General features: G+C 61.5%; 31 protein-coding genes and 2 pseudogenes. 14 read left to right on the forward strand and 19 right to left on the reverse strand.

Translation table 11 applies throughout. The features are described 5' to 3' along the window. Positions 1 to 66: 66 nt before the first annotated feature. On the reverse strand, positions 67 to 1,155 hold the full coding sequence (locus tag N8H71_RS18615) for a DUF1615 domain-containing protein (RefSeq protein WP_262195104.1): 1,089 nt from the start codon (positions 1,153 to 1,155) through the stop codon (positions 67 to 69). Positions 1,156 to 1,350: 195 nt separating this feature from the next. Here N8H71_RS18615 and N8H71_RS18620 point away from each other — a divergent pair, with 195 nt between their 5' ends. Next, positions 1,351 to 2,880: an FAD-dependent oxidoreductase gene (locus N8H71_RS18620; RefSeq protein WP_262195105.1), complete on the forward strand. Its 1,530-nt coding sequence runs from the start codon at positions 1,351 to 1,353 to the stop codon at positions 2,878 to 2,880. Between the two features lie 129 nt (positions 2,881 to 3,009). Here the strand turns inward: N8H71_RS18620 and hemB are convergent, their stop codons facing one another. Both hemB and N8H71_RS18630 read right to left on the reverse strand, forming a co-directional pair. After that, positions 3,010 to 3,984 carry a porphobilinogen synthase gene (gene hemB / locus N8H71_RS18625; protein ID WP_007958982.1) on the reverse strand — a complete coding sequence of 325 codons (975 nt, stop codon included), beginning with the start codon at positions 3,982 to 3,984 and terminating at the stop codon, positions 3,010 to 3,012. Between the two features lie 245 nt (positions 3,985 to 4,229). Beyond that, positions 4,230 to 4,928, reverse strand: a complete 699-nt coding sequence (locus tag N8H71_RS18630; RefSeq protein WP_039770231.1) for a glutathione S-transferase family protein — start codon at positions 4,926 to 4,928, stop codon at positions 4,230 to 4,232. Between the two features lie 296 nt (positions 4,929 to 5,224). Here N8H71_RS18630 and N8H71_RS18635 point away from each other — a divergent pair, with 296 nt between their 5' ends. Next, a complete protein-coding gene (locus tag N8H71_RS18635; protein ID WP_262195107.1) occupies positions 5,225 to 5,899 on the forward strand; it encodes a histidine phosphatase family protein in 675 nt (224 codons plus the stop codon). Positions 5,900 to 6,034: 135 nt separating this feature from the next. On the opposite strand, the gene mnmH is transcribed toward N8H71_RS18635, so the two are convergent. Together mnmH and selD are read right to left on the reverse strand one after the other, a co-directional pair. Next, complete coding sequence (gene mnmH, locus N8H71_RS18640) at positions 6,035 to 7,138, reverse strand: tRNA 2-selenouridine(34) synthase MnmH (protein WP_262195108.1); 1,104 nt, start codon at positions 7,136 to 7,138, stop codon at positions 6,035 to 6,037. Beyond that, entirely contained in the window at positions 7,138 to 8,172 is a 1,035-nt protein-coding gene (gene selD / locus N8H71_RS18645; RefSeq protein ID WP_262195109.1) for a selenide, water dikinase SelD, read from the reverse strand. Before selD ends, mnmH begins: the two co-directional genes overlap by 1 nt. A gap of 153 nt (positions 8,173 to 8,325) precedes the next feature. Between selD and N8H71_RS18650 the strand changes: the two genes are divergently transcribed. From N8H71_RS18650 to N8H71_RS18660, 3 genes are all read left to right on the forward strand, one after another. After that, entirely contained in the window at positions 8,326 to 9,303 is a 978-nt protein-coding gene (locus tag N8H71_RS18650) for a hypothetical protein (RefSeq protein WP_262195110.1), read from the forward strand. A 13-nt stretch (positions 9,304 to 9,316) separates the two neighbouring features. Continuing rightward, complete coding sequence (locus N8H71_RS18655) at positions 9,317 to 10,975, forward strand: hypothetical protein (RefSeq protein ID WP_262195111.1); 1,659 nt, start codon at positions 9,317 to 9,319, stop codon at positions 10,973 to 10,975. Between the two features lie 127 nt (positions 10,976 to 11,102). After that, entirely contained in the window at positions 11,103 to 12,332 is a 1,230-nt protein-coding gene (locus tag N8H71_RS18660) for an OmpA family protein (RefSeq protein WP_262195112.1), read from the forward strand. Positions 12,333 to 12,390: 58 nt separating this feature from the next. Here N8H71_RS18660 and N8H71_RS18665 read toward each other — a convergent pair whose 3' ends face one another. After that, positions 12,391 to 22,911: an autotransporter-associated beta strand repeat-containing protein gene (locus tag N8H71_RS18665; protein ID WP_262195130.1), complete on the reverse strand. Its 10,521-nt coding sequence runs from the start codon at positions 22,909 to 22,911 to the stop codon at positions 12,391 to 12,393. A gap of 477 nt (positions 22,912 to 23,388) precedes the next feature. Here N8H71_RS18665 and N8H71_RS18670 point away from each other — a divergent pair, with 477 nt between their 5' ends. Continuing rightward, positions 23,389 to 24,348 (forward strand): nucleoside-specific channel-forming protein Tsx, encoded by a 960-nt coding sequence (locus tag N8H71_RS18670; RefSeq protein ID WP_262195113.1) that lies wholly within the window; start codon positions 23,389 to 23,391, stop codon positions 24,346 to 24,348. Positions 24,349 to 24,395: 47 nt separating this feature from the next. Here the strand turns inward: N8H71_RS18670 and N8H71_RS18675 are convergent, their stop codons facing one another. The 3 genes from N8H71_RS18675 to N8H71_RS18685 form a co-directional block, all read right to left on the reverse strand. After that, a complete protein-coding gene (locus N8H71_RS18675) occupies positions 24,396 to 25,352 on the reverse strand; it encodes a quinone oxidoreductase family protein (RefSeq protein ID WP_262195114.1) in 957 nt (318 codons plus the stop codon). A 31-nt stretch (positions 25,353 to 25,383) separates the two neighbouring features. Then, positions 25,384 to 25,557, reverse strand: a complete 174-nt coding sequence (locus N8H71_RS18680) for a DUF1427 family protein (protein WP_007958996.1) — start codon at positions 25,555 to 25,557, stop codon at positions 25,384 to 25,386. 257 nt (positions 25,558 to 25,814) lie between these two features. After that, complete coding sequence (locus tag N8H71_RS18685) at positions 25,815 to 26,597, reverse strand: AraC family transcriptional regulator (protein WP_262195115.1); 783 nt, start codon at positions 26,595 to 26,597, stop codon at positions 25,815 to 25,817. Positions 26,598 to 26,734: 137 nt separating this feature from the next. On the opposite strand from N8H71_RS18685, the gene N8H71_RS18690 reads away from it, so the two are divergent. Both N8H71_RS18690 and N8H71_RS18695 read left to right on the forward strand, forming a co-directional pair. Beyond that, positions 26,735 to 26,962, forward strand: coding sequence for a DUF6555 family protein (locus N8H71_RS18690; protein WP_011335095.1), 228 nt, complete (start codon positions 26,735 to 26,737; stop codon positions 26,960 to 26,962). Between the two features lie 40 nt (positions 26,963 to 27,002). Further along, positions 27,003 to 27,275, forward strand: a complete 273-nt coding sequence (locus N8H71_RS18695) for a hypothetical protein (RefSeq protein ID WP_262195117.1) — start codon at positions 27,003 to 27,005, stop codon at positions 27,273 to 27,275. Positions 27,276 to 27,299: 24 nt separating this feature from the next. Here N8H71_RS18695 and N8H71_RS18700 read toward each other — a convergent pair whose 3' ends face one another. The 3 genes from N8H71_RS18700 to N8H71_RS18710 all read right to left on the reverse strand — a co-directional run bounded on the left by N8H71_RS18700 (position 27,300) and on the right by N8H71_RS18710 (position 28,844). Next, positions 27,300 to 27,467, reverse strand: a complete 168-nt coding sequence (locus N8H71_RS18700) for a metallothionein (protein ID WP_074689145.1) — start codon at positions 27,465 to 27,467, stop codon at positions 27,300 to 27,302. Between the two features lie 429 nt (positions 27,468 to 27,896). Continuing rightward, positions 27,897 to 28,352 (reverse strand): DMT family transporter, encoded by a 456-nt coding sequence (locus N8H71_RS18705; RefSeq protein ID WP_262195118.1) that lies wholly within the window; start codon positions 28,350 to 28,352, stop codon positions 27,897 to 27,899. Between the two features lie 3 nt (positions 28,353 to 28,355). After that, positions 28,356 to 28,844 carry a DMT family transporter gene (locus tag N8H71_RS18710; RefSeq protein ID WP_039770247.1) on the reverse strand — a complete coding sequence of 163 codons (489 nt, stop codon included), beginning with the start codon at positions 28,842 to 28,844 and terminating at the stop codon, positions 28,356 to 28,358. 111 nt (positions 28,845 to 28,955) lie between these two features. Between N8H71_RS18710 and N8H71_RS18715 the strand changes: the two genes are divergently transcribed. After that, positions 28,956 to 29,891, forward strand: coding sequence for a LysR family transcriptional regulator (locus N8H71_RS18715; RefSeq protein WP_262195120.1), 936 nt, complete (start codon positions 28,956 to 28,958; stop codon positions 29,889 to 29,891). A gap of 21 nt (positions 29,892 to 29,912) precedes the next feature. On the opposite strand, the gene N8H71_RS28925 is transcribed toward N8H71_RS18715, so the two are convergent. The 3 genes and pseudogenes from N8H71_RS28925 to N8H71_RS18725 all read right to left on the reverse strand — a co-directional run bounded on the left by N8H71_RS28925 (position 29,913) and on the right by N8H71_RS18725 (position 33,115). Then, positions 29,913 to 30,734, reverse strand: coding sequence for a methyl-accepting chemotaxis protein (locus N8H71_RS28925; RefSeq protein WP_371855536.1), 822 nt, complete (start codon positions 30,732 to 30,734; stop codon positions 29,913 to 29,915). Positions 30,735 to 30,818: 84 nt separating this feature from the next. Further along, positions 30,819 to 31,595, reverse strand: a pseudogene (locus N8H71_RS28930) (cache domain-containing protein); the annotation flags it as partial. A 200-nt stretch (positions 31,596 to 31,795) separates the two neighbouring features. Beyond that, a complete protein-coding gene (locus tag N8H71_RS18725; protein WP_007955962.1) occupies positions 31,796 to 33,115 on the reverse strand; it encodes a Na+/H+ antiporter family protein in 1,320 nt (439 codons plus the stop codon). A 1,458-nt stretch (positions 33,116 to 34,573) separates the two neighbouring features. Between N8H71_RS18725 and N8H71_RS28935 the strand changes: the two are divergent. Then, a pseudogene (locus N8H71_RS28935) lies at positions 34,574 to 34,720 on the forward strand (HAMP domain-containing protein); the annotation flags it as partial. 102 nt (positions 34,721 to 34,822) lie between these two features. Further along, positions 34,823 to 35,578 carry a methyl-accepting chemotaxis protein gene (locus tag N8H71_RS28940; protein WP_371807414.1) on the forward strand — a complete coding sequence of 252 codons (756 nt, stop codon included), beginning with the start codon at positions 34,823 to 34,825 and terminating at the stop codon, positions 35,576 to 35,578. 129 nt (positions 35,579 to 35,707) lie between these two features. Here N8H71_RS28940 and N8H71_RS18735 read toward each other — a convergent pair whose 3' ends face one another. Genes N8H71_RS18735 through N8H71_RS18750 form a run of 4 tightly spaced genes read right to left on the reverse strand, consistent with a single transcriptional unit; the run spans position 35,708 to position 38,309 of the window. Beyond that, positions 35,708 to 37,021: a sensor histidine kinase gene (locus N8H71_RS18735; protein WP_262195122.1), complete on the reverse strand. Its 1,314-nt coding sequence runs from the start codon at positions 37,019 to 37,021 to the stop codon at positions 35,708 to 35,710. Next, on the reverse strand, positions 37,018 to 37,686 hold the full coding sequence (locus N8H71_RS18740) for a response regulator transcription factor (protein ID WP_011335105.1): 669 nt from the start codon (positions 37,684 to 37,686) through the stop codon (positions 37,018 to 37,020). The genes N8H71_RS18735 and N8H71_RS18740 overlap by 4 nt, the downstream gene beginning before the upstream one ends. Before the next feature lie 3 nt (positions 37,687 to 37,689). Next, the gene (locus N8H71_RS18745; protein WP_262195123.1) at positions 37,690 to 38,001 is read right to left on the reverse strand and encodes a PepSY domain-containing protein; all 312 of its coding nucleotides are present in this window, start codon (positions 37,999 to 38,001) and stop codon (positions 37,690 to 37,692) included. Then, positions 38,001 to 38,309, reverse strand: coding sequence for a PepSY domain-containing protein (locus N8H71_RS18750; protein WP_262195124.1), 309 nt, complete (start codon positions 38,307 to 38,309; stop codon positions 38,001 to 38,003). The genes N8H71_RS18745 and N8H71_RS18750 overlap by 1 nt, the downstream gene beginning before the upstream one ends. Positions 38,310 to 38,454: 145 nt before the next feature. Between N8H71_RS18750 and N8H71_RS18755 the strand changes: the two genes are divergently transcribed. From N8H71_RS18755 to N8H71_RS18765, 3 genes are all read left to right on the forward strand, one after another. Continuing rightward, a complete protein-coding gene (locus tag N8H71_RS18755) occupies positions 38,455 to 39,534 on the forward strand; it encodes a patatin-like phospholipase family protein (RefSeq protein ID WP_262195125.1) in 1,080 nt (359 codons plus the stop codon). 86 nt (positions 39,535 to 39,620) lie between these two features. Continuing rightward, complete coding sequence (gene queD / locus N8H71_RS18760) at positions 39,621 to 39,977, forward strand: 6-carboxytetrahydropterin synthase QueD (protein WP_007955941.1); 357 nt, start codon at positions 39,621 to 39,623, stop codon at positions 39,975 to 39,977. 211 nt (positions 39,978 to 40,188) lie between these two features. Beyond that, entirely contained in the window at positions 40,189 to 41,001 is an 813-nt protein-coding gene (locus N8H71_RS18765) for an alpha/beta fold hydrolase (protein ID WP_262195126.1), read from the forward strand. Positions 41,002 to 41,093: the final 92 nt, after the last annotated feature.

Below are 41,093 nucleotides of genomic sequence, written 5' to 3' on the forward strand. Positions count from 1 at the left end.
ACCGCAACAACCCAGAAAAAACCCGGCTCCCGTCAGCCGGGTTTTTTTATTGCCTTTTGATCGTCCTCAGCCCTTGGCCATGCAGCGCCGATAGCGCTCGTCGACCCGTTTGGCAAACCACGCCGTGGTCAGTTTGCGGGTGATCTTCGGGCTCTGCAGCACGATGCCCGGCAACACCGCACGGGGCAGTGACTTGCCTTCCGCACGCTCCGCCAGTTCGAAAACCCGTTGATACAGTTTGGTTTCCTCGAAGGCCAGGCTATCGCCCTTCTCCAGTTGATCGCGGATCACCGGATTGCGCATGCCCAGCGATTTGCCGAGGGTGCGCACCGCCAGTTCCGTGCTGCCCGGCATGATCGCGCCCGGGCGGATCAGGTCGCCATCCAGCGCCAGCGGAATCCCCGACGCACGGCTGACCGCGTTCTGAAACGCCGCATTGCGACTGGCGTACCAGCCGGCGTTGAAGTCGGCAAAACGGTACAGCGGCTCGCGATAACTCACCGGATAACCCAGCAAATGGGCGATGCCGAAATACATGCCGCCACGACGTGTGAACACTTCATGGCGAATCGTCCCGTCCACCGGGTACGGATAGTCCTTGGCGTGTTTCTCGGCGAACTCGATGCTGACCTGCATTGGCCCGCCGGTGTGCACCGGGTTGAAACCGCTGAACAGCGTGCGGCCCATCGGCACCGAGCCGATAAAGTCGTCGAAAATCGCGCTCAATTCCCTTTCGCTGCGGGCGGCGCTCAGGCGTTCGCTGTAGGTCTTGCCGTTGGGCGAACGCACCTGCAAGGCGCCGCTGACCAACAGGCTCGGGATATGCACCTTGGCGGCGCGGCGGTCGATTTCGTCACGGGCGATCTTGCCCAGGCCGGGCACCGGCGGATCGACCTGGAAGGTGGATTCCTGCTCGGCGACGGCCAGCACCGAACACAGGTTTTGCGTGGTCGGGCTGATGCCCTGGGCGGCGAACGCGGCGTAGATGTCAGTGGCCCAGCCCTGGCGGTCGGCGGTTTTGGCCGGCAGCAGGCGCACGATCTGCGCCTTGACCTCGGCGGGCGGGCGCGGCGCCGGTTCTTCGCTGCGTTGACCGGCGCAACCGGCCAGTACCAGCAGCGCGGCGAGGCTGACGAATAATCGAGGGGTGTGCATAACGCTTCATCCAGTCCGTTGAGCCGGGTTAACCCTACGCTCAATCGCAGGGTGCAGGATAGGACTGCGGGCTGGCGGCGCTGTTCCATCGCCCCGTTTGGCAGGCCGACTGGCCGCCCTCGTCGTCTGATCCATACTTGCTGCTGCACACTCAGTAGCAAGCCTCAGGTCAGGACACGCGAAGGAGGACAGACCATGAACCGCAGTGATGTTCTGATCATCGGCGCAGGCCCCACCGGACTGGTGCTGGCCCTGTGGCTGAGCAAACTGGGCGTACGCGTGCGCATCATCGACAAGACCTCCGCCCCCGGCACCACTTCACGGGCGCTGGCGGTACAGGCGCGCACCCTTGAGCTGTACCGGCAACTGGATCTGGCCGACGCGGTGGTACGCAACGGTCACCGGGTGGCGGCGGCGAATTTCTGGGTCAAGGGCAAACCCGTGGCGCAACTGCCGCTGAACCGGATCGGCGAAGGCCTGACGCCCTATGCCTTTCTGGAAATGTACCCGCAGGACGAACACGAGCGGCTGTTGATCGACCGCCTCGAAGACTACGACGTAACCGTCGAGCGCAACACGACGCTTGAGAGTTTCACCGAAAACGGCGACGGCCTCACCGCGCATTTGCGCCTGCCGGATGGCGAGCAGGAAATCTGTCAGGCCTGTTATCTGGCCGGGTGTGACGGCGCCCGCTCGGTCGTGCGCAAAACCCTCGACACCGGTTTTCCCGGTGGCACCTATCAGCAGATTTTCTATGTCGCGGATGTGCAGGCCAGCGGCCCGGCGCTCAACGGTGAATTGCATCTGGACCTGGATGAAGCGGACTTTCTGGCGGTGTTCCCGCTGGCCGGCGAAGGTCGTGCGCGTCTGATCGGCACCGTACGTGACGAACGTGCGGACCGCGCCGAAACCCTCGAGTTTTCCGATGTCAGCAACCGCGCCATCGAACATCTGAACGTGCACATCGAGGACGTCAACTGGTTCTCCACCTACCGCGTGCATCACCGGGTGGCGGATCACTTTCGCCAGGGCCGGGCGTTTCTGCTCGGCGATGCGGCGCACGTGCACAGCCCGGCCGGCGGTCAGGGCATGAACACCGGCATCGGCGATGCGATCAATCTGGCATGGAAACTCGCGGCAGTGCTTGGCGGCGCTGCCACACCCAGACTGCTCGACAGCTACGAAACCGAACGCATCGCCTTTGCCCGGCGACTGGTGTCGACCACCGACAAGGTCTTCAGCTTCGTCACCGCCGAAGGCCGTATGGCCGACCTGTTGCGCACGCGGCTGGCGCCATTCCTGATTCCGAAAATGGCTTCATTCGAGACCAGCCGCGAATTCCTGTTTCGCACCGTCTCGCAAATCACCGTCAACTATCGGGGCATGGCGCTGAGCGAAGGCGTGGCCGGGCACGTCCACGGCGGCGACCGCTTGCCGTGGGCCCATGATGGCGAGGGGGATAATTACGAGCCGTTACGTCATCCGTGCTGGCAGGTGCATGTGTACGGCGACACCAGCGACGAGATGATCGCCTGGTGCAATGAACATCACTTGCCGCTGCACGTGTTCGACTGGCGTCCGGCGTTTGAAACGGCAGGACTGGGGCGCAACGGCTTTTACCTGTTGCGCCCCGATACTTACGTGGCGATTGCCGACAACAGCGCGGATCCGAAGGTGATCGAGCGGTACTTCCGTGACCACGGGATCCGGCCGTTTTTCACCTGACTCAAAAACACCACAAACTAATGTGGGAGCGAGCTTGCTCGCGATAGCGGTCTGTCAGTCAATGCAGTGTTGTCTGATACGCCGATATCGCGAGCAGGCTCGCTCCCACATTGGGTTTCGCGGTTTTGCTTAGATCCCCGCCAGGGCCAGGTCCATCGCAAAGTAGGTGAAGATCAGATCCGCACCCGCGCGCTTGATCGCACCGAGGCTTTCGCGCACCACGCGATCTTCGTCGATGGCCCCGGCCTGGGCGCCGAACTTGATCATCGCGTACTCGCCGCTGACCTGATACGCCGCCAGCGGCAGGGTCGAGGCTTCGCGGATGTCGCGGATGATGTCCAGGTACGCGCCGGCCGGTTTGACCATCAGCGCATCGGCGCCTTCCTGCTCGTCGAGCAATGATTCGCGCAGGGCTTCGCGGCGGTTCATCGGGTTCATCTGATAGCTTTTGCGATCACCTTTCAGCGCGCTGCCACCGGCCTCGCGGAACGGGCCGTAGAGCGCCGAGGCGAATTTGGTCGAGTAGGCCATGATCGGAATCTGCGTGAAGCCGGCATCGTCCAGCGCCCGGCGAATCGCCCGCACCTGGCCGTCCATCGCTGCCGACGGCGCGATCACGTCGGCACCGGCACGCGCCGCCGCCACCGCTTGTTTGCCGAGGTTTATCAGGGTCTGGTCGTTGTCGACTTCATGGTTGTGCATCACGCCGCAATGGCCGTGATCGGTGTACTCGCAAAAGCAGGTGTCGGACATCACGATCATTTCCGGCACGGCGTCCTTGGCGATCCGCGACATGCGCGACACCAGCCCGTTTTCGCGCCAGGTGTCGCTGCCGTTGGCGTCCAGGTGATGGGACACGCCAAACGTCATCACCGACTTGATCCCGGCACGGGCGTAACGCTCGATCTCGCCGGCCAGTTTGCGCTCGGGAATACGCATCACGCCCGGCATGCTCTTGATCGGCACGAAGTCGTCGATCTCTTCTTCGACGAAGATCGGCAGCACCAGATCGTTGAGGGAAAACTCGGTTTCCTGGAACAGGCTGCGCAGGCTCGCATTGCGGCGCAGACGGCGTGGACGTGCTTCGGGGAACTGACTGGACATGGGGCCTTTCCTGAAAACAGCGGATGAGACGAAAGTCGTAGGGGGCGAAGCTTATGCCTTGCGGGGGACGGGGTACAAACCTGGATCAATCAACAGTGCATTACCCAGGACGCAATAATCTGCGGGCGTCATCACTATTCCTGTGGGAGCGAGCCTGCTCGCGAAGGAGGTGTATCAGAAAAAGATGTGTTGACTGACACGACGCCTTCGCGAGCAAGCTCGCTCCCACAGGGTTATTTGTGGCGTCAGGACGGGATGGTCAGGCCGCGCACAACGGCCGGCCGCGCCAGGAAGCGCTCCAGCACCCGAGTGACGTTCGGGAAGTTGTTGATGCCGACCAGATCGCCCGCCTCGTAGAAGCCAATCAGGTTGCGCACCCACGGGAACGTGGCGATGTCGGCGATGGTGTAGCGCTCGCCCATGATCCAGTCGCGCCCTTCCAGGCGGGTGTTCAGGACGCTGAGCAGGCGGCGGCTTTCTTCGACATAGCGGTCACGGGGACGCTTGTCTTCGTAATCCTTGCCAGCGAACTTGTTGAAGAAACCGAGCTGGCCGAACATCGGGCCGATACCGCCCATCTGGAACATCAGCCACTGGATGGTTTCGTAGCGCAGCGCGCCTTCCTGGGCCAGCAACTGGCCGCTCTTGTCGGCGAGGTAGATCAGGATCGCGCCGGATTCGAACAACGGCAGCGGTTTGTCCTCGGGGCCGTGAGGGTCGAGGATCGCCGGGATCTTGTTGTTCGGGTTCAGCGACAGGAATTCCGGAGACATCTGGTCATTGGTGTCGAAGCCCACGCGGTGCGGCTCGTAAGGCAGACCAATCTCTTCCAGCATGATCGAGACCTTGACGCCGTTGGGGGTCGGCAGGGAATAGAGCTGAATCCAGTCAGGGTACTGCGCCGGCCATTTCTGGGTGATCGGGAACGCGGACAGATCAGTCATGTGTAGCATCCAGTCACAAATTGAAAGCCCTGAGCATAATCCACCATCAGCGCTCTGGCTCGGGTTCTTTACGCCGCCCTCCGCAGGCTTACTTAAATCCGCAACATCCTGTGGTTAACCTCCCCTCCAACCGCTCAGATTGAACGTTAAAGTGCGGCGCACTTGAAAGGATCGAACCAAACGGGCCTCAGGGGGCTCCAAGCAAGCCATTGATGACAGGGAAAACAACCGGCGCCCATGCACCGGTGCAGAGGTTTGTCAGCCTTAACCGTACAGACTGAAGAACCTTATATCCCATGACGAACTTGATGAAAGTCGCCAAACGTTTCAAACATCGCGCGTATGTGGCCCTGCCCACCCTGCTGGCGGTCAGCGCGCTGTTCCTGTCGCTGGAGTCCAGCGAAAGCCGTGCGCAGCCAGTGGACGGCACCCAGACCCTGGTATTCCTGCGCCACGCGGAGAAACCGGCCGGTGGTCTCGGCCAGCTCAACTGCCAGGGCCTGAACCGGGCCATCGACCTGTCGACCCTGCTGCCGGAAAAATTCGGCAAGGCCGACTATGTGTTCGCCGCCAACCCGACGCGCAATGTCGAGGAAGGCGAACTGGACAACTCCTACAGCTACATCCGGCCGTTGATGACCATCAGCCCCGCCGCGATCAAGCTCGGCCTGCCGGTGAACATCGAATTCTCGGCCAACGACACCAGCGATCTGGCCCGGGAGTTGACCGACGACAAGTATCACAACTCGACCATCTACACGGCGTGGTCACACGGCTACCTTCCTGAATTGATCAACAAGGTTGCCGGCAATGCGGTGGGCGGGAAGCAGAAGATCACCGAAGATTGGGAATCCAGCGATTACGACTCGCTGTATGTGCTGACCCTGACCTGGCACAACGGCAAGGCCAGCCTGCAGAGCCACAGCTACAAACAGGGGCTGGATAACGGTCAGGAAAGCTGTCCGACGTGAGTCATCCTTCGTCTGGGACGGCCCCATCGCGGGCAAGCCCGCTCCCACAGGGTTTAGGGCGCTGCACGAATATTATGTACATCCGCAATACCTGTGGGAGCGGGCTTGCCCGCGATGAGGCCGGCAGAAGCACCATCAATTTTGCTGCTTCACCCGCTCACGCAAGTACTCGATAACCGCCTGCCGCTCCCCCGCAAACTCGATCCGCCCGCCCTTCTTCTCGCGCTGGAACACATACATCGGGTCGTAGTACTCGCGCAGCAAACCTTCGATCCACGCGCGGTGCAAATCCACCGCACCGCTGCGCCCCTGCTCCGCCAGCGCCTCTTCCATCAGGAGCAACATCCGCCGATGCCGCTCGCCGCCCAGGCGCTTCTGCACATTGTCCAGGCTGGCCAGCAGTCGCTCGGAAAACAGCGCAAAGCCTTCGTCCCCATGCACGGCGCTGAACTCGGCGGACAAATCCACCACATAATCACGCAGGATCCGCTCGACACGGTTTTCAAAACTGTCCTCCAGCCAGACCATCGGCAATTGCTGCATGCACTGATACAACGACAGCGGCAAGGCACAACTGCCGACCACCCGGCTCTCATCCTCCAGCACAAACTGATCGATGCCGGCGGCACGTTTTCTCAGAAAGTCGATGGCCAGCCGGTTCTCGAAATCGATGTTCGACGGCTGACCGGTGGCACGTTTGCCGAAACTGGAACCACGGTGATTGGCATGACCTTCCAGATCCACACTGTTGCGCAGTTGCACCAGCACCTCGGTCTTGCCGGTGCCGGTCATACCGCCCAGCAACACGAAATCACACTGGGCCGTTGCCTGTTCAAGGGTGTCGATCAGAAAACCGCGCATCGCCTTGTAACCGCCGCCGATCCGGGGGTAGTCAATGCCGGCTTCGTCCTTGAGCCACTGCTGCACGATCTGCGAACGCAGGCCACCACGAAAGCAATACAGATAACCCTCGGGATGCGCCCGGGCAAAATCCGCCCAGGCCTGAATACGTTCGGCCTTGACCGCCCCGGACACCAATTGATGGCCCAATTCGATGGCGGCTTGCTGTCCGTGGTGCTTGTAACAAGTACCGATCCGCTGACGCTCGATGTCGTTCATCAGCGGCAGATTGACCACACCGGGAAACGCGCCCTTGTGAAATTCGACCGGCGCACGGGCGTCCATCAGCGGCCGGTCGTCGAGGAAGATGTCGCGGTAATCGGTGAAGTCGACGGACATCAAATCACCTCGACGGCGGTGCTCTGTCGCTCCAGCAGTTCACCGATGGGCTCCAGTGTCAGACCCAGTTCGGCAGCGACCGCGAGAAATTCGGCATTGCCTTCAGGAGTTACGGCCACCAGCAGACCGCCACTGGTCTGCGGGTCGCACAGCACTCGCTTGTGCAATTCCTGTACCCGCCCGACGCGGCTCGAATAACTGTCGAAATTGCGCAGCGTGCCACCCGGCACGCAGCCCTGTTCAAGGTAATACTCGACGCTCTCCAGACGTGGCACCCGATCATAAAAAATGCGCGCCGTCAGATGACTGCCGTCGGCCATTTCCACCAGATGCCCGAGCAGCCCGAAACCGGTGACATCGGTCATCGCGGTGACCCCGGCCAGTTTGCCGAAACGGCTGCCGGGCTTGTTCAGCGTACACATCCAGTCCCGGGCCAGGCCGATGTCGGCGTGGCGCAGCTTGCCCTTCTTTTCCGCTGTGGTGAGGATGCCGATGCCCAACGGCTTGGTCAGGTACAGCAGGCAACCAGCCGTGGCGGTGTCGTTGCGTTTCATGAAGCGCTTTTCCACCAGCCCCGTGACGGCCAGACCGAAAATCGGTTCCGGTGCATCGATCGAATGCCCGCCGGCCAATGGAATCCCCGCTTCATCGCACACCGATCGCCCGCCGCGGATCACGTCCCGCGCCACTTCCGGCGCCAGCACATTCACCGGCCAACCGAGGATCGCAATCGCCATCAACGGATCGCCGCCCATCGCGTAGATATCGCTGATGGCATTGGTCGCGGCAATCCGGCCGAAATCGAACGGGTCATCGACAATCGGCATGAAAAAATCGGTGGTCGAGACCACGCCGCGCTCGGCATCGATTGCATACACCGCCGCGTCATCGCGCGAAGCGTTGCCGACCCACAGTTTCGGATCAAGATTCTGCGCCCCGCTGCCGGCCAGAATCACCTCCAGCACCTTGGGCGATATCTTGCAGCCGCAGCCGGCGCCGTGGCTGTACTGGGTCAGACGGATGGGCTCGGTCATGGGGGCAGTCTCCTGGCAGGGAATGACGCGAATACTAGCAGAGAGCCAATCGGGACTACGGTGTCAATCCGTCCTAAGATAACTGAAGGCATATTGACATCACCTTTCAACCAGGGAGAATCCCGTCATTGTCAAAAAAGTCAGGGATTACTTATGAAATTTCGCGTCTGCAGCTCCACGCAAGAATGGGTTATCGACAGCTGGCTGCGCGAACCTGTTACCCCTCAGGCCGAAGACGTCTACGCGATCAACATTTTCTCTTCCATCACCAGCGCTGTAAGCCGGGCATTTGATGCGACGCGCGAGACGGTGGCAGAAGCCGCGGAGAGTGTCGGAGATAAAGTCGGCAATCTGTATGACGCCACTGTCGAAACGATTTCCGATGCTGCGGACGTTGTGACTGAAGCGGCCGAAAAGGTCGGTGATGCTGTATCCGATGCCTACAACTCCACTGTCGAAACCGCTTCCAGCGCTGCCGATGTTGTGGCTGATGCGTACACCTCGGCCGTTGAGTCCGTGGTGGACGCGGCAGATAAAGTGGGTGATGTGCTTGGCGATGCCTACGACTTCACGCGTGAAACCATAACCAGCGGTTACGACAGTTCCCGCGACTACGTGGCCGAATTCGGCACGTCAATGGCAACCTACTGGAATGCCAAAAAAGAACTGGAAGAGCGTAAGGAAAAAAACGCGGAAACCCGTGGGGAAATGCGCCAGAAAGCCAAAAGTGAAGTTCGGGAAAAACGCTTCACCGAGGCATTGGCAAAAGCCAAGGCCTGCATCGATAGCCACGAAGCCTACTTCAAAATGCTGATTGCCATGCAAGCAGTCGCCCAGGCGAGCGCAGCATGCTCCGGGGTGGCCAGCAAGGAAGATAAACAGCAGATCGACGAATTCCTGATGGGAATGGGCGGCGGGTTCCTGCCAGCCAAAGTACAAAGTGCAATCAATCTGCTGTCCCTCAACCCTCCCACGCTCAAAGAAGCTTTCATTCGCGCACGAAAAGTCGGACCCGAAGCGCAGCCATTATTTGAAGAGATCATAGATTTCGTCACGACACTGAATGGCGAATTGAACCTGCCGCAAAAGGCGTTTCGCTCGGGATGGGCACAGTTGTCTGCCGCCGCTTGACAGGAGAAATACCATGACGGATCGAATTGAACGTTTCAAAGCCCGGCAGCGCCAGCAAGCGGCAATTGGCAAAGGCCCCCGACTGGTTGAATTGCCTGAGGCCGATCTCGCTCGACAATTGAGTGACATCACTATCAACCCCGTCCTGTTGGAGAAAGGTTTCACTGAAGCTGACTTTACGGTGGATCTGCACGTGTCTGACGATGAATCGGATGCGGTGCTCAAAGCGTACTCCGATGCTTTCAGCCAGCAACGATTCGACCAGTTGATCGGCGACAGCAAACGGGAAGTGTTACAGGCCATCGCAGTACCTTTCGGACTCGGTCGAGTGCTGGCGGTTTACGACAAAAAAGGGGGTAACGTCGACACCATCAATAACGCCAGAAACGAGGTGTATGCGACCGATGCTGCAGCAAAAAAATATACAGATCTGCCCGCGTACGATTCGGCCAAGTTCCATGGGCACAAGGCTTACATCGCAAAAAACGCTAAAGATACCCTCGACCAGGACTCCGGCGTACTGAAGGACGCTTACACCAACGAAACTTTCAGTCAGAACAAGAACCTGGATCCGCGCAACCTCGATCACACCATTTCGGCGAATGTGATTCATACCGATCGTGGGCGCGTACTGGCGGGCGTGGATGCGCCAACACTGGCGAATGCAGACTCGAATCTGAACCCGACCAAAAAAGCATTGAACCAGTCAAAGGGCAAAAAAAACGCCACTCAATTCGTCGAAGAGCTGCAAAAGAACACCAAGAGCCGCCAGGAAGAAATACAGCGCTTGTCCGACAAACAGGAGATGACGACCAAGGACGAAAATCGTCTGCGCTTACTCAAGCAACAAGAGGCCATCGCACAAAACCCCGACCTGCTCCTGGCCAAGGACAAAGCAGCGCGCGAGGCGTATGAAAAGAAGCTCAATGACGCTTATTACAAGAGCGAAAAATTTAAATCCGACCTCGCCAAAACCAGTCTGAAGGAAGGCGGCAAGATGGCCTTCCAGCAAGCCTTTGGCGTGATGCTGATCGAGTTTTTCAGTGCAACCTTCGACGAACTGATGGATCTGTATCGCAATGGCCGATCTCACGAGTCGTTGGTGCCTGAGTTGCGGGCACGCCTGGAACGCGTTGCGAAGCGAGTCGCAAATCAATGGCAAGCAGCCTTGGCGGCAGGCGGTGGAGGCTTTGTGGCCGGCGTTCTGGCGAATCTGGTGACCACTCTGATCAACGTCTTTGTGACCACCGGCAAACGTGCAGTGCGCATGTTTCGTGAAGGCTTCATGTCGCTGCTCAAGGCACTCAAAACGCTGCTGCTGCCCCCGAAAGGGCTCACGCTACGTGAGGCCGCCCACGAGGCGATCAAGATTACCTGCGCAGGCGGTGTGATCATTGCCGGGGTCGCACTGGAAGAAATCATCGAAAAACAGATGCTCACGATTCCTGGGCTAGGTGCGTTGGGAGCGATTCTTTCAGCAGTAATTGTGGGTGCCCTGACAGGGCTGGCCAGTACGTTTGTTGTTTACCTGGTGGATAAGTTGGATCTGTTAGGTGTTAACCGCGATCGAGAACTGGCAGGTGTCAATCACAATCTCGATCACTGTCTGGCAAAGGTGATGGAAGATAACGATCGGCTATTACTTGATCTGGAAAGCAGCTTGACGACGTGAACCTCCGCAGCACGACCCGGAACAATTCCTCTACCTGTTCCGGGTCGCGCTGGATCACACCCATCCCGCAATAGCCGGCGAAGACCGCTTCGACGATGTCCCCTACCAACATGTACAGGCCACAATCGTGTCCGAGCTGACAGATTTGATTAACAAGCAAGGTTCATTCGCTGTAAAAATAATCATCGCGCTGGGCATTTTTGCCAGCTGGGGTTATTGCGCCTTCTCTATAAATTTTTTCCCAACTGGACTAAACATAGCGGACAGCCTGGTTTTCATATTTATCGCGCTGGGTTTCGGCTTACTGTACTCAGCCTGGCTATTATTCGGATTCATGGCGTTCTTCTTCGGCCATTCTGCCTGGACTGATAAAAGCTCACGCCTCACCGACGGATTGGCATGCATTATATTTTTGTGCTTTCTGCTTTATATAGCTTTTGAACTGGGCAGTGCCGAAGCATCGATAGCCCCTCTTATCAGCGGATTTCTTTTGCACAGTTCCATCTTTCAATGGAAAAAAGACTCACCCGATCTGGATGAAGAGAGCAAACGCAACCAAACGCGCCTGCGTTGGACGATGATTTTATTTTCCATATTTGTCGTTCCAACGCTTGCACTTCCCGTTTTTGGGAAAATCATCGACAGCAGTTTTGGGTTGATCGGAATACAGCAAAAAAATGTTTCACTTGCGTTGAATGATGAAAACCAGAAAGTCGTGAGCGATGTCGCGAAGGAATTCAATCTCTCGATTTATGGTTGCTTGAAAGACGGCAATCAAACCAACATCGTTCACCACTTCAATGTTCTTTGGCACGGCCTGGGTGAACGCAGCCTAGTCCAGTTACTCGCCTATGAAAAAGGCGACTGGAAACCCAAGGCAAAAATCGAGCTGGATCGTAACGGCCTCAAAGTTTTGACACCAACCGACAAAAAAAACAGTTTCAAAACCTGTTTGACGGTAAACACTGATACGTTATTTGATATCTACGAAGACACAATAAGCGACCACGGCAAAAAGCAACTCGCAGAGTTCACCAAAGAAACAAAACGCAAACTGGAAGCAGACAATCTGAAAATCCTTTCGGCCAACATTTCCGGCCACACTGACAGAGTCCCCGTCATGAAAGCAGGTGACTCCAATCTTGCACTTTCAATGCGCCGGGCGGATAGCGTGTATGCAGAAATCAAGGATCTTTTTGCAGACTTGCCTGAATCACAGGTTAAACGACTCGGACAAGGTTCATTAGCTCCCAAATCAAACTGCCCCCGAAACCTGAGCATGCCCGAGCAGAAAGAATGCCTGGCGGTGGATCGTCGTGTAGAAATCGAACTCAAGGTTCAACTGAAGGGCAAGTAATCGTTTCCCGGCAAAAAAAAACCGCCCTTGCGGGCGGCTGAAGTGCTTCGCTCCTGAATCAGAACCCGAGGCTGAAGCTGATGGTCATCGCATGGTCGTTGCTCTCGTTTGACAGCTGCCCCGAATAGCCGATACCGAGTTTGCCGGTCGGGCTGATCTGGAAGTCCACGCCCGCTTCGACCACCGCACTGTCCTTGGCAATCGGCACGCCCTGGGTGCTGAACGAGGCGCCGCCGTCGATGAAGGTCAGGTCGGCGTCAGGTTTGGTGTCGCCGAAGGCATGCCGCCAGCCGAGGGCCGCGCGCGGGGTGAATTGCCCGCCGTTGTCCAGGGTGATGACCTTGCCGGCGCGCACGCCCAGGGTCGAAAAGGTAATGTCCTGATCAGACTCCGCCCGCAAGCGCCCTACTCCACCTTTCTCCTTGGCCTTGTCGCTATCGTAGTTGACGTATGCCAGACCGGCGAACGGTTCCAGGGCAATCCCGGCCGCTTCGATGGCATACCCGACTTCACCGAACACCTGGGCGCTGCGCGCATCGTAGTTGGCCTTCAGCCGGTCGTTGTAGGCGCCGACGCTGACGTCGCGTTTGGTCTCGATATCGTGCCAGCTGTACGCCGCGCCGAGGCGCACCGCCAAGGCATCGAATTGAGAGTTGAGGTACGCCGCCAAGTGGTAGCTCTCGACCGTGGCATCCGAGCGACGATCATGGGCATCCAGATCGCTACGGGTATAACCGGCGGCCATGCCCACACGCCATTGATCGTCGATCTGCTTGTCGGTGCCGAGCATGAAACCGCTCAGGTTGCGATCCAGCTTCGCACTGTTGCTGTCGCCGTCCGACTCGCCCCATGCGCCAAGGGCGCGGGCCCAGCCGACCATTTCGCCGTGGCAGCCGTTGCTGCTCAGCTGATTGTCGCTTGGCGCAAGGGCGCGGCGTGAATCGTCAGGGGCGCTGCATGAAGGCTGGCGCATCCGGTCGTTGACCGCGTCCCGCACGTAGCGCGAATCCTCGAGGATGGCGCTGGCGGTGCTGGCATGGATTTCCCCGGACAGACTGTCGAAGGCATTGCGCGCACCGGCCACGCTGAGATTGACGATTTCATTCTGCAACGCTGCGCCTGCCACACCGTTGCGCATCAACGCCGAGGCCGCGCTGCGCTGGTTGCGGGTGGCTGCAACATCAACGAACGAGTTGTTGTTGCGGCTGACGACCAGGTTCACGGCATTGGCGTCATACACCAGCGCCGAGTCGAGGAACGCATACTGCGGCAGATCGGCGGCGCTGAAGGTGCCGACTACGCCACCGCCGGCAGTGATCAGCGAATACACGGTGTTGCCGGTGAACGGCGCGAGGCTGTTGACCTGTAAGCCGCCACCGAGAGTAGCTGTGCCGCCGACCGCCAGTGGCGTGGCAGTTGGCGAACTCACCGTCAGGGCCAGCACGCCGTCAGCGGCGTTGGTCAGGTTGCCTGCCACGCTCAGCGTGCCCGCCTCGGCACCAGAAGAAACCACCCCGTGGTTGACCACCGAACCGACACTGCCATTACCGCTCAACCCGGCGCCATTGGCCACGGTGACCTGCCCGCCGAGCGAACCGCGTGCCGCACGGTTGCCGACTTGCAACACGCCTTGATCGACAGCAACGGTACCGCTGAACGGCTGATCGCCGGTCAACAGCAGGGTTCCGGCACCCCGTTTGGCCAAGGCACCGGTGCCACTGAGCACACCGTTGAACTGACCATTGGCATTCTGCTGGAACACCAGCGAGGCGTTGTTGAGGATGTTGCCTTGCAGGCTGAGGGTATTACCGATCAGCGTACCGCCGCTGACCGTGGTCCCGCCGCTGTAGGTGTTGGCGCCGCTGAGGATCAGAGTGCCGGAATCGAGCTTCTCGATGCCGCCACTGCCTACCAGCGGTACGGAGATTTCCGCACTGCCGCCGGCATTCACCCGCACCGGTGCCAGACTGCCGCCAGGCCCGTTGACCGGTGTCAGCGTACCGCCAGCGCCCGGAACCAGGCTGTAACCGTTAGTGAGGAACTGCAGACCGGTGAAGTTTTGATTGCCTTGCACGGTGACCGTCCCGCTCTGCCCGCCGAACACGGCGAACTGACCGTTCGACGCCAGTGCCTGGGTACCGCTCGGATCGGTCCAGTTGGTGCCCGGCCCCCATACACCGCTACCGCCACCGATGCTGCCGTCAGGATTAGTGGTGCCGCCGTTCCAGAACTGCACTTCACCCGGCGTGTTCTGCACCAGCAGGTTGACCTGATTGGCCAGCGCGGTTTGCAGGGTCAGGTTGGCCGCCGGAACCGGCAGGCTGCCGTAGACCAGACCGTTGTTGGTCAGGCTGCCGCCGTAGCTGAACAGTTGATAGACCCCGGTGCCGAAGCCGCCGGCGTTGCTGATGTTCAGCGTGCCGTCGAGGGTCAGGTTGCCGGCGACGTTGACCACGGTTGTGGAGCTGGCGGCCGAGCCGAGGGAGAAGTCCAGGTTGGTGCCCGAGGACAACGCCAGCGAACCGACCGACAATGGCGTTGCGGTTCCGCCCCCGGTCAGCGTCGCACCGTTGGCCAATTGCACGGCGCCTGCGAATACGCCGCTACCGCCGATCTTCGCGCCGCTGGCAACGTTGACGTTGGCACTGTTGAGCACACCGTTGACGTTCAGCGAACCGGCCTGCACGGCGGTGTTGCCGGTGAAGGTGTTGTTGCCGGTCAGCAGCAAGGCGCCGTTGCCGGTTTTGTTCAGGGTGCCGGCGCCCGTCAGGTTGCCGGTGTAGCTGCCGTCGCTGTTCTGCTCGAAGGTCAGCGTCGCGTTGTTGACGATGGCGCCTTGCAGGCTGCTGGTGTCGCCACGGGTGCTGCCGCCGTTCAGCGTCGTGCCGCCGCTGTAGGTGTTGGCGCCACTGAGGACGAGATCACCGCTGCCGTTTTTCACCAGACTGCCGCTGCCGGTGATCGCGCCGATCAGCGTAGTGTTCTGGTTGCCGGCCAGGGTCAGTTGCGCACCCAGGTTGATGGCGTTAGCCAGTTGCAGCGCAGAGCTGCTGTCGAGGGTGCCGTTGCCCAGCACGCTGAGAGCGCCGCTGCTGATCGCGCTGTTGTTGCCCAGGATCAGCGAGCCGCCAGACAGCTGAGTACCGCCGCTGTAGGTGTTGCTGCCGTTGAGGGTCAGGCTCGATGCGCCGGTCTTGATCAGACTGCCGCTGCCGCTGACCACACCGCCGAGGGTCAGTGCGTTGGAGCCGGCGACGGTGAGTCCGCCGTTGAGCACCACGGCGTTGGCCAGGCTGACCGCTGTGTTGCTGTCCAGCGCCGTGCCGTTGGCGGCGGTCAACACACCAGTGCCGAGGGCCGCGTTGTTGCCGACCACGATCTTGCCGCCGTTAAGCGCGGTGCCGCCGGTGTAGCCGTTGGCCGCGTTGAGCACCAGGGTGCCGGTGTCATATTTGCCCAGTGTGCCGGCGCCGTTGAGCGCCACGCCCACGGTGGCGGTGACGTTCGGATCGACCCGCACGGTCGCGTTGCCCAGCGCCCCGTTGACCAGATTCAGCGAACCGGCCGTACCGTTCTGCAGGCTGTAGCCATCAGTGACGAATTGCATGCCGGTGATGGTTTGCGCGCCGTTCACCGTGACGGTGCCCGCCGTGCCCTGGAACACTGCGAAGCTGTTGGTCCAGGCCTGATTGGTGGTGCCGTTGACGTCGGTCCAGTTGGTGGTGCCGGTGCCCCAGGTGCCGCTGCCGCCATCCACCGAACCGTTGGCGACGAGTTGGTTGCCGTCCCAGAACTGCACGGTAACGCCCGGTGCAGTGACCAGCAGGTTGATCTGGTTGGCCAGTGCGGTTTGCAGGGTCAGGTCGCCCGGCGTGACGCTGCCCGGCACGGTGCCGATCAGCATGCCGTTGTCGGTCAGGCCGCCGGTGTAGTTGATCAATCGGTACACGCCGCTGCCGAAACCGCCGATGTCACTGACATTGAGCGTGCCGTCGAGCGTCAGGTTGCCGCCGACGTTGACCAGCGCGTTACCGCCACCGGACACCGGTGTGCCGAGGCCGACGTCGAAGTTGGAGTTGGCGTTGAACACCAGCGAGTTCACCGAAAGCGTACTGCCGGTAGCGCCGGCCAGATGACCGCCATCCGCCACGGTCACCGCCCCGCCGAGCGAGCCGCCGCCGGTCAGGGTGCCGCCGCTGTTGACCAGCACACTGGCGCTGTCCAGCGAGCCGCTGACATTCAAGGTACCGGCGTTGACCGTGGTGTTGCCGGTCAGGCTGTTGAGGCCGGTCAGGGTCAGCATGCCGGTGCCGAGTTTGCTCAGTTCGCCGGTACCGGTGAGCACGCCGTCGAAAAGGCTGCTGGCGTTGTTGCCGCCGATGCTCAGCGTGTTGCCGCCGCCGATCAGTGCGGTGCCGCTGCCGGTCAAGCTGGCGAGGCTGCCGGAGCCGCCGAGATTGAGAGTCGCCGCAGCGCCGAGATTGACCCCGGCGTTGCTGCCCAGTGCCGAGTTACCCAGCGTGGTCAGGCTGCCGGACTGCACATCGAAAGTGCCGCTGAAGGTGTTGTTGCCGGTCAGCGTCAGGTCGGCCAGACCGTTCTTGGTCAGGGTGCCCGCCCCGGCGATCACGCCACCGAGGGTCAGGTTGTTGTTGCCGGCCACGCTCAGGTTGGCATTGACGTTGAGGTTGTTGGCCAGCACCAGCGGCGCCGTGGTGTCGAGGGTCGAAGCGCCTGCCACAGTCACCGCGCCGGAGCCCAGGCCCGCCGAGGTGCCGAGGGTCACGGTGCCGGCGTTCAGCGTGGTGCCGCCGCTGTAGGTGTTGATGCCGTTGAGGGTCAGGTTGGAGGCGCCGTTCTTGATCAGGCCGCCGGAGCCGCTGACCACGCCGCTGAGCGCTACATCACTGCTACCGGTATTGGTCAGGTTGGCGTTGAGCACCACGTTGTTACCCAGCGACACCGAGGTGTTGCTGTCCAGCGCCGAGGCACCGGCCACGGTCAGGTTGCCCAGACCGAGTGCGCCGTTGCTGCCGGCGGTCAGGGAGCCGGCGTTGAGGGTGATGCCACCGAGGAAGTTGTTGGCCCCGCTCAGGATCAGGTTGGCCGCGCCATTCTTGGTCAGGCTGCCGGCACCATTGATGGCTCCGCCGAGTGTCAGATCGTTGCTGCCGACGATGCCGAGGTTGCCCGCCAGGTTGATCGCATTACTCGCCGTGAAAGCGCCGCTGGCATTCAGGGTGGTGCCGTTCGCGGCGTTCAGGGTGGCCGACCCCAGCGCGCTGTTCGACGCCAGAACCAGTCCACCCGCGTTCAATGCCACCGGCCCGAGGAAGGCGTTGTTGCCGCCGAGGGTCAGGCTGGCCGAACCGTTCTTGATCAAGCCGCCGGTACCGGAAATGACACCGTTGAGGGTCAGCGCATTGCTGCCGAGGATGGTCAGGTTGCCGTTGAGTGTGGTGGCATTGGCCAGGGTCACGGCGGTGTTGCTGTCGAGTTGCGTGCCGGCGTTGGCGATCAATGCGCCAGTGCCCAACGCGGTATTGCTGCCGACCACCAAGGTGCCGCCGTCCAGTTGCGTGCCGCCGGTGTAGCTGTTGGCGCCGTTGAGTACCAGGGTGCCGGCGTCGAGTTTGTTGAGGATGCCGCTGCCGTCGATGTTCACGCCGACCGTGGCGGTCACGCCCGGATCGACCCGCATCGCCGTAGTGCCGCCAGTGCCGTTGACGGCAGTCAGCAGACCCGACGTGCCGTTGACCACGTTGTAGCCATCGGTGAGGAATTGCATCCCGGTGAACAGTTGCGTGCCGTTGACCGACACCGTACCGGCCGTGCCCTGGAACACCGCGAAGTCGCCGGCCCAGGTCTGATTCACCGTACCGCTGGAATTGGTCCAGTTGGTGCCGCCGGCAGTCCATGTGCCGGTGCCACCATCCACGGTGCCGTTGGCGATCGTCTGACTGCCGTCCCAGAAACGCAGGTTGGTGTTCGGTGCCGACACCACCAGATTCACCTGGTTACCCAGCGTCTGCACGAGGATGTCGCCGAGGCCGTATCCCACCGGTACACCGGCCACGGTCAGGCCATTGTCGGTCAGCGCGCCGATGTAGTTGAACAGCCGATAGACACCCACGCCGAAGCCGCCGGCATCGGTGACATTGAGGTTACCGTCGAGGGTCAGGTTGCCGCCGATGTCCATCAGCGACGTGGTCGATGGCGTCGCGAGGTTCGCATCGATATTGCTGTTGGCGGACAGAACCAGTGACGCGGCCGACAGGGTGGTGCCCGAGGACAACGCCAGGTGGCCGCCGTTGTTGACGTTGAGGGTTCCGAGAATCGAACCGCTGCCGGTTACGCTCGCGCCGGTATTGACGTTGACCTGGGCACTGGCCAGCGAACCGCTGAGGTTCAGGGTGCCGCCGTTGACGGCGGTGTTGCCGACGATGCCGTTGATCCCGGTCAGGTTCAGGGTGCCGGTGCCGACCTTGGTCAGGCCGCCGTTGCCGCTGAGGTCACCGTCGAAGGTGCTGTTGCTGCTGACTCCGCCCACGGTCAATGTGTTGCCGCCGCCGATCTGCACGCTGCCGCTGCCACCCAGCCCGTTGAGGCTGGCATTGCTGCCCAGATTGAGACTGGCGCCAGCGCTGACGTTGGCGCCAGATGTGTTGCCCAGCGCCCCGCTGCTCAGGGTGGTGACGCTACCGGCGGCAATGTTCAGCGCGCCGGTGAAAGTGTTGGTGCCACTGAGGGCCACGTCTTCCAGGCCGGTTTTGGTCAGGCTGCCGGCGCCGTCGATCACGCCGCTGAGGACCAGAGCGTTGTTACCGGCCAGGGTCAGCCCGGCATCGAGGGTGATGTTGTTAGCAAGGTTGAGGGCGCTGCTGTTGTCCAGCGTCGCCGCGCCACCGACGGTCAAGCCACCGCTACCCAGTGAGCCGGACGAACCGATGGTCAGGGTGCCGGCGTTCAGGGTGGTGCCACCACTGAAGGTGTTGTTGCCGTTGACGGTCAGGTTGGCGCTGCCGTTCTTGACCAGTTGCCCGGTACCGCTGAGTACACCGTTGAGGGCCAGATTTTGCGTGCCGCCGACGCTCAGCGCTGCATTGAGCACGACGGCGTTAGCCAGACTGACCAGCGGCGAACTGCTGTCGAGGGTTGCCGCACCGCCGACGGTCAAGGCGCCGGTGCCAAGGGCCGAGCTGTTGCCGACGGTCACCGTACCGGCGTTCAGGGTGGTGCCGCCGACGTAGGTGTTGGTGCCATTCAAATTCAGATTGGCCGCGCCGTTTTTCACCAGGCTGCCGGCGCCGGCCACAGTACCGGTGAGGGACAGATCGGCGCTGCCACCGATGTTCATCGCACCGGCGAGGTTGACCTGGTTGCCCAGCGTGACGGCGGTGTTGGTATCCAGCGTGGTGCCCGCCGCTGCGTTCAATGCGCCGCTGCCCAGCGCGGTATTGCTGCCGACAATCAGCTTGCCGACGTTCAGCGCGGTGTTGCCGAAGTAGGTGTTGGCGCCGTTGAGGATCAGATCGGCCGGGCCGCTTTTGGTCAGGCCGCCGACCCCGGAGACCACCCCCGAGAGCGTCAGCGCATTGCTGCCGCCAATGGTCACGTTACCACCGAGGTTGACGTTGTTGGCCAGGCTGGTCGCGGTGCTGGCGTCCAGCGTGGTGTTGTTGCCGGCGTTGAGGATGCCAGTGCCGAGGGCGGTGTTGGAGCCGACGACCAGGGTCCCTGCGTTCAGCGACGTAGAGCCGGTGTAGGTGTTGTTGCCGGTCAGGGTCAGGGTCGAGGAGCCGGTCTTGATCAGGTTGCTGCCGCCACTGATCACGCCGCCGAGGGTCAGCGGGTTGGCGCCGCCGGCGGTGAGGTTGGAGTTGAGGGCAATCGCGTTGTTCAGCGTCACGTTGGCGCTGCTGTTGAGCGTTGCGCCCGCCCCGCCCACGGTCAGCGTGCCGGTGCCGAGTGCCGCGCCGTTGCCGACGGTCAGGCTGCCTGCGTTGAGCGCAGTGCCGCCGGTGAAGGTGTTGGCGCCGTTGAGGGTCAGGTTGGCGGTGCCGTTCTTGATCAATTGACTGGCGCCGCTGAGCACACCGCCCAGAATCATGCCGTTGCTGCCGCCGATGGACAGGTTGCCGTTGAGCGCGACGTTGTTGTTGAGGATGACCGAGGTGTTGCTGTCGAGGGTCGCGGCGCTGGCGACAGTCAGGGCGCCGCTGCCCAGTGCGGCGGCGTTGCCGACGGTCAGGGTGCCGGCGTTCAACGTAGTGCCACCGCTGAAAGTGTTGGCGCCGTTGAGAATCAGGTTGGCCGCGCCATTCTTGGTCAGCCCGCCGCTGCCGCTGACTACGCCGCCGAGGGTCAGGTTGGCGTTTCCGGCGACGTTGAGGTTGCCGCCGAGGGCGACGGCGTTACCCAGCGCCACGGTGGTGCTCGCGTCGAGTGTGGTGCCCGCCGCCGTGGTCAGTGCGCCGGTACCCAGCGCGGTGTTGGAGCCGACAATCAGCGTCCCGCTGTTCAGCGCGGTGCCGCCGGAGAAGGTGTTGTTGCCGCTGAGGGTCAGGTTCGCGGTACCGCCCTTGAGCAGGCTGCCGGCGCCGCTGATGACGCCGCTCAGGCCCAGCGCCTGGGTGCCGCCGATGGTCAGCCCGCCTGCCAGCGCCACCGCGTTGGCCAGGGTCACGGCAGTGGTCGCATCCAGTGTTGTGCCGGCCGCTGCGTTCAAGGCGCCCGTGCCGAGGGCGGTGTTGCTGCCGACGAGCAAAGTGCCGCCGTTGAGCGCGGTAGTGCCGCTATTGGTGTTGTTGCCGGTCAGGGTCAGGCTGGCGCTGCCGCTTTTGGTGATCGCACCGGTGCCGGACACGATGCCGGCCAGGGTCAGCGCATTGCTGCCGAGCACGTTCAACGCACCGGTGATGCCGACGTTGTTGGCCAGGGTCACGTTGCCGGTGCTGTCGAGGCTGGTGCCGTTGCTGGTGTTGAGTACCCCGGTGCCCAGTGCGTTGTTGTTGCCGACGCGCAAGGTCCCGGCGCTGAGGCTGGTGATCCCGGTGTAGGTGTTGATGCCGTTGAGGGTCAGGCTGCCGCTGCCGGTTTTGGTCAGGTTGGCGGCGCCGCTGATCACCCCGCCCAACGTCAATGCTCCAGTGCCGGTCGCGGTCAGGGTGCTGTTGAGCGTGATCGCGTTAGCCAGCGAAATCGGCGCCGTCGCCGAGATGCTCGAAGAGCCGCCAACGGTGATGCCGCCGGTGCTGAACGCCTGATTGTTGCCGACCAGCGTCACACCACCGTTGAGCACGGTGTTGCCAGTGTAGGTGTTGATGCCGTTGAGGTTGATCTGGCCACTGCCGATCTTGGTCAGACCGCCGCTACCGGAAATCACCCCGTTGAGGGTCATGCCGTTGATGCCCTGCAGAGTCAGACCACTGGCGCCCAGGTTGATCTGATTGGCCAGCGTCAACCCGGCATTACTGGCCTGGAGAATCCCGCCGTTGGACGTCAGCACACCGCTGCCGAACGCTGCGTTGTCGTTGAACTGCGCGACACCGCCATTGAGGGTGGTCGCACCACTGACCAACGGGCCCTGCAAGGTCCAGGTGCCGCTGTTGAGGGTCAGGTTGTTGAAGTTGACGTACGTCGCGCTGGACGCCGTGCCGGTCCCGGTGGTGCCGCCGCCGAGGCCGATCGGGTTTTGCAGGATCAGCGTGTTGGTGCCGGCCGCGCCGCCATCGATCGTACCGGTCGGGGCGAAGGTCAGGTTGATGCCGATCAGCCCCCCGAGGCCGACGGAGATTTGCACACCGTCACCGAGGTTAACGCTGGAACCGGTGATTGCGTAGAAGGTGTTGGTGCTGCCTGCCCCCATCGACAAGCCGCCGGTGATGTTACCGGCGTTAGTGAAAGTGTTGCCCGCCACCGACGTCTCGAACGCCATCCGGCCGTTGATCGTGCCGCTGGCACTGTTGGTCATGTTGACTTGCGAACCGCCATACACCCCGACCACGGGCGTATCCGCAAGGGTGATCCCGCCCACTGACAATCCGGTGGAGGTGATGGTGCCGTCGTTGGTGATGGTCGTAGTGCCCGACACCGAGTTGTTCACGCCAATCCCCAGGCCGTCGATGCTGGTCAGGTTGAGGCCGAGCAACATGCCGGTGCCGCGAATGAGCCCGGTGGTGTTGTTGGCGATGCTGATCGTGCTGGTCGCGCCGGTGCCGATGAACGCACCGCCACTGAGGATCGAGACCAGGCCGAGCAAGGCCGGGTCGAGGGTGCCGGAGTTGTTCAGGTTGATGTTGGCCCCGGTCAGGTTGATGACCTTGCCGCCGAGGGTGGCGTTCATCTGCGCCCCGTTGGTGACGTTGACCGTCAGGCCGCTGGTGGCACTGCTGTAGTCATTGAGAAACAGCGGCAGGGTCGGGACGCCCGAACAGGTAATCGTGGAGCCCGCCGCCGAGCAGGTGGCGAACGCCTGCTCGCTGACACCACCGAACAGCAGTCCGGCGACACTCAGATGCACAGCAAGGGACAGTGGGGAAAAACGTGAAACGAGGGCGACACCAAACCTTGCTTCCACGGGATACTCCTTGTCGTGGCGAAAATCATCCTTGAGCAGCGTGCGTACGCGGTGCTTATTCCACACGCGAATCAAGAGCGCGACGGTCATTACAAACCGTGTCATTCCTGACACACGCTAGTTGATGCCCTGCGATAGGGCATCGGTCAAATGGCATTAATACTTTGGTGCTAGAGGCTTCTGTATCGGGGTTTTCAGCCAAATGACAGGGCATTTTTGCGTTATTGCACGCGGTGATCCGGCCCATGGCGGTTGTCAAAAATCTCACTGCCACCGATGTGTGCTCCTGCCGGGCTATCCACCCGCCGATTAATGACCGTTCTGTCAGAAAAGGCAGCAAAACAAGAGATTTTTCATTGTGTTGAGAGATCTGGTATGGCTTGTGCAAACGTTTGCGCAACACTGTTACCGACGTTTTCGTAACAAAACCGTACAGGCCTCGGTATTTCGGGCCTCGATCTGCAAAAAGGACTTTGAATGCACGCTTTTTCCTGCCGTTACCGCTGCAGCGGGCGCTCGTTTGCTGTTTCCCTTCTATTGGCCGGCGTTACTGGAGTTCTCAGTCAGACCGCTCTCGCACAGCCTGCCCTTGCCGAAGAATCCGCCCAGGGCGAAACCCTCAGCCCCGAAGCCAGCCCGCCGAAAAAAGGCGCGTACCTGTCGGACTGGTACAACCAGGACCTGACTCTGATCGGCAGCAAGGACATCAGTTTCGGCCCGCAACCGGCCGACGACATCTACCTCGAATACGAGTATTTCGGACGCAAGGGCCCGTTCGAGCTGTACGGCTACATCGACATCCCGAAGATCTTCAACATCGGCAACAGCCATGACAAAGGCGTATGGGACCACGGCTCACCGGTGTTCATGGAGCACGAACCGCGCATCTCCATCGACTACCTCGCCGGCCGCAGCCTGGCCATCGGACCGTTCAAGGAATGGTACGTGGCGTTCGACTGGATCTACGACCACGGCAGCCGCAAGGAGAACCGCGCCAACACGCTGTACAGCGGTTTCGGCACCGACATCGACACCCATTCTCGGGTCAATCTGTCGGCCAACCTGTACGGGCGCTATCAGTGGGAAAACTATGGCGCCAGCAACGAATATTCGTGGGACGGCTACCGCGCGCAGCTCAAGTACATCGTACCGATCGACAAATTCAGCAACGGTGCCTCGCTGACCTACATCGGCTTCACCAACTTCGACTTCGGCTCGGACATCCACAAGGACAACCCGGCGCGCACCGCCAATGCCACGGTGGCGACCAACGTCCTGCTGTACTCGTTCACCCACTTGCGCTTCACCCTGGTCGGCCGTTATTTCCACAACGGCGGCAACTGGGAGGACGGCAGCGAGCTGAATTTTGGCGACGGTAATTTCCGTGCGCGTTCCAATGGCTGGGGGTATTACGCGGGGGTCGGGTATCAATTCTAAAGCGCAAGGGCTCGCAGCCATTGGCTGCGAGCCCTTGTCGTTTTACATCAAGGAATCAGGATGACCTTGTCGCCACTGCCCTGATTCACATCGGCATACCGCGCCAGCCCTTCGGCCAGCGGCGCTTCCACCAGCCCTTGCGGCACTGGCAGCAGGTCTTCGTCGAAGAACCGGCCGAACTGTTCCAGCATCGCCGCGCAGGCTTCAACGCCATACAGCAACGAGTTGATGCCCACCACCGAACCGCCCTTGCGATACAGGGCCAGCGCCGGCAACTGCACATGCCCATCGACCGGCGCAGCGATGATCGCGATCCGCCCGAAGGTTGCCAGCGCCGCCACCGAGGCCGGCAGCCAGAAACCGGTGGTGTCGAAAATCACATCGGCGCCGCCGCGATACACCGCGTTGACCTGCGCACCCAGATCCTCGGGTTTATCCAGCTGGATCGTCTGATAACCCTGCGCCTGCAAATCCTTGACCTGCTCCGGCCGCCGCGCCGCCGCCAGCAGCTGCGCGCCACGCACCTTGGCCAGCGCCAGTGCCGCCGTCGCCACCGCCCCGCCGCCAATCACCAGCAAACGGGTTTCGGCACTGACCAGACTGCGCTCCAGCGCATCCCACGCCGTGGTGTAAGGCACGCCGAGGCTGGCGGCCTGAGTGAAACTCAAATGCGAAGGCTTGTGCGCCACGCCATTGGCCGGCAGTTTGACGAACTGCGCGTGGGAGCCATCGGCGAAGAACCCCAGCTCCCGCCCGGTGCCCCAGACCTCCTGGCCGATCAACGCCTGCGGCCCTTCGACCACGACACCGGCAAAGTCCCGACCGGGAATACGTGGCAGCGTGGTGTACGGAAAACGCCCGAGCACGTTCTTCACGTCGCTGGGATTCAGGCCCGCCGCCTTGATCTGCACCAGCACCTCGTCAGCGCCCGGCACCGGCGTCGGCACCTCGACGAAGCGCAGGGACGACAGGTCGCCGGTTTTATCGAATTGCAGTGCTTTCATGGAAATCTCCACCGAAGGAAAAAGACAGGATTCAGGACAGCCAGCCACTGACCAGTTGCCGGCCCATCGGCCACAACTGCTCGCCCGCCAGCATGCCCAGCAGGCCCACCAGCGCGATGGTCGGCGGCGCCGGAGAACGGACATCCAGCGCGCCATACAGCAGGCCGACACCCAGACCGACGCCCAGTGAAATCAGGTAATTCATGGGATCACTCCGCCACAAAAAGGGAATGGGCAAAGTCTAGGGAAAGGCTGCGACCGGCACCGGCCAAGGACTTCTGAATTTCGGCCAAATCACTGAAGGGTACCGATTCCACAGGGTTCGGAGCTGTACGCCGGATTTGCGGCTGGTACAAAAAATGTGGGAGCGAGCCTGCTCGCGATAGCAATTTTTCTGCCGCCACAATGTTCGGTGTGCCGACGCTATCGCGAGCAGGCTCGCTCCCCCATGATTTTGTTGTGTCAGGGACTGGTCGTATCGAACTGCGAAGGCGCCACACCCAGTTCCCGGCGAAACATGTCGCTGAAACTGCTCGGCGAATAACCCAGCTCACGGGCAATCGCGCTGACCGGCACGCCCTGGATCAACTCCGCCACCGCCGTCGCCAACTGCACCTGACGCCGCCACTCGGCGAAGCCCATGCCCAGCCCCTCCTTGAACAACCGTGCAAGCGTACGCACGCTGGCCCCGGCGTTTTCGGCGTGTTGCTCGAAAGGAATGTCCAGCGACGGCGCAGCCATCACCGCCTGACACAGACTCATCAACCGCCGATCGGCATCGTCCGGCAACGGGATCTTCAGCTGCGAACGCCTTGCGCGTTTCAGCTCCAGCAGCGCCAACCCGACCAGCGCCTCGTAATACTCGGCATCACCGCTGTCGCCCTGCGCCACCAGCCCGACAATCAACTCACGCAGCAGACCGCCAACCTCAATCACCTGCACCGTCTGATCCAGCGTCGCCGCCAGCGCCGGGCGCAGGTAGATATTGCGCATCTGCAAATCCGACACCACCCGAATCCCGTGCGGCACCCCCGGCGGCAACCACACCGCCCGCTGCGGCGGCACCACCAACGCCTCGTGCGGGGTCTCGACCCACATCACCCCACTCATCGCATACAGCAACTGCCCCCACACATGCTCATGCGGCTCGATGAACAACCCACGCGGATACGTCCGCCCCAACGGCTGCACCGGCACATCGGTATCACTCAGATCAGGGGGCGCAGCGAGGGCCATGGCGAACATTCATCGGGGTGGGCGAAAGCGCCATGGTAACCAGTCCGACCGGAACCTCGCCATTGATAGATACCGTCGGACAATCCGAGTGAATTTTCCGGGAGCCCAGCGATCCTTCTATTACCACAGGGAGGAAGATGGGCTTTATGAACAACGCAAAACTGTACGTCATTGATTACACCCTTCACGGCGCGCCAAAGTCGTTCATTATCCGCTCGGACAAAATGGACAACACCGAGGCGTGGCACTGGGCAAGCTGCGACGCAGGGGTCGGCCGCATCCCGCGTTTCGGCCGGGAGAAAGTGCAAAAGACCAGCAAGCCGATGGCAGAAAAATTCGGCGTGGAAAACGTCACCTGGCGACCGGCGAGCTAAGCTTGGGCGCAGGCGGGGACACTTTCGGGGGGGGGCACACATGACAACCATCAACAGCCCGGCGCACCTGGACTACAGCCTGGACACCGCGTCCGGCCGGGTCACCAGAAGCATCGAGTGCCTGATTGGTCTGGAACCTGTCGAAAACGATCCCTACTGCTTCGCTCTGCGAGTCCCGGCCCCGCAGCCAGAAGACCTTGAACAGGCCACAACCGTCGACGTCAGAGTCGAAGGCCGCCGCCTGCAAGGCAACGTCCGCCACACCGAACGCCTGGACGACGACAGCCTGAAACTGGAAGTGGAGCCTGATTAGGCTCCACTCATTCAATACCCCCGGTTACTTGGGATGCGCACACTGACACCCCTTACCAGAACACTCCTCACCACTCTTGTGATGATGCGCACAGGCCTCACAGCAATAATGCTTCCCGTGCGCCACATAAGAATGCTCACCCTCCTTGATCGTGCAACGACATCCAGGACAATCGCATTTTCTATCTGCCATGGAACAGACTCCTTCGGTGGTGGTTGTCTGAGGCCGAAAGAACAAGCCGTGCTACCAGTGTAGAAGGTGAAAACAACCCAACAACCAAACCACTCACCCCTCAACCATCCCCCCACCACTCACCACAATGAGCGTTAGCTCGAGTACCGCTTTTGATCGCAAGGCCCGTCGGCAGGCTGAGTGGAGGGATTGATCCGGGGGTGGGAGCGCAGCGACCGTTTGGCGAAGCCAAACACATCGAGAGGAGGTGCAGCGAAGCAAACCGTAGGCGATGCCCCCGGATCAATCCCGGAACGAAGGAACCCGAGCCACAGCGAGGGCCGTACGTCAGGGTAAAGCCTTTTGGGTTACCTTTTCGGCGTTTGGAAAAGGTGACCCGCCGTAAGGGCGGAACCCCAAGAAGCCGTTACCGCAGCAACGGATATGTACTCAATCAACCCGCCGAACGCTACTGCGATACATAAACACCAGCGCCAACCCCAAACACCCCATCGCCAAAACCCGACTAGAAGACAACTCAATAGCCGGATTCCCCAACCACCCAAAATTATCAATCAACATCCCCATCCCCAACTGCCCGACAATCACCGCCACCGTCGCCACAGCCGTCCCCACCCGAGGCACCGCCCCCACCATCACCATCATATAAACCACGCCGAACAAGGCACCGCTAAGCTGCCACTTCGGCACCTCCAGCAAACTCACCGCCTGCGCAGGCTCAAAAAACAAAATCAACAACCCCGTAGAAACAGCGCCGACGACAAACGTCAACAAACTGCTGCGCAACACTCCAACGGTTTCCCCAAGACGCCCGTTGATCGCCGCCTGCACACTCAACACCGCACCCGCCAACACCACCACCGCCAACAAAATAACCAGACTCATCACTCACCCCCGCGCAATCAAAACCAAAGCCGCCACAATCAACCCCAACGCCAGCCACCGCTCAGCATTGACCTTCTTGCGCGTAGCCCCAAACCACCCGAAATGGTCAATCAACACACTCTTGCCAACCTGCCCCGACAAAATCGCAATCATCGTCATCGCAATCCCGATATGCGGCGTCGCCAGCGTCAATACCACCACATACATCGGCCCCAGAAACCCGCCGATCAACTGCCAGCGCGGCAGATCCGTCAGCGCCGGCCCCTTCTGCGGCCCCGCAAACAGCAACAGCAAAAACAAAATCGCCGAGCCCACCCCGAAAATGCTCAAGGTCGCCCACAAATGCCCGACCTGCTCACCCAACGGCCCCAGCAACCCCGCCTCCACCGACAACCCCATGCCAGCCAGAATCACCAGCGGCAACAGCAACAAACGCAAACCGGGCCGCGCGACCGGGGCCGGCGCGGCACTCACTTCATCAAACGACTGCATCTGAAAAACCTCTGAAGAAAACGATGGCGCGGATTATCGGCTGGCGCAGCTGTGCGATAAATGGGAGCATCCTGACAACACTTTTGCGTAACTCGCACAGCAGGATCGACGATGCACGGGCTCAACGAACTGGGATTCAAGGCGCTAAGGCTGTTTGTGGCGGTGCTCGACCACGGCAGTTTTTCCGAAGTCGCCCGCCGCGAGGGCGTAGCGCCCTCTTCGATTTCCCGACAGATCCAGCTGATGGAACAGGCGCTGAACCAGCAATTGCTCTACCGTCACACCCGCGCGGTCACGCCGACCGAAGCCGGGCGCATGCTCGGCCACCACGCCCGGCTGGTGCTGGTGCAACTGGAAGAAGCCGAACAGGCCTTGCAGGAACAGCAAAGCGAACCGACCGGCCTGGTGCGGATCAACGCCCCGGTGGTGTTCGGCCAGCGCCACCTGACGCCATGGCTCGGCCGTTTGTGCGAGCGCTATCCGAAGCTGCAACTGGACATCCAGCAGACCGACCACTACATCGATCCGCTGCAGGAAGGCGCCGACCTGCTGTTCCGCATCGGCCCGCTGCACGACTCAAGCATGCAGGCACGAATCCTCGCGCCGCACCGCTTTCAGGTCGCGGCCAGCCCGGCGTATCTCAAGCGTTTCGGCACGCCGCAGCATCCCGAAGACCTCGCCCGCCACCAGTGTCTGGCCTACAAGGGCGCGGCCGGCCAGCAGCGCTGGTTCTTCCGTCAGGGTCAGGGCGAGTGGACACCGTATGCAGTCAAGGGCCCGATCACCGGCAACCACGCGGACACGTTGACTCAGGCCGCTGTGCAAGGGCTGGGGCTGGTGATGTTTCCGTCATGGCTGATCGGCGAGGCGGTGCGTGAGGGCACGCTGGTGCCGGTGCTGGGGGATTATCAGGTGTCGAACAGTGTCGAGCCGCAGCAGATTTCGGTGCTGTGGCCGGGGAGTCGCCGGTTGTCGGTGAAGGTGCGGACGGTGATTGATTTCTTTGTTGAGTGTTTTGGCGAGGTTCCTTATTGGGACAGACCCTGACGGTCTGTCCCAACAACGCCATCAGATCCGGAACTGGCCAACCAGTTTGCCCAACCGTTGCCCCAGATCCGCCAGACTCCGCGAAGTCTGCGCCCCCAACTGCGTTTCATCCGCCACGTTGTCCACCGCCACCGCAATCTGATGCACGCTGCGGTTGATCTCTTCCGCCACCGCCGTCTGCTCTTCGGCAGCACTGGCAATCTGCGCGTTCATCGAGTTGATGGTCGCGATCAGATCCGCCATCGCATCCAGCGAAGCCCCCGCCTGATTGGCCTGGGCCGACGTGCCGTCACCCGCCTCACTGGAACGACGCATCGCTTCAACCGCCGACTGCGTCCCCGCCTGCAAGCGGTCGATCATCCCCTGGATTTCCTGAGTGCTGATCTGCGTACGCGACGCCAGCGCCCGCACCTCGTCCGCCACCACCGCAAACCCGCGTCCGGCCTCGCCCGCCCGTGCCGCTTCAATTGCAGCGTTGAGCGCCAGCAGGTTGGTCTGCTCGGCAATCGAACGGATCACCCCGAGCACGCCGACAATCGATGACACGTCCTGTTGCAGGCTGTCGAGGGACACGCCGCTGCTGCGGATGTCGTCCACCAGCGCATGAATCTGCTTGATGCTGCCGGCCACCACACGCTTGGCGGTCTGGCCTTCTTCGTCGGTCTGCTGCGCGGCGACGGCGGCGTTCTGTGCGCTCTTGGCAACTTCCTGAGCGGCGGCGGACATTTCGTTGATCGCGGTGGCGACCTGATCGGTTTCGTGACGCTGACGCTCCATGGCCTGATCGGAGCGCTGGGCCTGATCCGACACCTGAGTCACCAGCCCGGTCAGTTGCGACGTCATCTCGGTGATCTGCCGCACCAGGCCGTGGATCTTGTCGACAAAGCGGTTGAACGAGCCGGCCAGTTCGCCGAGTTCGTCCTGGCTGGTGATGGTCAGGCGCCGAGTCAGGTCGCCCTCGCCCGCCGCGATGTCATCGAGGTTGGCTTTCATCAGGGTCAACGGTCGCAGAATGGTGTTGGCCAGCAGCATCCCCGCTGCCGCGATCACCAGCAGCACCACCACTGCCACGCCGACGATGCTCAGCACCACGCCCTGCATGCGTTCCTGCACCTTGGCCTCGACCACCGCCACTTGCGCTTCGATGCCGTCGAGGTTGACCGACGTACCGACCGCCATGTCCCACTTCGCCAGGTATTCCGTGTAACCGAGTTTCGGCACCAGCACTTGCGCGTTGCCCGGCAACGGCGAGCTGTATTGCAGGTAGTGGGTACCGTCCTTCGCGACCTTCACCAGATCTCGGTTGACGTAGACGCCGTTCGGGTCGCGGTTGTCCTTGAAGCTTTTGCCCACGCCTTCGGGGTCGTTGGCCTTGAACAGGCGCACGGTCTCGGAGTCGTAGCCAAAGAAGTAGCCGTCCTTGCCGTACTTGATGCTCGACAGCAGCTTGATCACCTGCGCCCGCGCTTCTGCGTCACCGGGGGCGGCAGCGTCGTACAACGGTTTGATGGTGGTCATGGCCACGGCGACGTAGCTGGCCAGGGTGGCCTTGGCGTCACCGAGCAGGCGTTCGCGGGTCTGTTCGACTTCCTTGCGCGCCTGTTCCTGAAGGATGAACAGCGTGGTCAGGCTGATCACCAGCGCAAAGAGCAAGACCGGAAGGACGGCAAGGGACAGGACTTTAGCCTTGAGACTCAGGCGCATGGGGGCTCACTCTTTTGGTTTTATTGGCGTGGATAAAGGCGTTAACGGCACGCGAAACCAAAAGTTGAGCTGCGGATTAACCCGCACCTTGTGAGAGCCAGCCTGCTGGCGATAGCGATGACGTCGGATCAGTCGCCCAATGTGCTGACTGATCCGGCGTCATCGCCAGCAGGCTGGCTCCCACAGGGGGATTTGTGGTGTTACAGGACCATCGCGGCCACCCAGCCAAACGCCAGCAGCGGCAGGTTGTAGTGCAGGAAGGTCGGGACCACGGTGTCCCAGATGTGGTGATGCTGGCCGTCGACGTTCAGGCCGGAGGTCGGGCCGAGGGTCGAGTCCGAGGCCGGCGAACCGGTGTCGCCCAGCGCCCCGGCCGTGCCGACGATGCACACGATTGCCATCGGGCTGAAGCCCAGTTGCACGCACAGCGGCACGAAGATCGCCGCGAGGATCGGCACTGTGGAAAACGACGAACCGATGCCGATGGTCACCATCAACCCCACCAGCAACATCAACAGCGCGCCAATCGCCTGGCTGTGATCGATCCACGCCGCCGCGCTTTCAACCAGCGAACGCACTTCACCGGTGGCCTTGAGTACTTCGGCAAAGCCCGAGGCGGAGATCATGATGAAGCCGATCATCGCCATCATCTTCATGCCTTCGGTGAACAGGTCATCGGTCTCACGCCATTTGACGATGCCCGACGCCGAGAAGATCAGGAACCCGGCCAGCGCGCCGATAATCATCGAATCCAGCAGCAACTGAATGATGAACGCCGCCGCAATGGCCAGACCGGCGATGCCGATCGTCATCGGGTTGTAGGCGACGCTGACCTGCTCCACCTGCTCGATCTTTTCCAGGTCATAGACACGCTTTTTGCGGTAGCTGAAGAACACCGCCAGCAACAGGCCGAAGACCATGCCCGCCGCCGGAATGGCCATCGCGTGCATGACGTTGATCTGGCTGATGTCCACGCCGGCCTTGCTGACATTGGCCAGCAGGATCTGGTTGAGGAAGATGTTGCCGAAACCGACCGGAAACACCATGTACGGCGTGATCAGGCCGAAGGTCATGACGCAGGCGATCAACCGGCGGTCCAGTTGCAGCTTGGTCAGTACATATAAAAGCGGCGGCACCAGCAGCGGAATGAACGCGATGTGAATCGGCAGGATGTTCTGCGAGGCAATCGCCACCACCCACAGCAAGCCGATCAGCATCCATTTGACGCTGCCACCACCAGTCGCATGCTGACGGTCGACCATCGCCAGAGCCTTGTCGGCCAGCGCGTGGGCCAGACCGGACTTGGCAATCGCCACGGCGAAGGCGCCGAGCAACGCGTAGGACAACGCCACCGTCGCCCCGCCACCCAGGCCACTGTTGAAAGCCTTGAGCGTGGCGTCGATGCCCAGACCACCGGTCAGGCCACCGACCAGCGCACCGACGATCAACGCGATCACCACATGCACCCGGGACAGGCTGAGGATCAGCATGACGCCGACCGCAGCAATCACTGCATTCATTTCACTACCTCAAAAACACGACGGTAAAGCCATTCACCGCCAGACAGGATGAGTCCGGCCGGCAAGCCACGAGGGTCGCCAGCGGATTTGCATAGAGGGTCTTATTAGAAGGGCGCGCACTGTGCCGCAGAGCGGGCGCAGTGTCAAAGCGAGCGGTCGGGGCACTGTGTAACTTTGCATGATCAAAGCGCTGAAGATGGCATATCCGCCACAACATGCGTCAATTCGCCATATTGCATTTGCGCCATAAAGAAAGTCGAAACGCGGCCGTTACAGTGCAAAGTCTCAGATATTTATCGAATAAGGACGTCCTCCATGTCGCTCAGACAACTTTCCATCCAATGGAAAATCACCCTGCTCGCCGGGCTCTGCCTGGCCGGTATCGTGACCCTGTTGGTGGGTCTTTCGCTGTATCGCATGGAGCACAGTTCCGAACTGGTAAAAGCTTCGAGCATGGAAATGCTCACCGAATCGGCCCAGGCCCGCATTGAATCCCAGGGTGAAGTTCAGGCGGCGGGCATTCGTCAGCAATTCATGGACGCCTATCAATATGGCCACGGTTTCTCGCGTCAGGTGCTGTTCCTGCGCGAACAGGCCGAGAAGCGCTTCCTCGATGCCTTCGACCTGCGCGAAGACATGACCCGCCAGGTGAAATCGGCACTGCAGGCCAACCCGGAACTGCTCGGTCTGTCGCTGGTGTTCGAAGCCAACGCGCTGGACGGCAAGGATGAACTGTTCGCCGGGCAAGCCGAACTGGGCAGCAACGACAAGGGCCGCTTCGCCCTGTACTGGTCGCAGCCAACACCGGGCAAAGTGACCTCGATGGCACTGCCGGAAAGCGACATGGCCGACACCAGCACCGGCCCCAGCGGTCAGGCCGCCAACGCCTGGTTCACCTGCCCGCGCACCACGCTCAAGCCGTGCGTGATCGAACCCTACTTCTATGTGATCGACGGGCAAAAGGTGCTGATGACCAGCATCGTGTTCCCGCTGATGGTCAACGGCAAAGTCATCGCCTCGCTGTCGGTGGACATCAACCTCAACAGCCTGCAAGCGATCAGCCAGAGCGCCAGCAAAAAGCTCTACGACGGCCAGACCGCCGTGAGCATCATCAGCCCCGCCGGCCTGCTCGCCGGTTACAGCCCGGACGCCAATAAACTCAGCCAACGTCTGGATGCCGTGGACACCACCAGCGGCGCCGAGCTGCTGCGCCTGCTCGCTTCGAGCCACACCGTCAGCAGCCTGCACAGCAACGAGCGGCTGAAAGTGCTGTCGCCGTTCCAGCCGATTCCCGGCGGCCCGTCGTGGGGCGTGTTGCTCGATGTGCCGGAGAAAGTGCTGGTGAGCCGCGCCGAAGCGCTCAAGCAACAACTGGATGCCAGCAACACTTCCGGCACCCTGATCGAACTGAGCCTGGGCGTAATCGCCGCGCTGATCGGCCTGCTGCTGGTGTGGCTGATGGCACGCAGCGTGACCAAACCGATCCTCGGCGTGGCCCATATGCTGGAAGACATCGCCAGCGGTGAAGGCGACCTGACCCGTCGCCTGGCCTACGACAAGAAGGACGAGCTCGGTCAACTGGCCGGCTGGTTCAACCGTTTCCTCGACAAGCTGCAACCGATCATCGCCGAGGTGAAACGCTCGGTGCAGGACGCGCGTAACACCGCCGACCAGTCGTCGGCCATCGCCACCCAGACCAGCGCCGGCATGGAGCAGCAATACCGCCAGGTCGATCAGGTCGCCACCGCATCCCACGAAATGAGCGCCACCGCCCAGGACGTGGCCCGCAGCGCTGCGCAAGCCGCCGAAGCCGCCAAGGATGCCGATCGCGCCACGCGTCAGGGCCTGACCGTGATCGACCGCACCACCGCCAGCATCGACACCCTCGCCGCCGACATGAGCGCAGCGATGGTGCAAGTCGAAGGCCTGGCTGCCAACAGCGAGAAGATCGGCACCGTACTGGAGACCATCCGCGCCATTGCCGAGCAGACCAACCTGCTGGCCCTGAACGCCGCCATCGAAGCGGCCCGTGCTGGTGAGGCCGGACGCGGTTTTGCGGTGGTCGCTGACGAAGTGCGCAACCTCGCCCGCCGCACTCAAGAGTCGGTGGAAGAAACCCGCCAGGTGATCGAGCAACTGCAGAACGGCACTCAGGACGTGGTCGGCTCGATGGGCAACAGCCATCGTCAAGCACAAGGCAGCGTCGAACAGGTCGGCCAGGCCGTGACGGCGCTGCGCCAGATCGGTGACGCGGTGACGGTGATCAGCGACATGAACCTGCAGATCGCCAGCGCCGCTGAAGAACAGAGTGCAGTGGCTGAAGAAATCAACAACAACGTGGCGACGATTCGTGATGTGACGGAATCGCTGTCGGGGCAGGCGAATGAATCGGCGCGGGTGAGTCAGTCGCTCAATAGCCTGGCGAATCAGCAGCAGAGTTTGATGGATCAGTTCCGGGTTTAAAAACCACCGTAACTTTTGTGGGAGCGAGCTTGCTCGCGAAAGCGATCTGTCAGATACAAAAATAGTGACGGACATGCACCTTCGCGAGCAAGCTCGCTCCCACAGGGTAGACTTTCAGTGTGCCGAGGCTCACCGCCGAGGCAGTTGAATCTCCACCTTCAACCCGCCCCATTCGCTTTCGCCCAACACCAACACCCCGCCCCACGCTTCGACGATATCCCGCACTATTCCCAGCCCCAACCCATGCCCCTGGGTCTGTTCATCCAGTCGCGTACCACGACTGAAGACATGAGCACGCTGCAATTCGGGAATCCCCGGCCCGTCATCTTCCACGCTCAGCACAAAACCTTCTGCCGTCTCGACCACACTCAGCCGCACCTCGGCATCCGCCCACTTGCAGGCGTTATCCAGCAGGTTGCCGAGCAGCTCCAGCAAGTCTTCACGGTCCCACGGCAATTGCAGGCCGGGTGGAGAGACGTAACTCAGTTCCAGATGTTCGCCATGGATCATGTTCAACGTCGACAGCAGGCCCGGCAGCTCTGCGTCGCAATCGAACAACGCCCCCGGCAGCGCATCGCCGGACAGGCGTGCACGATTGAGCTCGCGATTCAGTCGTTGCTGAACCTGTTCCAGTTGTTCCTTGAGAATTTTGCGCAGCTCTGGATGCGCGTCGAGTCGCTCACTCGACGCCAGACTCAACAGCACCGCCAACGGGGTTTTCAGGGCATGCCCGAGATTGCCCAGGGCATTGCGCGAGCGCTTGAGGCTGTCTTCGGTGTGCGCCAGCAAATGGTTGATCTGCGCCACCAGCGGTTCCAGTTCCGCCGGCACTTGTTCATCGAGTTGTGAACGCTGGCCCTGCTGCAACTGAGCGATCTGTTCGCGAGCCTTTTCCAGCGGCCGCAACGCGCGGCGCACGGTCAGGCGTTGCAGCAACAGAATCAGCAGCAACCCGGCCAGCCCGAGGCCGAGGCCGATCTGCCGCATGCGCTGGAAGCTCTCGCGCACCGGCGTGTAATCCTGGGCCACACTGATGGAAATCGACTGGCCGAGTCGTCGGTAGTCCGAACGCAGCACCAGCAACTGCTGGCCATCCGGCCCCAATTGCAGGTTGCTGTGCAAACCGGGGCGTTCGAGCAGCGGCAAATCCTGATCCCACAAGGATCGAGAACGCCAGTGGCTTTCCGCGAAGTCGATGCGGAAGTAATGCCCGGAAAACGGCCGCAGATAAGCCGGCGACAAATGTCGCTCGTCCAGTTGCAAGCCCTGAGGGCCTCGAACCAGTGCCACCAGCAGGCTCTCGCTGTCGTTACGCAACCCGGCCTCGAGATAGCGCTGCAAACCCGCTTCGAACAGCCACAGACTGGTTTGCGCCAGCAGCACGCCGACGACCAACAGCACACTGATCAACCCCAGACTCAAACGGCGCTGGATCGATCTCACGAAGCCTGTCCGCCAAACAGATAACCCTGGCCGCGACGGGTTTCGATCACGCTTTTACCGAGCTTGCGCCGCAGGTGATTGACGTGGACTTCAAGCACGTTGGAATCGCGCTCGGTCTCACCGTCGTAGAGGTGTTCGGCGAGGTGGCTTTTGGAAAGAATCTGCTCCGGGTGCAGCATGAAGTAACGCAACAGTCGGAATTCGGCAGCGGTCAGCTGAATGTCGGCGCCGTCACGCACAACACACTGACGGCCCTCGTCCAGGTGCAGCCCGGCGGCCTTCAGCGTCGGCTGGTTGGCCTGGCCCTTGGAGCGACGCAGCAGCGACTGGATGCGTAGATACAGTTCTTCCGGGTGAAAGGGTTTGGTCAGGTAATCGTCGGCACCGGCCTTCAGGCCTTCGATGCGTTCGGCCCAGGAATCGCGGGCGGTGAGGATCAGCACCGGAATCGTCAGACCGCCGGCGCGCCATTGCGCCAGCACCTCAAGCCCCGGCACGCCGGGCAGACCGAGGTCGAGGACGATCAGGTCATAAGGCTCGCTGCTGCCCTGATAGACCGCATCGCGCCCGTCCGCCAGCCAGTCCACCGCGTAGCCCTGACGTTGCAGGCCGGCGAGCAGTTCGTCAGCCAGCGGTACGTGGTCTTCCACCAGAAGCAAGCGCATCGGTCAATCTTCCTTGTCTTTCACGAGTTCGCCGGTGTCGGCCCTCAGGTGCAGCTCGCGGGCCACGCCTTCGACGGTCAGCAACTCGACTTCATAAATGTAGACGTCGTGTTTTTCTTCCAGCTCGACTTCCAGCAGTTTCGCGCCGGGATAACGGTCCATCGCCTGCTGCAGCACTTGCTCCAGCGGCAGGATCACGCCCTGCTTGCGCAGATTGAGGGCTTCGTCGGGACCCAGGTCGCGGGCCATGGCCGTCGAGCAAAACATCACCAGCGCCAGTGCCGTACGGCGCGTGGCGCGAACATTAACCTTCATTACGTATCCTGATGATCCTTGAGCACTTGCCCGCTCACCGCGTCCAGTTCCAGATCCCATTCCAGCCCCTGCGGATCACGCAGTTCGATCTGGTAGATGTACTTGCCGTACTGCTCTTCCAGCTCGGTGTCGGTGATCGTCGAACCCGGGTGTCTGGCCAACGCAGTGGCGTTGAGCTTCTCGAAGGAGACGATAGTACCAGCGTCGCGCAGGCGCAGGGCTTCATCCGGGCCGAGATCGCGGGCGTGAACGGTGCTGACGGTGAGGCCGATGATCGAGGCAAGGGTCAGGGCAGTCAGGGTTTTCATGGTGTCTCCGTATTTTTGATGTAGCTACGGCCAGCACCATAACGGTGCGAACTTAACTGAAACTGAATTGCCATCATTGGGTTTGCTCCTGCAGCCACAGCAACATGTGCTTATAATCTTTCGCTTGCTAACGATCGAGACCGGTATGACCGCCATTCACATCAAGTTCCCTTCCCTCACCCTCAAGGCCGGCCCCCGGGCCATGGCGCGCATTCGTGCCCAGGGCCTGAACGCCGCCGACGTCGGCACCCTGCCCGGCGCTGCCGGCGGGCCGAAGGCGCTGGGGATTCAGGGGCTGGATCTGGCGCTGTTCGGCGAGTGGTTGCCGGCGGCACCGCGCGAACGTTCGCTGATCGGTGCGTCAGTGGGTTCCTGGCGGTTCGCCAGCGCGTGCCTGCCGGACGCCGCCGAAGGCATTCGCCGCCTCGGCCATCTGTACACCGAGCAAAACTTCAACAAAGGCGTGACCATCGGCGACGTCAGCCGCAGTTCGCAGCGCATGCTCGATGACCTGCTCGACGGCCGCGATGCCTTGCTCCTCGACAACGCCCATTACCGCTTGAACATCATGGTGGTCAAAAGCCACGGCGGGCTGGCGGACGACCATCGCGGCCGGCTCGGGCTGGCGCTGGGTTCGGTGATCGCCGACAACCTGCGGGGCCGCGCGCGTCTGTCGAGGCACTTCGAACGGCTGATCATCCACGACCCGCGCCTGGCGCCGCCGGTGCATGCGCTGAATGACTTCCCGTCGCGCTTCGTCGCCCTCGATGCCGGCAACCTGCGCCAGGCGCTGCTGGCCTCGGGTTCGATCCCGATGGTCATGGAAGGCGTGCGCGACCTGCCGGGCGCCGGTGCCGGCACGTTCCGCGACGGCGGTCTGCTCGACTATCACCTCGACCTGCCCTACAGCGGTGACGGCATCGTGCTCTATCCGCACTTCACCGATCGGGTGATTCCGGGCTGGTTCGACAAGACTCTGCCTTGGCGCAAGGCATCGACCGAGCGCCTGCAAGACGTGCTTTTGCTGGCGCCGTCGAAGGAATACCTGGCGCGCCTGCCCTACGGCAAACTCCCCGACCGTAACGACTTCAAACGCTTCATGGGTGATGCACCGAGCCGGCAGAAATACTGGCGCGCGGCGATGGACGAGAGTCGCCGGCTGGGCGACGAGTTCCTCGAACTGACTGCCAATGGTCGCCTCGCCGAGCGCTTGCTGACCCTTTAGTCAGCGCAGCCCTGGACAAGCTGGTAAACTCGCCGCCTGCCCGAATTCGCTGCGGCGAACGCCATCTGAACAGAGCTGAAATCACTGTGGAAATCTTCAAGGAATTTACGTTCGAATCCGCCCACCGCCTGCCCCACGTACCGGACGGCCACAAGTGCGGACGCCTGCACGGTCACTCGTTCAAAGTGGCGATTCACCTGAGCGGCGACCTCGATCCGCACACCGGCTGGATCCGTGACTTCTCCGAGATCAAGGCGATTTTCAAGCCGCTGTACGAGCGTCTGGACCACAACTACCTGAACGACATTCCGGGCCTCGAGAACCCGACCAGCGAAGTGCTGGCCAAATTCATCTGGAATGAATTGAAGCCCCTGCTGCCGGAACTCAGTGCGATCCGCATCCACGAGACCTGCACCAGCGGTTGCATCTATCGCGGCGAGTAACCCGTCCAGAAGTCGCTGAAAAAACCTGTGGGAGCGAGCTTGCTCGCGAAAGCGGTTTACCAGTGAAGCAAATGTTGCCTGACACGGCGCCTTCGCGAGCAAGCTCGCTCCCACAGGGATAGAAGGCGCCTCAGTGTTTGAATAAACAGCCCCCGAGGCTGTTTTTTTACGCCTATGCTTTTTGGCTCGAAACCGCCAAGAGGACAGGCCCATGACGGACTGGCTGCTGGATCAGGTCTTTGATTTCAACGGACGACAGATTCGCCACGGGGTGCGCGGCGATGGCCCGCCGCTGGTGTTCGTGCACGGCACGCCCTTCTCGTCTTACGTGTGGCACCGCATCGCGCCGCACTTTTTCGCCACACACCGGGTGCATTACTTCGACCTACTGGGCTACGGCCAATCCGAGCAACCGGACGCCGATGTCTCCCTCGGGGTGCAGAACGAATTGCTCGCTGAGTTGCTCGATCACTGGAATCTGCAATGCCCGGACGTGGTCGCCCACGACTTCGGCGGCGCCACCGTGCTGCGCGCGCACCTGCTCAACGGCAAGGATTATCGCAGCCTGACCCTGATCGACCCGGTGGCACTGACACCGTGGGGTTCGCCGTTCGTGCAGCACGTGCGTCAGCATGAAGCGGCATTCAGCGGCCTGCCGGATTACATCCAGCGCGCCATCGTGCCGACCTACATTCGCGGGGCGATTCACCGGGATATTCCGGATGATGAACTGGCACCCTACGTACAGCCGTGGCTGGGCGATCCGGGGCAAGCGGCGTTCTACCGGCAGATCGCGCAGATGGATCAGCGCTACACGCTGGAGGCGCAGCCGCTGTACCCGACGATCCGTTGTCCGGTGCAGATTCTCTGGGGGGAAGAGGATCAGTGGATTCCCATCGAACGCGGGCGCGAGTTGCACAAGATGATTCCCGGATCGCAGTTTCATCCGGTTCCGAATGCCGGGCATCTGGTGCAGGAAGATGCGCCGGAAGCCATCGTTGCCGCCCTGCTCCGCTTCCTGTGACCCGAAACATGACCCGTGGGAGATTCTATGGTTGAGGGGAAACCCTCAACCGGCCTTCGGCTGATATTCGCTTTGCCCCTTCAACAGCGCAA

This window comes from Pseudomonas koreensis, from assembly GCF_025447595.1.
GTDB lineage: Bacteria > Pseudomonadota > Gammaproteobacteria > Pseudomonadales > Pseudomonadaceae > Aquipseudomonas > Aquipseudomonas koreensis_H.

Coding starts and splice junctions, on each gene's coding strand:
- N8H71_RS18740 (WP_011335105.1), bottom strand. CDS start 37,686: ATGCGCTTGCTTCTGGTGGAAGACCACGTACCGCTGGCTGACGAACTG.
- N8H71_RS18765 (WP_262195126.1), top strand. CDS start 40,189: ATGACGGACTGGCTGCTGGATCAGGTCTTTGATTTCAACGGACGACAG.
- N8H71_RS18620 (WP_262195105.1), top strand. CDS start 1,351: ATGAACCGCAGTGATGTTCTGATCATCGGCGCAGGCCCCACCGGACTG.
- N8H71_RS18715 (WP_262195120.1), top strand. CDS start 28,956: ATGCACGGGCTCAACGAACTGGGATTCAAGGCGCTAAGGCTGTTTGTG.
- N8H71_RS18755 (WP_262195125.1), top strand. CDS start 38,455: ATGACCGCCATTCACATCAAGTTCCCTTCCCTCACCCTCAAGGCCGGC.
- N8H71_RS18680 (WP_007958996.1), bottom strand. CDS start 25,557: ATGAATTACCTGATTTCACTGGGCGTCGGTCTGGGTGTCGGCCTGCTG.
- N8H71_RS18655 (WP_262195111.1), top strand. CDS start 9,317: ATGACGGATCGAATTGAACGTTTCAAAGCCCGGCAGCGCCAGCAAGCG.
- N8H71_RS28925 (WP_371855536.1), bottom strand. CDS start 30,734: ATGACGTCGCAACTGACCGGGCTGGTGACTCAGGTGTCGGATCAGGCC.
- N8H71_RS18750 (WP_262195124.1), bottom strand. CDS start 38,309: ATGAAAACCCTGACTGCCCTGACCCTTGCCTCGATCATCGGCCTCACC.
- N8H71_RS18670 (WP_262195113.1), top strand. CDS start 23,389: ATGCACGCTTTTTCCTGCCGTTACCGCTGCAGCGGGCGCTCGTTTGCT.
- mnmH (WP_262195108.1), bottom strand. CDS start 7,138: ATGTCCGTCGACTTCACCGATTACCGCGACATCTTCCTCGACGACCGG.
- N8H71_RS18650 (WP_262195110.1), top strand. CDS start 8,326: ATGAAATTTCGCGTCTGCAGCTCCACGCAAGAATGGGTTATCGACAGC.
- N8H71_RS28940 (WP_371807414.1), top strand. CDS start 34,823: ATGGAGCAGCAATACCGCCAGGTCGATCAGGTCGCCACCGCATCCCAC.
- N8H71_RS18690 (WP_011335095.1), top strand. CDS start 26,735: ATGAACAACGCAAAACTGTACGTCATTGATTACACCCTTCACGGCGCG.
- N8H71_RS18675 (WP_262195114.1), bottom strand. CDS start 25,352: ATGAAAGCACTGCAATTCGATAAAACCGGCGACCTGTCGTCCCTGCGC.
- N8H71_RS18725 (WP_007955962.1), bottom strand. CDS start 33,115: ATGAATGCAGTGATTGCTGCGGTCGGCGTCATGCTGATCCTCAGCCTG.
- hemB (WP_007958982.1), bottom strand. CDS start 3,984: ATGTCCAGTCAGTTCCCCGAAGCACGTCCACGCCGTCTGCGCCGCAAT.
- N8H71_RS18685 (WP_262195115.1), bottom strand. CDS start 26,597: ATGTTCGCCATGGCCCTCGCTGCGCCCCCTGATCTGAGTGATACCGAT.
- N8H71_RS18630 (WP_039770231.1), bottom strand. CDS start 4,928: ATGACTGATCTGTCCGCGTTCCCGATCACCCAGAAATGGCCGGCGCAG.
- N8H71_RS18745 (WP_262195123.1), bottom strand. CDS start 38,001: ATGAAGGTTAATGTTCGCGCCACGCGCCGTACGGCACTGGCGCTGGTG.
- selD (WP_262195109.1), bottom strand. CDS start 8,172: ATGACCGAGCCCATCCGTCTGACCCAGTACAGCCACGGCGCCGGCTGC.
- N8H71_RS18615 (WP_262195104.1), bottom strand. CDS start 1,155: ATGCACACCCCTCGATTATTCGTCAGCCTCGCCGCGCTGCTGGTACTG.
- N8H71_RS18635 (WP_262195107.1), top strand. CDS start 5,225: ATGACGAACTTGATGAAAGTCGCCAAACGTTTCAAACATCGCGCGTAT.
- N8H71_RS18695 (WP_262195117.1), top strand. CDS start 27,003: ATGACAACCATCAACAGCCCGGCGCACCTGGACTACAGCCTGGACACC.
- N8H71_RS18700 (WP_074689145.1), bottom strand. CDS start 27,467: ATGGCAGATAGAAAATGCGATTGTCCTGGATGTCGTTGCACGATCAAG.
- N8H71_RS18710 (WP_039770247.1), bottom strand. CDS start 28,844: ATGCAGTCGTTTGATGAAGTGAGTGCCGCGCCGGCCCCGGTCGCGCGG.
- N8H71_RS18705 (WP_262195118.1), bottom strand. CDS start 28,352: ATGAGTCTGGTTATTTTGTTGGCGGTGGTGGTGTTGGCGGGTGCGGTG.